Origin of the sequence: Pedobacter westerhofensis (assembly GCF_900182595.1) — a bacterium.
GTDB lineage: Bacteria > Bacteroidota > Bacteroidia > Sphingobacteriales > Sphingobacteriaceae > Pedobacter > Pedobacter westerhofensis.
On record NZ_FXTN01000019.1, the window covers coordinates 1 to 45,351 of the forward strand.

At 40.9% G+C, this 45,351-nt stretch carries 42 protein-coding genes and 3 pseudogenes; 22 read left to right on the top strand and 23 right to left on the bottom strand.

All coding sequences use genetic code 11. From position 1 onward, the window contains the following. Positions 1-128: 128 nt before the first annotated feature. From FN831_RS26125 to FN831_RS28515, 7 genes and pseudogenes are all read right to left on the bottom strand, one after another. A complete protein-coding gene (locus FN831_RS26125; protein ID WP_142531169.1) occupies positions 129-1,682 on the bottom strand; it encodes a hypothetical protein in 1,554 nt (517 codons plus the stop codon). Between the two features lie 209 nt (positions 1,683-1,891). Next, positions 1,892-4,468 (bottom strand): AAA family ATPase, encoded by a 2,577-nt coding sequence (locus tag FN831_RS26130; RefSeq protein ID WP_142531170.1) that lies wholly within the window; start codon positions 4,466-4,468, stop codon positions 1,892-1,894. Positions 4,469-4,733: 265 nt separating this feature from the next. Continuing rightward, the gene (locus FN831_RS26135) at positions 4,734-5,060 is read right to left on the bottom strand and encodes a DUF3892 domain-containing protein (RefSeq protein ID WP_142531171.1); all 327 of its coding nucleotides are present in this window, start codon (positions 5,058-5,060) and stop codon (positions 4,734-4,736) included. A gap of 949 nt (positions 5,061-6,009) precedes the next feature. Next, positions 6,010-6,309 (bottom strand): annotated as a pseudogene (locus FN831_RS27995) (transposase); the annotation flags it as partial. A 27-nt stretch (positions 6,310-6,336) separates the two neighbouring features. Continuing rightward, complete coding sequence (locus FN831_RS26145; RefSeq protein ID WP_142531172.1) at positions 6,337-7,551, bottom strand: transposase; 1,215 nt, start codon at positions 7,549-7,551, stop codon at positions 6,337-6,339. A 228-nt stretch (positions 7,552-7,779) separates the two neighbouring features. Beyond that, a pseudogene (locus tag FN831_RS26150) lies at positions 7,780-8,223 on the bottom strand (transposase); the annotation flags it as partial. A gap of 21 nt (positions 8,224-8,244) precedes the next feature. Further along, positions 8,245-8,391, bottom strand: a complete 147-nt coding sequence (locus tag FN831_RS28515) for a hypothetical protein (RefSeq protein ID WP_142531174.1) — start codon at positions 8,389-8,391, stop codon at positions 8,245-8,247. Positions 8,392-9,131: 740 nt separating this feature from the next. Here FN831_RS28515 and FN831_RS26160 point away from each other — a divergent pair. The 3 genes from FN831_RS26160 to FN831_RS26170 all read left to right on the top strand — a co-directional run bounded on the left by FN831_RS26160 (position 9,132) and on the right by FN831_RS26170 (position 11,925). Further along, entirely contained in the window at positions 9,132-10,574 is a 1,443-nt protein-coding gene (locus tag FN831_RS26160; RefSeq protein ID WP_142531175.1) for a carboxylesterase family protein, read from the top strand. Between the two features lie 268 nt (positions 10,575-10,842). Next, a complete protein-coding gene (locus FN831_RS26165; protein ID WP_142531176.1) occupies positions 10,843-11,151 on the top strand; it encodes a hypothetical protein in 309 nt (102 codons plus the stop codon). 120 nt (positions 11,152-11,271) lie between these two features. Beyond that, positions 11,272-11,925, top strand: coding sequence for a hypothetical protein (locus tag FN831_RS26170; protein ID WP_142531177.1), 654 nt, complete (start codon positions 11,272-11,274; stop codon positions 11,923-11,925). Between the two features lie 105 nt (positions 11,926-12,030). On the opposite strand, the gene FN831_RS28310 is transcribed toward FN831_RS26170, so the two are convergent. Continuing rightward, a complete protein-coding gene (locus FN831_RS28310; protein WP_262711903.1) occupies positions 12,031-12,156 on the bottom strand; it encodes a hypothetical protein in 126 nt (41 codons plus the stop codon). Positions 12,157-12,171: 15 nt separating this feature from the next. On the opposite strand from FN831_RS28310, the gene FN831_RS28005 reads away from it, so the two are divergent. Continuing rightward, the gene (locus tag FN831_RS28005; RefSeq protein ID WP_221931413.1) at positions 12,172-12,927 is read left to right on the top strand and encodes a carboxymuconolactone decarboxylase family protein; all 756 of its coding nucleotides are present in this window, start codon (positions 12,172-12,174) and stop codon (positions 12,925-12,927) included. Here FN831_RS28005 and FN831_RS26180 read toward each other — a convergent pair. The 3 genes and pseudogenes from FN831_RS26180 to FN831_RS26195 form a co-directional block, all read right to left on the bottom strand. Then, positions 12,924-13,517 (bottom strand): helix-turn-helix domain-containing protein, encoded by a 594-nt coding sequence (locus tag FN831_RS26180; protein ID WP_394348338.1) that lies wholly within the window; start codon positions 13,515-13,517, stop codon positions 12,924-12,926. The genes FN831_RS28005 and FN831_RS26180 overlap by 4 nt on opposite strands. 340 nt (positions 13,518-13,857) lie before the next feature. Further along, a pseudogene (locus FN831_RS28520) lies at positions 13,858-14,585 on the bottom strand (SDR family NAD(P)-dependent oxidoreductase). Positions 14,586-15,294: 709 nt separating this feature from the next. Next, on the bottom strand, positions 15,295-16,095 hold the full coding sequence (locus tag FN831_RS26195; protein WP_142531180.1) for an SDR family oxidoreductase: 801 nt from the start codon (positions 16,093-16,095) through the stop codon (positions 15,295-15,297). 80 nt (positions 16,096-16,175) lie between these two features. Between FN831_RS26195 and FN831_RS26200 the strand changes: the two genes are divergently transcribed. From FN831_RS26200 to FN831_RS26220, 5 genes are all read left to right on the top strand, one after another. After that, on the top strand, positions 16,176-16,529 hold the full coding sequence (locus FN831_RS26200) for a winged helix-turn-helix transcriptional regulator (protein ID WP_142531181.1): 354 nt from the start codon (positions 16,176-16,178) through the stop codon (positions 16,527-16,529). Between the two features lie 201 nt (positions 16,530-16,730). Further along, on the top strand, positions 16,731-17,798 hold the full coding sequence (locus tag FN831_RS26205; RefSeq protein WP_142531182.1) for an SDR family oxidoreductase: 1,068 nt from the start codon (positions 16,731-16,733) through the stop codon (positions 17,796-17,798). Next, positions 17,779-18,135, top strand: a complete 357-nt coding sequence (locus FN831_RS26210; RefSeq protein ID WP_142531183.1) for a hypothetical protein — start codon at positions 17,779-17,781, stop codon at positions 18,133-18,135. The genes FN831_RS26205 and FN831_RS26210 overlap by 20 nt, the downstream gene beginning before the upstream one ends. Before the next feature lies 1 nt (position 18,136). Continuing rightward, positions 18,137-18,934, top strand: coding sequence for a helix-turn-helix domain-containing protein (locus tag FN831_RS26215; protein WP_142531184.1), 798 nt, complete (start codon positions 18,137-18,139; stop codon positions 18,932-18,934). Positions 18,935-19,114: 180 nt separating this feature from the next. Further along, complete coding sequence (locus FN831_RS26220) at positions 19,115-19,840, top strand: SDR family oxidoreductase (RefSeq protein ID WP_142531185.1); 726 nt, start codon at positions 19,115-19,117, stop codon at positions 19,838-19,840. A gap of 604 nt (positions 19,841-20,444) precedes the next feature. Here the strand turns inward: FN831_RS26220 and FN831_RS28010 are convergent. Beyond that, on the bottom strand, positions 20,445-20,846 hold the full coding sequence (locus tag FN831_RS28010) for a helix-turn-helix domain-containing protein (RefSeq protein ID WP_221931414.1): 402 nt from the start codon (positions 20,844-20,846) through the stop codon (positions 20,445-20,447). 357 nt (positions 20,847-21,203) lie between these two features. Here FN831_RS28010 and FN831_RS26230 point away from each other — a divergent pair, with 357 nt between their 5' ends. The 3 genes from FN831_RS26230 (at position 21,204) to istB (ending at position 24,454) form a co-directional block, all read left to right on the top strand. Then, a complete protein-coding gene (locus tag FN831_RS26230; RefSeq protein WP_221931415.1) occupies positions 21,204-21,539 on the top strand; it encodes a Rossmann-fold NAD(P)-binding domain-containing protein in 336 nt (111 codons plus the stop codon). A 612-nt stretch (positions 21,540-22,151) separates the two neighbouring features. Next, positions 22,152-23,678, top strand: coding sequence for an IS21 family transposase (gene istA, locus FN831_RS26235; RefSeq protein ID WP_142531186.1), 1,527 nt, complete (start codon positions 22,152-22,154; stop codon positions 23,676-23,678). 2 nt (positions 23,679-23,680) lie between these two features. Then, positions 23,681-24,454, top strand: coding sequence for an IS21-like element helper ATPase IstB (istB, locus tag FN831_RS26240; RefSeq protein WP_142531187.1), 774 nt, complete (start codon positions 23,681-23,683; stop codon positions 24,452-24,454). Positions 24,455-25,502: 1,048 nt separating this feature from the next. On the opposite strand, the gene FN831_RS26245 is transcribed toward istB, so the two are convergent. The 4 genes from FN831_RS26245 to FN831_RS26260 form a co-directional block, all read right to left on the bottom strand. Further along, on the bottom strand, positions 25,503-25,796 hold the full coding sequence (locus FN831_RS26245; RefSeq protein ID WP_142531188.1) for a DUF3861 domain-containing protein: 294 nt from the start codon (positions 25,794-25,796) through the stop codon (positions 25,503-25,505). A gap of 77 nt (positions 25,797-25,873) precedes the next feature. Beyond that, a complete protein-coding gene (locus FN831_RS26250) occupies positions 25,874-26,452 on the bottom strand; it encodes a Crp/Fnr family transcriptional regulator (protein ID WP_142531189.1) in 579 nt (192 codons plus the stop codon). 9 nt (positions 26,453-26,461) lie between these two features. Continuing rightward, positions 26,462-27,667, bottom strand: coding sequence for an MFS transporter (locus FN831_RS26255; protein WP_142531190.1), 1,206 nt, complete (start codon positions 27,665-27,667; stop codon positions 26,462-26,464). A 224-nt stretch (positions 27,668-27,891) separates the two neighbouring features. Then, positions 27,892-28,179 (bottom strand): winged helix-turn-helix transcriptional regulator, encoded by a 288-nt coding sequence (locus tag FN831_RS26260; protein WP_142531191.1) that lies wholly within the window; start codon positions 28,177-28,179, stop codon positions 27,892-27,894. Between the two features lie 136 nt (positions 28,180-28,315). On the opposite strand from FN831_RS26260, the gene FN831_RS28315 reads away from it, so the two are divergent. Next, entirely contained in the window at positions 28,316-28,438 is a 123-nt protein-coding gene (locus FN831_RS28315; RefSeq protein ID WP_262711904.1) for an SDR family NAD(P)-dependent oxidoreductase, read from the top strand. A 23-nt stretch (positions 28,439-28,461) separates the two neighbouring features. Further along, a complete protein-coding gene (locus FN831_RS26265) occupies positions 28,462-29,106 on the top strand; it encodes an SDR family NAD(P)-dependent oxidoreductase (protein ID WP_262711905.1) in 645 nt (214 codons plus the stop codon). A 257-nt stretch (positions 29,107-29,363) separates the two neighbouring features. Here the strand turns inward: FN831_RS26265 and FN831_RS26270 are convergent, their stop codons facing one another. Further along, positions 29,364-29,522 (bottom strand): DUF3606 domain-containing protein, encoded by a 159-nt coding sequence (locus FN831_RS26270; protein ID WP_221931416.1) that lies wholly within the window; start codon positions 29,520-29,522, stop codon positions 29,364-29,366. Positions 29,523-29,998: 476 nt separating this feature from the next. Beyond that, entirely contained in the window at positions 29,999-30,301 is a 303-nt protein-coding gene (locus FN831_RS26275) for a hypothetical protein (RefSeq protein ID WP_142531192.1), read from the bottom strand. 246 nt (positions 30,302-30,547) lie between these two features. Here FN831_RS26275 and FN831_RS26280 point away from each other — a divergent pair, with 246 nt between their 5' ends. Continuing rightward, complete coding sequence (locus FN831_RS26280; RefSeq protein WP_142531193.1) at positions 30,548-30,913, top strand: response regulator transcription factor; 366 nt, start codon at positions 30,548-30,550, stop codon at positions 30,911-30,913. A 611-nt stretch (positions 30,914-31,524) separates the two neighbouring features. Here the strand turns inward: FN831_RS26280 and FN831_RS26285 are convergent. Beyond that, the gene (locus tag FN831_RS26285; RefSeq protein ID WP_142531194.1) at positions 31,525-31,830 is read right to left on the bottom strand and encodes a hypothetical protein; all 306 of its coding nucleotides are present in this window, start codon (positions 31,828-31,830) and stop codon (positions 31,525-31,527) included. A 504-nt stretch (positions 31,831-32,334) separates the two neighbouring features. Here FN831_RS26285 and FN831_RS26290 point away from each other — a divergent pair. The 4 genes from FN831_RS26290 to FN831_RS26305 all read left to right on the top strand — a co-directional run bounded on the left by FN831_RS26290 (position 32,335) and on the right by FN831_RS26305 (position 40,479). After that, complete coding sequence (locus tag FN831_RS26290) at positions 32,335-35,931, top strand: SusC/RagA family TonB-linked outer membrane protein (protein ID WP_142531195.1); 3,597 nt, start codon at positions 32,335-32,337, stop codon at positions 35,929-35,931. An 11-nt stretch (positions 35,932-35,942) separates the two neighbouring features. Continuing rightward, positions 35,943-37,340 carry a RagB/SusD family nutrient uptake outer membrane protein gene (locus FN831_RS26295; protein WP_142531196.1) on the top strand — a complete coding sequence of 466 codons (1,398 nt, stop codon included), beginning with the start codon at positions 35,943-35,945 and terminating at the stop codon, positions 37,338-37,340. 66 nt (positions 37,341-37,406) lie between these two features. Further along, positions 37,407-39,398, top strand: a complete 1,992-nt coding sequence (locus FN831_RS26300; protein WP_142531197.1) for a TlpA family protein disulfide reductase — start codon at positions 37,407-37,409, stop codon at positions 39,396-39,398. Between the two features lies 1 nt (position 39,399). Continuing rightward, positions 39,400-40,479: an alpha/beta hydrolase gene (locus FN831_RS26305; RefSeq protein ID WP_142531198.1), complete on the top strand. Its 1,080-nt coding sequence runs from the start codon at positions 39,400-39,402 to the stop codon at positions 40,477-40,479. A gap of 72 nt (positions 40,480-40,551) precedes the next feature. Here the strand turns inward: FN831_RS26305 and FN831_RS26310 are convergent, their stop codons facing one another. The 4 genes from FN831_RS26310 to FN831_RS26325 form a co-directional block, all read right to left on the bottom strand. Further along, positions 40,552-41,565, bottom strand: coding sequence for a FecR family protein (locus FN831_RS26310; RefSeq protein ID WP_142531199.1), 1,014 nt, complete (start codon positions 41,563-41,565; stop codon positions 40,552-40,554). Between the two features lie 79 nt (positions 41,566-41,644). Next, positions 41,645-42,247: an RNA polymerase sigma factor gene (locus FN831_RS26315; RefSeq protein WP_142531200.1), complete on the bottom strand. Its 603-nt coding sequence runs from the start codon at positions 42,245-42,247 to the stop codon at positions 41,645-41,647. Positions 42,248-42,448: 201 nt separating this feature from the next. After that, the gene (locus FN831_RS26320; RefSeq protein ID WP_142531201.1) at positions 42,449-42,697 is read right to left on the bottom strand and encodes an SDR family NAD(P)-dependent oxidoreductase; all 249 of its coding nucleotides are present in this window, start codon (positions 42,695-42,697) and stop codon (positions 42,449-42,451) included. Next, positions 42,667-42,819 (bottom strand): SDR family NAD(P)-dependent oxidoreductase, encoded by a 153-nt coding sequence (locus FN831_RS26325; RefSeq protein ID WP_142531202.1) that lies wholly within the window; start codon positions 42,817-42,819, stop codon positions 42,667-42,669. The genes FN831_RS26320 and FN831_RS26325 overlap by 31 nt, the downstream gene beginning before the upstream one ends. A 902-nt stretch (positions 42,820-43,721) precedes the next feature. Between FN831_RS26325 and FN831_RS26330 the strand changes: the two genes are divergently transcribed. The 3 genes from FN831_RS26330 (at position 43,722) to FN831_RS26340 (ending at position 45,178) form a co-directional block, all read left to right on the top strand. Next, the gene (locus FN831_RS26330; RefSeq protein WP_142531203.1) at positions 43,722-44,063 is read left to right on the top strand and encodes a winged helix-turn-helix domain-containing protein; all 342 of its coding nucleotides are present in this window, start codon (positions 43,722-43,724) and stop codon (positions 44,061-44,063) included. 84 nt (positions 44,064-44,147) lie between these two features. After that, positions 44,148-44,804, top strand: coding sequence for a TonB-dependent receptor plug domain-containing protein (locus FN831_RS26335; protein ID WP_142531204.1), 657 nt, complete (start codon positions 44,148-44,150; stop codon positions 44,802-44,804). Positions 44,805-44,836: 32 nt separating this feature from the next. Next, positions 44,837-45,178, top strand: coding sequence for an IS110 family transposase (locus FN831_RS26340; RefSeq protein WP_246101771.1), 342 nt, complete (start codon positions 44,837-44,839; stop codon positions 45,176-45,178). Positions 45,179-45,351: the final 173 nt, after the last annotated feature.

Below are 45,351 nucleotides of genomic sequence, written 5' to 3' on the forward strand. Positions count from 1 at the left end.
GTTCAAAATCAAATGGTTTTTTACTGTTCATTGTGTCCATAAGTTTATACTAATTTACTTATTCTTACTCTTGATTATCAAGAGTTGACACAGTTCGATTTACAGTCTCGAAATACGCAATAACTAGCTTATCTTCTTTTCTTATATTGAGTTAATATCCTGTCTTTTAGGTTCTCGCTGCTAAGATTGGATACAAATCGCTTTGCAGAATAACCATTTGAGATAAAATGATCAACTAAAGCATTTACAAGTTTTTTACATTTATCCCAGTCTTTAAGCCAAGAAAGTGGTTTTGTATGAATTTCTAAACTGCGCCATAACGAATAATTTACACTGTCGTTTGCCATTGCAAAATATACTTTTTCGAAAGATAGCGCAAAAATCTCCTGTGACTCTGGATAGTTAGAATTGAATGCTAAAGAAAGACAAAATACATGAATTTCAATATTTAGTTTGGTGAGATCATTGGAGTTTAAACTTTTGAGGAACGAAAGCCACGGTGCCAATCCATTTCGTACGACCTCCTCTGAGTTTGGATTAAGAATCTGCACTAATATATTTATAGTATTTGGCATAAATCGTTCACTGCCGTTCATCCATTCCAAAACGGCCTTAGGATTATTTCTAATAAACTTTAACCAATTGTTCCCGATCTCAGTATTTGCATCACTATTAATTTTATCAAGAATTATCTTTCCCAATCCGGAAATCTGCTCAGACAGCAACTTTGGCTCGATTCGAGAATCGCTGTCAATTAAAATTTCAGCAATTTTTCTCCACCCTAATTCGTCTATATTCGTACGTTGTAATTGATGAATAATTTCTTGCTGATTATTTAAGTTAGCCCACCAAAAATCTTTATTGAAAGTAAGCCTTGGGTTAAGGCCAATGAATACGGTAGATAGCTGCCTATCTTTCCAAATTGCGTGCATTTCACTGCCTTGCACTGTTTCAGCTAAGTTTGTAATCGCCTCTTCTCCTAAAGGATTCGGACTCTCTAAAATCATCTTTTTTAGTACTTCAACTGAACCATTATTGAAGGCTTTAAAAAAATTCAAAAAACGTTCTTTAAAATTTAATTTAAGATAATTAAAACTTGAGAAATGGTCTGTCGTAGCTAAATGAAAAATGACTGTGGACTCCTCGTATGTTGGTAAAAAAGAAAAGTTCTTGCGATCATTGCCAAGAATTGCACTTTTCAAATTGACACCCTCTTTAGCAGAATTATATCTTTCGGAGAGGAAATGGATACAATCCGTCAACAAAGGCTTTTCATCCCTCAAAAAATTAAATGACTCTAAAAGAGTTCTGAACGATGTTCTCTTTATGTCAACGTCAGATCCAAAATAGTTTAGAAAGCGTCGTAAAGAAGCAGACGGAAAAAAAAGATCTTCATAGGCTATATCTACCCATTTTTCTTGAATAATTTCATCAACCTGATTAACCTTAACATTTATAATGTCACTCGAAATTCCTTTTAACGACTCAAGAAAATACGGGATAATTTGTAAGTCTAAGGGAATACCATTTAGGCTCCGTGGTGCTACGGTGCGTATTTCAGTGAAATTTGGAGCGGAATAGAACGTCAGTTTAATTGCGGAATGATGGGGTCTGTTTTGCCGAAACTCCCAGCTATTATTAAAGGCTTGGACACAAAGGTTGTGGTCGAAGAGCCACCGCAATGGGATTTGCCGGAGTTTGCAGTTTCGGTTAATAACCAAGCTATCAGGGAACGCTTCTCTATTCGCTTACATCAAGGCTTATGGGAGCATTTACCTGTTAATACAACTTCCAGCCTAGAACCGTTGGAAATTGAGCGCATAGGTTTAGAGATCGCCAAATGCTGGCGAACTCGGTTGAGTAAGACACTCGATCTATTTGAGCAGCTTTTTTAGGCTTTTGGCTTCGTCATTACTTTTGCCCTGATCGTTATATAACGTTGTACTTCGGTGTTGAGATCCTCCAATTCAGGTTTGCGGTAGGGAAGCCCGTCGCTATGCGAGTGGCCTTCCATGAACTTACAGCAATCATAGAAGCCGGATGAGATTTCGTCCCTGATCGCGATGTCGAAATTAACGGTCTTTAAAGTATCGACGCTGACCCGCTCATTGAAACGCTGAACAACATTTTTAAAGAGGCCGTTAATCACTAATACTTCATAGCATGTGCGCAGGCTGGTAAAACCGTCTCTGAGATAAGTTTCCCTGTCTTTGGCCGAGCATTCCGGTTTTTTAGCAGCCGTGTAATGGGCGATCGGTATATTTTGGTTTCTATAATCCTTTTCGTAGGATGGCGCATTTTCCAAGGAGATGTAACCCGGCTTACCATCACGTTGTTCAATCCAGTGACAAATGTGTTGCTTATTATTATCCTGACAGTAGGTGATCAGTTGTGATACAAACACTAAGTCATGGGTAAAGACTACGATTTGCCGGTTGGCTGATTCTTCGATCAGGCGTTCGGCGATATGGCTTTTGCGTTTTTCATCGAGCGAATTTACCGGGTCATCAAAAATGATTCCTTTATTTATGCCTGATAAAATAGTTTCTGACAAGAAGTCAGCTAATGAGATTACTTTTTGTTCGCCTTCACTGAGTACATCAGAAGGTTGCCGTCCTTTCAGGCTGAGTTGACGAAAAGAGGTGCCGGCAGAACCAGTATGCGTTATATTAATGCCAAATGCCCCTTTTAAACGAACACATTCAGCATTGAAACGATCTATGTACGCCTGATTAAAATACAATCCTGATAACGCTTTTTCCTTAGTGGTGATGTCCCGTTTCGAGATCTTCGATTTGGCTTTAATTACTTTATCCGTCCAGACCAGATTTTCTAACACCTTTTCTATAGTTGAAATATGGTCACCGAGTTTTTCCTTGTGATTGAATACGGTGATCTGTTTTTGAAGTTTTTCAATTGCTTCAGCCACATCAGCCTCCTTCAATTTCTTGATCCGGTTTCCAATTTCTTCAGTGATTAAATCTATCACAGCAGTATTGATCTGCGCGGGCTGGTAATTCACTACCTTTTTATCGCTAATGTCCCTTATAATAGCATCCCTCAGTTTCAGCTGCATTTGGAGCTCGGCCGTGATAAGGGCCAGTTCAGCAGCCTTATTTTCCGATAACCATTTATACAAGATACCCGTATCCGGCAGAACATTCAGATCCAATTTTCCTAACGCATCTTTGAAAGTAGCCAAGGCGGCCTGTGCATCCTTGCTGTCCTGTTCGGCCTTGCTTTTGATAAATGCCCAATAGGCGCTCACCAGCGATACTGCCTCCCCAGTCAGCGGTTGCTGGCATAACAGGCAGCTATCACCTGGTTCTGGATAGCTAACTCCACCTTTGTCTTGCAAACGGGCAAATACATCGGCGGCCGCTATAAATGCCCGCCATTCAGCTCCGCCGATCTGACCAAGCGACGTTTTTTTAAACTGATCAATATCATGACTTGCTGCTAAAAGTTCTTTTTCAACGCAGTCCTTAATTTTATCGTTGGCTTTAGTCAACTGATCGATCGTGAAATATCTATTCAAACTATTGATGGCAGTTTTTAAACTGGCCAGCAGCGTTTGCTGCTGTAGTAAATCCTGAATTTCTTTATCTTTTTTCAATGCGGTCAAAGCCGCTTTTTCACCTTCTAATTTCGTCCGTTCTGCTTTATCTTCAGCCGTAAAAGGCAACAGCGCCTTCAAGTATTGAATCTTGGACTTAGCCGATAGGTCGGCAACCATGTTTTTAATATTAGATTCTCCGTCAAATAAGGCCGCCAAATCCGTGCTACTAGCATGCTTATCAATATCCGCTTGGGCCAATTCTTCCAGATTTTTATAAGCCTCGTTCAGGTCAGCAAAAAAGGAAAGCCCGGCCGGACGAAAATTGAACTGATTTTTATTGTTCAAATGGACCTGCACCGCTTTTTCGTCAAAAACAGAAAATTGTTTAAACTCTGCGTGGCCGCAATCGGTCGGATAGTGGAAAACTGATTTTGTGCCCCCCGATTCAAAAGTAAATTCCGCCGCTTTGGTAGGCGGCGTACCCGTATCATGAACATTGGGCAGAATAGTTTTATCACCTTTGGTAATAAACACATTGTTTAATAAACGAATATAGCCGGATTTGCCCGAGCCATTAGCTCCATAAATGATGGTCAGGTTCGGACCCAAAGTCATTACCTGGTCTTGCACGAGGGCATTAATACCCGTTACACCCGAAATTTTCAGCAATTTCAAATCATCCTTATAATAACCCGATTGCGTCTTACAGATAATCGCGATATCTGGCCGTTCGGTTTTTTCGGACAGCCCAGCATCTTCCAGGAAATACTGATAAGCGGCTTGATGATCTTCATCTGTTAGTGCTACGCCGGATAATAATTTTTCCGATAAGAACTGCGACCAATAAGGCAGTCCCTGGGTAAAAGAAAGGATATCCGTTTCTAAAGTCCTTAGGATTTCATTCGGCATAGGGGGATATTATAGGTTTGTTTAAAATTAATACATTCTCACCGTAAAGCGAATTGTTGACCCTGATATACTGATTATTCTTTTGATCAGCTGGTGATATAAGCCATTACACAATATTTAAGGTGTAATTTTTAATTTGAATTGGGCATATGAAAAAGCTGCCATTTACTATTCAGCTATTTAATATGCCTCATATGCTTTCATAAAATAACGCCGAATTATAATCAAAGTAAAACAATTCCGCAATCTTTACGCATGATAGAAGCTAGACAAAATGATCCATTGGAATAAGATTATCTAAATTATCATTGACAGTCCCATCTTTATGACTTCTTAAGTATTCAATTCCACCCATTGTAACACGCCCAACGTCTGCTCCCCTATTCCACGTTCCTTTAGTATAGTTCCACTGCATAGTCTTTATGGTTTTTCCTGATTTAAGCAACGCTACAACCTCAGGTCGACTTATTTTTTTTCCAGGTTGAAACCCCTGAGCAGTGTCAACATGGATAAATACGTATGAAATGTAAGTTGAATTACCAGTCTTTGTTTGCCAAATCCCAGAAATCAGATAGTCAGCCCATTTTGCCATAATAGAATATCGAGTTTATAATTAGTTTATTATTACGTTAACAGAATGACAGCTTCTCTATCTCAAGCACGTAGCTTCTGCAGGAATTCAATGAAGGCTTATTGCTTCAATGGTCTGCGCATATCTATTTCTGATAATATCAAGTGACAGTAAATTTAAAGTTAACTTCTTTCATTCAATTACGGTTTTCCGTAAAACCTTATATTTATTGTTGCCCACATTTGTAAAGATTATAGGTTTCAGCAAAAAATGCAGTATTTATATAAGTAAAAGAATAATAAAAAGGATAATGTCTCAAAAAACGAACATCTTCTGGATGCCAATTGTCAAGTTCGATAAAATATAAAATTTAAAAAATAAACAATATGTCTCAACAAAAATTTTTAATAGGGTAAGGTGCAATTTTGTTAGAACCAGGAACAAGGCTTCCAGCTGCATCAGTAATAATTGTTGGATACGAAGTCGCAAACGATAAACCATACCGTATAGAATATAAAATTCCTGGCAGTAGCATACTTTATTCTGAAGATGTTGAAGAGGATCGATTAACATCACAAAGGCATTTTGGTTTGAATTTAGATCAAAATTCCTGAACGATAAACTTGTGCCTGAGACCGGTTGCCGGCTGATCAGATCCGAACCAACCAGGGCAATTAATGGATCTCAAAAACGAAGATTAACAGGGTACAATCGGAAAAATGCAGCTAATTAGATCCGGAAGAACTTAAAGAGAATGTATGTTCTGCACTTGGAAATAAAAATTTTATAACACTAGGAGTTATCCAAATACATAAAAGCATAAATGCATAACTAACGATTGAACATAAGACCACACTGCCATTTTTCTTTAGCTAGCAAAAGAGAAGGTATGTCTCAGAAAACGAAGGTGGTTGTTGCAGAAGGTGTTTTTTTACTTTGACCTAGGTCTTAGAGATGGCGTTGTCTCCTTTTAAGAAAAGTGATAGTGATTTTCAATTTCACTTGGACTTACCAAAAAAGTGTTTAAGTATCGGCATAGGGCATCTATAATGGCTTTAAAGAAGGTAATGGAAGACTTTCTTCCTCCTTTTTTAAGGTATTTTTTGAGATTGAACGCTATTGCTGCCATGAGCATGACTTTATGGGCACCGGCTTTGCCTAGTACACCTATTTTTCGTAAGCTATAGTACTGGGTCAAACTACCAAAGACAGGTTCTACTGTGCTTTGTCGCAGCTTTTTCATTTGTTTACCTCTTTTACTATGCTGTCTACTGTAAGCTCGGAGATACTCCTCATCTTAAATTGTCCTGGTAATCTGTCTTAAACTTTTATTGGGAACGCAGGTGGATTTCATCGGACACACTTTACAATCTGTTGATGATGTCCGGTAGATTTTTTGTGCCGTGCCGTCCAGAGTTGTATGAAATCCTTTTAAAGGTAAAGGCTTGTTCATCGGACAGCTATATTCATCTTTTTCTTTATTATATGGAAAGCCTTCGATTTCAGGTTTGTATTTACCAAATACAGGTATCCACCCAGTAATCTTCCGACGTTCCAGAAAATTGTAATTAGAACCATTGGAATAACCTGCATCTGCAAGCACGTCCGTCATTACCAATTCATTTTTCTTTAATCGGTTTTGTACCTGCATGCTGATGGCGGGTAAGTATTGGCTGTCTCTGCCATCAGCAAAATCTGCCTGAATATGTGAGATTACCCCTTCGGCTGTATCCACGGCCATGCTGCAGTGGTAATTTAGCTTTCTTGCTTTGCCCGGCTTTACTGATATACGGGCATCCGGATCATGTGGGTTGTAATGTGTTTTGTTACTAAATAACTGTGCTTTTTCGTCTGTAGCACTAGGCCGTCCGCCACGATTGTCGCGTAAGTTTTGGTGATGTTTATTAACCCGCCTTAATTGATGCTCCGGTGCAGTAATGTGTGCTGCTGAAGAAACTGGGTCAATCTTATTTTTAACCTCCTTATTCTCTTCCACCACTTTTTTCAAGTGATTATCTATGGAGTTGGCTGGTGTTTTTAATACCACACTTTCCATGGAAGCATTGACTTTAACGGGCGCTGAATCTACCGCCTGACTATGGCCAGAAACCATTCCACTGTTTACACATAGGGTAAACACTTTATTAAACAAAGTCTCGAATAGGGACGCGGGATAAAGTTGCCTTGTTCTGCTGATAGTAGAGTGCCAAGGTAATTCTTCATCTATATCAAACCCCTGGAAGTACAATATGTCCATCCGCATAGAGCAATGTTCGACCAGTTTGCGGTCAGAAGTAAGGTTCTCCAAGTAACCAGTAAGCAGTAGCTTGAAAAACACTACCGGATCGATCGATGGATTGCCGGTCTTGCCGTAAAATTCTTTTGTGTCTTTGTATAAAAAGCTCAGATCAAGAGTTTCGCGGAGCCTGCGGTACAGGTTTTCCTTGGGAACCCGGCTTGATAGCTGAAAGCTGGTGAACAGCTTTTCGGTATAGTCCTTTCTGCCTTGCATGCCTTTAATTTACGCATTTCCCCACTTTTATAAAAGCAAAAATTATAATTTATTGGAGTTCTGCAACGGCCACGGTGGAATAATGAGAATAAATTAGCAGATCTAATAAGCAGTCTTTAATCAAGTATGCCATGAAGCTTATCATTTCTCCCACGTAGTAATTGCAAATTAAGTAACCAAAAATTTAAAAGTCAATTTTCTGATAACCTCTTGATAAGTGCGTCCTACGTTCACTATGTTGGAGATCTCTGTCGCAGAAATATCCATGGCATACATTTCCTTTACGTAATCAGAAATATTGCGGGTACTCATTCCACGTGCGTACATCGCTATTAGGTTGTCTTCTAGCTCCTCTGTAATGATTAGCTGACGTTTAGCGACAATTTTCGGTTCAAAAGTACCGTTGCGATCCCGAGTGCTTTCCAGTTCAAATTCTCCGGACTGCAAACTGCGGACATTTTTCTTCGTCCTTCCATTACGTCGGTTGGGATCATCAGTAGCTTTGCTCTCCTGGAGATGGTTATCAAGCTCTCCCTCGAGCATCGATTCTAATAAATACTTTAAAATTGGGGCGAAAACACCATCGGTGCCACCCATCTTTTTGCCTTGATAAAGGCCTTCCATTGCTTCATTTTTGAAGCGCTCAAAATCAAATGGTTCTTTATTTTTCATCGTGTCCTAAGTATCACTAAATTACTTATTTAACTCTAACTTTTTAGAGTTGCCACAGGAGGATTTCATCGGACACACTTTACAATCTGTTGATGATGTACGGTAGATTTTTTGTGCCGTGCCGTCCAGAGTTGTATGAAATCCTTTTAAAGGTAAAGGCTTGTTCATCGGACAGCTATAGTATTTGTTTCATGGATCTTGTATTGCATTAAAGTTCATTACTTTATCAAGCAAAAATTAGCCTTAGCTCAGTATACTTTTATTAACGATGTAGGCAAACTAGAGAAGAACATTCAGTTAAAACTATGGCTGGCTTTTTATTGCGTAATTCTTTTGCCCATCATTATATATGTTTTGCATTGATTGGCATAACTGTTTATAATCACTTTTTTTTAAGCCTGACTTGTATTTTGGCCGTTTTTGGTGCACTGGCCATTGCATTATCATTACTTACTTATCGATCAGTAACATTTGGTTTTTCAAAGCTGCAATGCCGCCTGAAGTATCTGCTCCGGTAACAAATCGTCCTGTATGTTTGCTGCTAAAGCCATATGTTTCTTGTCTGGTACAAAGATACTCAATTTGACAAAAAAATAAATTTTGTCAAATTGTTTTTTTGATAAAAATTAATTAATCAGTTACGGCAAATAGTTATCTAATAGATAAGCCATCTCTAAATGTTCCGGTGCAGGTAATAATATTTGCAAAGAATGATCCAATATCTCAGTAGTTTTACGTATCGTAAAAATCGTTCATCTTCAAATTTTAGGTGTTAGTTATTTTGCCTTAAATCAGTTTCACAATTTTATAAGGCATTTTTTTCTAGTTGGATTGGAGTCGGATATAAAGGAAAGTCAACGGACAGTCTTGATAAATGCAAAGACACCGAAAGCAACAATCCGCACGATATGTATAATAACATTAAATGTAGAGCAGGAACATCCCTGGCAATTTTTATATGGTTTGTTGTAACAAGCCTGGTCTGCTCCGCACAAGTGTCCTTAAACAAGCAAATAAAAAATATGCAATTAACATTCACGACATCTGTCGGTACAATTGAGGGATGGGAAGACGATCAGGTCATCAGGGCCACAGGAATTCCATATGCCTATTCCGAACGGTTTGGCTACCCCAAACCATTCCCGATTTTTAAGGAAGTGTTCCAGGCTACAAAGCATGGTCCCGCACCCGTTCAAATGCCATCTGAAATGACGAACAAGGTATTAGGGTTTGATCTGTTGAAGGGATTAGATATAGCGGAGCAAAGCCAATACCTTTCAGTTACCATCCCAAAAAATATAACAGCAAACGACAAAGTTCCCGTAATGATATGGGTATATGGAGGGTCATATACGGGTGGCGCGGGAGATGCAGCAGCTTACGATCCTAAGTTTCTTGTCAGCGAACAGCACGTTATCGTGGTCAATATCAACTACCGTCTTGGCATACTCGGATTTTTAGGAGGGATCCCTGGCCGCCCTGCTAATCTTGGGCTGTTTGATATTATTGAGGCCCTAAAATGGGTAAAGAATAATATTTATGCCTTTGGAGGTGATCCGGGCAATATAACGGTCTTCGGCCAATCCGCAGGAGGGGATGCTGTTGCCCATCTAATGATTTCTGATGGTGTCGAAGGATTGTTTAAACGGGTGATCATTCAAAGTGCTCCATTGGCATTGAGAAAAGGCAAACAAACCATGCTTGCTGAAATGAAAGAAATGAGCCTTGAATTAACAGCCCAAACTCCACTATGGGAGGTATTAGCATTCCAGTCAAAATTGATTACAAAAATGAAAAAGTATGGCAAGGTTGGCGGCATGCCTTTTGGGGTTGAATATGGACAGGCTCCTTTACCTGCAGAAGCTGAAGCTTCAAAGGTATGGCAGGATAGGGCTGGCCATGTAGACGTACTTATAGGATATGCTGAAAATGAATTAGCACTTTTGACTCCATTTAATAAAACATTAACAGTGTTACAACATATACCTCTCATCGGTAAACCGTTCTTAAGCTTTTTGATAGCAAAAAGCACCAGAAGCATCTATACAAGGCCTGCTACCGAATTGGCGGAGCTACTTGCCACGCAGGAAGGAGCATCGGTATACCAGTATAAGCTAACCTGGGGACACGAAAATGGTTATGGAGCCGTACACATTATCGATATACCCTTATTGTTCGGCGATCAGGAAGTGTGGAGCAGGTCAATGTTAACTAAGGGAATCTCCTGGTCAAAAGTATATGATGCCGGAAAGAAAATTCGAGCGGTCTGGGGAAAATTTGCTCGTGACGGGATTTTGGACGAACGTCGGGAGCTTCCCGGAATATTGGAATATCACCGGGTCTCAAAATAGAAATCTCGACAACGTTGCAGATCGCGTTATTCTTAATACAAGTCTTATACCTTTATGATCAGGTGGCCATTCGTGAAAACAGTCACCTGATCATTTATTGGCTGATTGAAAATTATTACCAGGCAACCGGAGCCATATCTTTAAAGAACTGCCCGTTGGCCCGTCATCCGGCAATGTAGCTGCCCATGCTATACCAGGGGTGTTTTCACTAATAGGCCGTGCGCCCATCTCTACCATACCTGCACGAGTTGCTGTGAATCCCGGACAAATGGAATTTACAAGTATGTTATCGCTTTTAAATTCTTTCGCCGGAGCCTTACTGTCGGGCTTCGTTATATCGAACCAAACAGTAATTAAAAGCAAGGACGAGCGCAATAATTGGAAACGGGCATATGAGGAACGATATAAAAAATGGCGCAACCAGCCGCAGCCAACCATTACCACCGTTAGAACCAACATTGATTTGTACCCGGAAACCAACAGTTACACTGTGAGCGGTACTTATACGCTGATGAACAAAAGCAACCAGCCTATGGATAGCTTGTTATCATATACCGATAAAGACCTGCAGTGGTAAGCGATCCAGATCAAAGACGCACGTCAATTATCAAGTGACGCAGCCTATAGTCATTCCTGGTACGTTTTAAAACGGTCCCTCAAACCGGGCGATTTCCGCATAGTACAGGAAATCGTCAATATGCTTTTTCATGAGCATGATTTGCTGATAGCCCAGGATGATTACCTTGCAGAAGGATTATCGGTAGCAACCATCGAGCAGTTACGGATGAATGCGCTTATCCAAGTTCCGCCTGATCTCGCCACCTCATATAAGGCAACTATAGAGGAATCATTCTCTAAGGATCACAGAAGTCGCCATTTCGTATTCCGCAACTTCATTTATCCCTCAGCAGCATCCTCTGCCAATTATTTCGGTGCCGATTATCTCCATGGCTTATTGATGCAGCAGCCAACAGCGGTAGACCGCGATAAGATATGGCTCGGGATGGATCGCCATGATATTCATGAACTCGAAAAAGACGGAAACAAAACGTATTACCGGTATGATCTGCGACGGGTGATCGACCCGCACGGCGAAGGCCAGCTTTACCTGCATGAACTTTCGCTGCACAATGAATACCCGCTGGTTTTCGTGTGGGCGCTTGGTACGCTGGACCAGTCTTTTCGTGAAGGGCTGCGCACATCATTAACTGGTTGGGCGATCAAGCAACCCCACGAGTTTAAATTATTGCTGGACAAATTATTCCCCTGCAATGATCCGCAAATACAGGAAGATCTGGCAGCGGTCACTTTAGGGGTCGCCTCCAGGTTAAAGGACAAAGCTGCTTTGTAGGAACTGGCGGAATGGGCACTGGCCAATGTTTTTGCGCAACTGGGTGACCATCCCGATATAATTGTCAGGACCGGCTTCCGGTCAGTAATTGAAAAGGCGTTTTATTTAGGAGGGATCAGTGAGGATCAGGCTATGCTGGCCAGGCCTCGTCAGGTCGATACTTTGAAATTCATTTCTGTCGATATTGATGCCCTTAATAAGGGCGGGGAGGAAATTTATCCAATTGTTCATGACTTGGCCTGGTACATGATCAAGCGATCATTTGACGACTTCTTGGAGTACCAATCGCTGGATAAGGGTGAGGAGCCGGAGGATAAAGGCGAAGAGTTCCTGAAAGCTTATATGGACCATTTGGGGTTGAACCATCTTTCTGTATATGCATGGGCTATCTCTTCCGCTATTACTTATATGAAATCATTAGGCTTTAACCGTAAAGATAACGGTAATGGTTACACGGATGCCAGTCATGGTTCAAAGAGTAAACTGTTTACCCAGGAGGAAAAATATACCTGGCTGGCGGTGCATTATATTCAGGGTTATTTATCCGACTATCTTCCTCTTAAAGATTCTGAGGAGTTTGTGCTGGATTATATGCAGATCATTAATGTAGATAATCCCGCTGAACAATTGGCGATAACTGTCCATGAAGAAATGCTGGATATTGAAGATAACTGGATTGTTAAAGAACTGCTTGCCCCTGAGATGGAGGAAAGCCGTGTAGCTAAAGATGAGCGCAGCAAATACGAACGCGGCAAGGCGGTACTGGAAGAACTGACAGGCGTATCGGAAAACGAACCGAAAACGGGCTATGCGGCATTTGCACCGCAAATTGAAATCTTTCTCAAAGAGCATCTTTTTGTAAATATTTTTGAGCGGGATATATTGACCTATAAGGAAAGAGAGCTGGCTACCATCTCAGTGCTTGCCGCTACCCGAATCAGTTCCGGTAGAGAACCTCGAACTAGGGCAGCCATTAAGTCACATAAAAGCTGCTTAAATTAGTTTTCGTTTGCAATAAATATTTCTTTCGGCGCATAACCGAACTGTTTCTTGAAAGCATATGAAAAATGCGACAGATTCTCAAAGCCTACCTCCCTATATACCTCAACTGATTTTTGTTTACTTTCCGAAAGCAAATAATGGGCTAGTTTCAGACGCTTTTTTGTTAGCCAACGCTGTGGTGTAGCTCCGTAAATATTAATGAAATCACGTTTGAAAGTGGTCAGGCTTCTCCCCGTTAGATAGCTAAATCTTTCCAAAGGCATATTGAACATATAATTTTGTTCCATAAACTCTTCCAAATCAATTTTGCCAGGTTCTGAAAAATCCGCTAAAAAACTATCAACACGCTTATCAAGAGACCTTAAAATAGTAAGTGCCTCTTCAATCTTTAAAGTTACAAGCTTCTCCGGCAATTCATCCTGCAGTTCAAAATAAGGTAATAACGATGCGAGGTAACTTTCTATAAGCGGATGCTTCTCATAAGATTTAACAGCGGGTGAGCGTTCTATATTTTCGTGGACGCTGTTACGTGAATAGTAGTCCTTTAACCGTTCGCCCTTCAATATAATTAAAACACACTTGTAAACCATGTTATCTTTAGGTTATTGAATGACGGTCCAAAGCTGCCGGCGGGGAAAGAGCAGCGTGTCCCCGGGGCCAAATACGTTGCTGACATCAGCTCCTACGACTTTTACCTCGCCAGAAATAATCCTGACAAAACAATGGTCATCGAGCCGCACTTCATTCCGTAAATACTTTTCCGATGAACAGCTCAAAACGATTTCGGACGAAGGGTTACCTAATCTTTTTTCCATCTTTTAAAGGTACGAAAATGAGTACGGAGTGAATGACTACTGTTAAGCACTACCGAAGTCTTAATTTTTAACTGTCGTGAGGTAAGTCATTTGAAAAGCTTCGTACATGCTTTCGTTAGCTTTTGCCAATTGTTGGTTCAAGGGCGCTACAAGACCTCCCATGAACATCACGTCTACTTCGGTACGGCCTTTTGCCATGCGGCATTTTTATAAGCTCAAGAATAGCTTTGGCAACTAAAACTGGCGAGTGTTCCGGATTAGATTTGAAAACCCCGTCTATAGATGCCAATAATTCACCTGGCAGATCTTTTACTGCTCCATAGTCTGCCGCTCGTTCGATCTCGCTAGGTTGGAGCAAAGAATTGATAAATTCATTTGGAAATGCACCCGGTTCCACAATACAGCTTTCAATTCCCAGATTGGAAACTTCCATCCGATAGCTTTCGGCTAAAGCTTCAGCCGCCCATTTTGATGGGCTGTAAGGTCCCTGAAAAGGTACTGACAGCCTTGCGCTCAGACTTGATATCAACATAAGAAGTCCATACTGCTGTTTTTTCATATAGGGTAATACGGCTCGTGTCATTCGCTGTACACCAAAAACATTAACATCAAATACTTTCTCCAGTCCTCGGCAGTAAATCCTTCCTGAATTCCTCCTGCCCCTAAACCCGCATTATTAATAAGCATATCTATGCTCCCCATTTCCACTGCGGCTCTGCTTACACCGTCCACCACGCTGTCGTCGCTTGTCACATCTATTTCTACAATAAATGCACCCTTACCTTTTAAAGCTTCCGCAGCTTGTTTGTTTCTACCTTCTGTATCTCGCGTGGCACCCGTCACTGTATACCCTCTTTGAGTAAAGCTTCTATAGTAACTGTGCCGAAACCCCCAGCGGCACCTGTAATGAGGATATTCTTTAACTTTTCCATTTATTCTGTGTTTTAAAATCTTTGATACAAAAGTAGCTTACATTTTATTGTTAAACTTTGTTCAAAAATCCTAATTTACTTTGTTTAGACGTTTTATTTACACGTAAATTATTCCTTAGGCAAAAGATGATATCGGGAACCATTGAACAGGGCTCTTTGATGATTAGAAATATAAACCAACAGTTTAACCCGTTGGTACTCGAACCGAAATGTGGCTAATAACCATAATCAAGCATGGTATATTTAGTTGTCAATAAAATCCTTGAACTGAAAAGGCCTTCAAAATCAATAGCTTTGAAGGCGTCCTATTTTTATGTGACCACGAAAAGACCCGACCCAATTCATTTATTGACTGCCTGTTAAAGCGAAGCACTTATATCCAAATTTGGGCTTCATGTAAACTTGAATGGTTACCGTCAGGGTCTATTACAACTGCAAACTTACCCCACGGAGTCTGATTTGTGGTACCGACCGCCACACCTTTTGCAGTTAGTCCCTCAATACATTTGGTCAAATTGTCTGTCTTGGTAGCCAATCCGTTAATACAGCCAGCGAGCATGGGCTAATGACTGAACGGGATATACATAAAAGATTTATCGGCGTCAATGGAACACAGGCTGTCAGCGCTTTTGAAGAGCTAGATAGGTTTGGGTGATCTCTTTTCTAAATTCCTCTGCACCTATTTCCAGACGTCTTGCATACGTTGCTTTTGCACTTTCACCGGCAAGGTAGCGCAGCTGATCCTTGTCATCGGTTGCAGCTTCGCAGATAATTTCCGCAACCTGCTCTGCCGTATTGGTAAATTTAAATCCCCCTAACATTTTTTGCATTGCATCGTCATACACCGGATGAGATACCAGATCAGATGAACGGGTAAGGAAATCGGACTGGGTCCCGCTTGGTGATATTGTTTTAACGCCAATATTAAAAGGTGCCAGTTCGATGGATAAACTTTCGCTCCAGCCTTCCAATGCCCATTTCGTAGCATGGTATACATGGCTGAAAGGGTATGCTACCAATCCTGCTATGGAGGTAATGTTGATGAATAAACCATTTTTCTTTTCTCTGAAATACGGAATAAATGCTTGCGTAACACGCATTGTTCCCAAAAGATTGGTGTTGATCTGACGCGTAATCTGTTCGTCGCGGAATGCCTCCATGGCACCAAACAATGCATATCCCGCATTGTTCAACACGATATCTATTTTATCTAATAAAATCGCTTCCTCAACGGTTGACTTTATCTGCTTAACATCCGTAACGTCCAACGGGAGGATCGTTACATTCTTAAGCTGCGACAGCTCTGTTTCCTTTTCCGGGCTGCGCATCGTGGCAATTACCTTCCAACCGTGTGAATGAAACAATTTTACGGCAGCTTTTCCTATACCTGATGAAGCGCCTGTAACGAAGATGGTTTTCATAAAAAATATTTTAGTAATAAACCACAAACATAGCCCTTAAAAAGTATACATTTGATACCGATATACAAAAGGATACCTAAATGAGCGACAACGAAAAGCGGTTCAGGGAAAAAATTAAAGCGGTACAGGACACGCTATTTGTGCTTGGCGGTAAATGGAAATTGCCTATTATCCTTTCTATCTACGAAGGGAACAAACGGTTTAATGATATCGCTACGTCTATTCCGAACATAACCAATCGGGTACTATCCAAAGAACTGAAGCACCTGGAAGAAAATTTGCTCATTAACAGAACAATAGTGAGTGATTATCCGATTAAGATCGAATATGATGTAACGGATTATTGCTATAGCATTGGCCTGGTTGTGAAACCAATGGAAGAGTGGGGAAAAAATCATAGGAAGAAATTGGTAAGCAGATCGAGAGCTGTATAACATAGATTACCAAAATGCTGATCTGTAAATGGTCAGGTTATCTTCTGATCTCGTCGCCTGAGGAAGCCTAATTTAGAACCTACAGGCCTTGCTCTCAACCAACCCAACTATTTTGGACCTCTCAGCAAAACAAAATTGGACTTTACAACAAAACGGGCAGATTATTTTGTGGCGACCTTTGTGGGATAAATAATTACAAAAATGACAAATACAGATAAATTGGTTTTAGTGACGGGAGGCTCGGGCTTCGTGGGCGGACATTGCATTGCCCGGCTTTTGCAGAAAGGGTATAATGTCAGAACGACATTGCGTTCGCTAGAAGGCAAAGGCAAAATAACAGCTGCATTAACTGCGAACGGCATCACATCGTTTGACAATCTTTCTTTCATGGAGGCAGAACTGACAAAAGATGATAATTGGGAGGAGGTAATGAAAGGTTGCAACTATGTTTTGAGTGTGGCCTCACCCGTGTTTTTTGACATGCCAAAAGATGAAAATGAGGCCATACGGCCGGCATTGGAAGGCATAACCAGAATCCTGAAGTTTGCCCGCAATGCAGGTGTAAAACGTGTGGTAATGACCTCAAACTTTGGTGCAGTTGGCTTTAGTCAAACAGATAAGGGCAGAGAGACCACCGAAGCCGATTGGACCGACCCCGATCTGAAAGGCCTGTCGATTTATGAAAAATCAAAATTACTGGCAGAACGTGCCGCATGGGAATTCATCACAAGAGAAGGTGGCAGCCTGGAATTTACAACCATAAATCCTGTTGCAATCTTTGGCCCCCCTTTAAATGAACATGTCTCAGGCAGCTTTGATATCTTAAAACATATGCTTGATGGAACCTGGAAGGTAGTGCCGCCCATTCCGTTAAATATCGTGGACGTGCGCGACGTAGCGGATCTGCACATTCGCGCCATGGAAAATCCAGGGGCAAACGGCCAAAGATTTATAGCCTCGGCAGACGGACAAATTTCTATGCCCGAGATTGCAGCATTCTTAAAAAAGACGCGGCCGGAAGCAGCGGAAAAAGTTTCTGCCAAAACAGTCCCGACTTTTGTGATAAAACTGAGCGCGCTGTTTAATGCACAGGCAAAGCAAGGGGCCATGTTCATCAATATGAACCGCAAGGTAAGCAATGCCAAAGCAAAAAACATTTTGGGCTGGGAACCTATTGCTTCGCAGGAAGAAACCATCCTGGCGTCGGTAGATTCAATGATAAAATTCAACTTAATCAACAAAAATAATAATGCTGATAAAAATAATTAGTGCCTTACTCATTTTGGTAACCGCTTACTTTGGCCTGAGCCACGGTTCACGGACTTTTAGCAAGCCTTCCGCGGAATATTTACAGATGATGGCCTTGCTTGGAATTACCGACACCGTTCGTGTGATCTTTGGGATCTGCCCTATACTTTCAGTAATTTTGATCTTGTTTCCACAAACTTTTTTTGCAGGAAATGTGTTAAGGGCAGTACTGCTGTTATTAATGATGACCTTAGCTTTAAAGGCCGGGAACTATAAATTTGCACTGATCGAGATTCCTTTCCTTGCAATGCCCTTGCTGCTGATTTATTTAGGCCATCCACTCAAAAACGGCTATTGATATGAGAACTATAGCAGATGATACCAGGACAAATATCCTGGGCGAACAGTTCATTCCCGACCATGTTTTTATATACCTCGCCAAAGGAGCGATCCGTGTTTTTGATGGAAACAAAAGCCATACTTTCAAAGCGGGAGATGCCTGTATTGCCAGAAAAAACAGACTGGCAAAATATGAGTTGTTAGACAGCAAAGAGGGGTTTGAACCCATACTTTTTTGCTTTGATGAACCTTTTCTGCAAGAATTTCAGAAAAAGCACGGATCAGAACAAACATATGTTGCATCAACAGATACTTTTATCAAAATACCAAATTCAGACTTGATAAAAAGTTTTATCAAATCCGTAAAGCCTTATTATAAAGGGGTAATGCAGCTGGATGAAGCCTTTGAGGATGTAAAATACGAAGAGCTTTTAATTATACTGCTTAAAAGCCAGCCTGGGCTTGCCGCAGTTTTATTTGAGTTCAGAAAACCGGGTAAAATAGACCTGGAAGAATTTATGACCCGTAATTACAAATTCAATGTCAGCCTTAACCGGTTTGCCTATTTAACCGGTCGGAGTTTATCTTCTTTTAAACGGGACTTCAAAACTATTTTCAACGATACACCCAATCATTGGTTAGTTCAGAAAAGACTGGAAGAAGCCTATTTTCTCATTGATAAAAAAAACCAGAAATCCTCTGACATTTACCTTAGCCTTGGCTTTGAAGATCTGTCACATTTTTCCTATTCATTTAAGCAATCATTTGGAATGACCCCCACAGAACTTACAGACAAAAAGAAGGAGGCCAGTCGCTAGCAGGCCGTTTTATTGAACATTCTGATGCAACTCCCCGCGATTAAATTGATCAGGCTACTGTCTTTATCTGATTATTGCGGATCTTTGCAACATAAAATATCATAATAGGATCTCGGCGCCGGCAGGAATTAAGGACTTGAGCCGGTGGTACCAATATAAAAAACTACAATTAACCAGAAAATGAAATTATCAAACAACAAGATTTTAATAACTGGCGGTGCAAGCGGTATCGGCCGGGGAATGGTCGAAAAATTTATTAAAGAAAACAATATGGTCATCATTTGCGGCCGGCGCGAGGATGTACTGGCTAACGTTGCAGCTAAACTTCCGGGCGTGATCACCAAACAATGTGATCTTTCGGTTGAAGCCGAGCGAATAGCGCTCTACAACTGGGTCGCTGAAAACCACAGCGATTTGAACGTGCTGGTCAATAATGCCGGCATTCAGAACTGGATAACTGTTGCCGAGGATGGCTTTTTTGAAAAGGCAAGCCAGGAAGTTGAGATCAACATTCTTGCTCCCCTCCATTTAACATCGCTTTTCCTGAAGCTGAAATCGCTCACCACTATCCTGAATGTAACATCCGGGCTGGCCTTTATTCCTTTCTCCAAGGTTGGGGTATATAGCGCTACAAAGGCCTTTTTCCGTTCGTACACCCTGTCCTTAAGGCATCAGCTTAAAGATACCGGTATTGAGGTGATCGAGGTAATACCACCTGCGCTGAATACTGATCTTGGCGGGAAAGGTCTCCACGATGCTGCTCCCCCAGTGAGTGATTTCATTGACTCTATATTTGAGCAGTTGAAGAACGGTAGCACTGAACTTACCTTCGGTACAAGTGAGGCAAGGGCAAAAGTTAACAACGATACCATAGCCGAATACTTTAGTAAGCTCAACCCAAGTTAAAGCGTAATGAAAACTAAGCCGCCACCCAGCGGAACTAAGCCAGATTTTCTTAGTCGTTGTTCTGATCTGGTATCTCATCCTATATGCGACAGAGCGATGAAAAAATGTTAGGTGGATTTAGATTCACTAATACCTCGGAACAGGTTGCGGAAATTATCTGCGAAGCTGCGACCGATAATAAGACCAGCGGCTACTTTGCTGGTGAGAATGCTAAAGCAACTTATGCAAGACGCATGGAAATAGGCGGCAGACCTGAGTATATCTAACGCTGCCAAACATGGTATTTGAAAAAAGTACAATCTAAATCACTCACAGAAATCTGTTACGAGAATCAGTTCTTCCCGGTGAGTCCGATGCCTCTTTTTGCATAAATCTTTTAAGGCAATTTTATGGTGAAACAAGGATTAAACGCTCAAAAAAACGTTAAAACAGGCATTAGGTGTTTGACTGTGCTACCACTCAGCCCGCTGACAATAAAAAGCGCTGATTTTCGGCGCTTTTTGTTTTGTAGAGAGATAGCGATGTCGAACACTTTAATGGCGTGGAGCATAGAAACAATGTGAATTTTAATATCGCCTATACCGGCGATTATGCAGATCAACTATTATCTGTCAGGTATTTTTCTGTCGGCAAGCTTTGTTGGTGTCACCCCAAATTGTTTTTTGAAAGCGTATGAGAAATGAGATAAGTTTTCAAAGCCAACTTCGTAAAAAATATCAATTGGCTTCCTGTGTTTTTCAGTAAGTGGATAATGTGCCAATTCTAAACGCTTTTTAGTTAACCAATTTTGTGGAGTTGTATTGAATGCCCTTTTAAAATCCCGTTTAAAAGTTGTTAAACTTCTGCCTGTCAAATAGCTAAACTTTTCCAAAGGCATATTGAACATATAGTTCCGTTCCATAAATCCAGCAAGGTTGATTTTGTTTGGTTCAGAAAAGTCAGATAAAATGTTGTCAATTCCCTTATTTATGGAACGCAGGACAGTAACAGCTTCCTGTATTTTCAACTTAGAGAGTTCTTGCGGTAATTTATAGTCCAATTCAAAATAGGGAAGAATGGAAGCAAAAAAGCTATCTCATAAAGGGCTTTTCGGCAACTGAATAATTTTACCACTTTTGAAAGTTGAAGTGACTTTCAAGTTTTTATTTTCGTAAAATTCCCTTAAAATCTCATTAGTTAGCTTTATTACAATAGCCTTATAAGGCAGGCCGTCCTTTTCATATTTAATTAGTGTGGCTATTGGCCACATCATTTATACCTGTTTCGACATGAAGAGTTTACATCAAAGTATTATGGGTGAACGGGTTCGATATCACGCAATACAGCGGATTATCTAAAACAAATAGACATTCCCTATACTTTAATGAACAGTACCATGTATGCTGACATGATCCCCTTTCTTGTAGGAAAGGATATATTAAATAATGGTATTTCCATTCCAGCCGGAAATGGCAGAACTCCCTTTTTGCCAATAAAAGAAATGGCTGAAGCGAATGCCGTTGTATTGACTACTCCAGGTCATGAAAATAAAGAATATGTCATCGCTACAGAAATCGCTTTCTCCGCCGCTGAGATCGCTGACCTGCTATCAGACATTACCGGAGAAACAATAGCTTATCACCAACCGGAGGTAAGTTCATATTTCGTAGAGCTTATCCAGACCGGTGCTTTTCTCCAGAAAACTTCCATTGCTTTCTGAATTGCTTCATCCTCGTTGAATTCCAGGGTCCTTGCCATATCGGAGACAAAGGTAAAACGATTGATTTAAAATGTGATTTTTTTTTCACCCAATTAGATGTTGATCTCTCATGAATGACAATCGCACCGTTCTTAAATTATTCCAACAGAGATATTTTATTATGATCTTACACTATCCCCGCTAAGCGCTACCGAGAAATTCACTACCTTTTGTTCCTCCGACACGTTGCGCACCTGCGCATTCCTTGTCAGCCTTCCAATGATTTTCATAATCGAAAAGTTTTAAAATGTTAATCCCTTTTATTTGCTGCCCCAATCGCCCAAAATTTATTCGGCAATGAGAGGGGGGCTGTTCGTTTTGCCTTGTAGTTGCTGTTTGATATTGTTGTTCATACCTGACATTTTTTTATTCGTGTAAAGAGCCGGAGTATGCTGGTTTCGTTTCAAGGGCAGAATAAGGCTGTCACTCAGGGAGTAAGTGTAAGTAGCAACTTTGTACCATCAATTTTTAGCAAAAGTAATTCACCAGCGGATTAGCTAAAAACGGAAAAAGGCCGCATCTTTTGGTGTGAAACAAAATCGATGTCGGCCTCTTAATAAAAACAGAGTTTTTATGTGGTACAAAGTTAAAGAATTATTTGAATCGGGCTTAAATGTAAGTCAGATTCATGTGGAAACAGGATTGGATCGGGCAACAGTCCGCAAGTACAGGTCGCTTTCTGAAAAGGGTTTTCATGATTGGATTTCCCGTCCAAGAAATTTACCTAAGAAGCTTTCTGTTTATTATAACTATGTCAAGGAGAGCCTTGAACTGCAACCCTATTTGTCTTCGTCGCAAATAGAAGACCGTCTGATGGAGCGCTATCCAGATCTTCCGGCAGTGCACAGCAAGACCATTTATAATTTCGTAAAGAATATCCGTCTGGAGCATGGTCTAGTCAAGTACAAGGATAAAGATGCCCGTGACTATGAAAAGCTGCCCGAGACACCTTATGGTCAGCAGGCGCAGGTAGACTTTGGCCAAGCTTTAATGCAGAACGATACGAGTTATCAGATGAAGGTATATTTCTTTGCTATGGTATTGAGCCGGTCCCGGCAAAAGTTCATTTACTTTCAGCGTCACGCATTTACTACTGCCACAGCTATTTATGCCCACGAATTAGTTTTTGAATTCTTTCGTGGCATACCCGGGGAGATTATTTATGATCAGGATCGGGTCTTTATCCAGGAGGAAAATTTGGGCGATATCTTGCTGACCGATGGCTTTCGGAGTTTTTGTGACAGTAATCCTTTTAAGCCTATATTCTGCAGAAAGGCAGATCCGGAGTCAAAGGGGAAGATAGAAAACGTGATCAAGTATGTAAAACACAACTTTCTGCGAGGCCGTCTGTATAAATCAGTTGGGATCTTGCAAAAAGAAGCATTGGAATGGTTGAAACGTCGCGGCAATGGAAAAATACATGGTAGTACCGGTAAAATTCCTCAGAAGGAATGGCTGATTGAACAAAGGCACCTGCAGCAAAATACCACTGCTCCAGTATTGCCTAAAACGATGCTGCCTGAATACTTTGTCCGTAAAGACAACTGCATTACCTACCGGGGCAATTATTATAGTCTCCCTTCAGGAACTTATAGCGGGCCGGGCGCCAAAGTATTGCTGGAAATTAAAGGAAGCAGCATGTGTATTTATAGTGTAACCAGACAGGTACTGGCACAGCATGTAATATCTCAGCAGAAAGGCTGCCTTGTACGTTTAGAAACCCACAGAAGACCCAGTGGTATAAAAGTGGAACAAACCCATGCGGAGGTTACCGCACTCCTAAACCATAATAACGCAGCCCTTTATCTTTCTCTTTTGAAAGAAGATCGGCCCCGGTATTTTCATGACAGCTTAAAAGTGATACTTAAAGGTCTGAAAGGCGCTTCACAACAAGCGATGGCTATCACTCTGGATATTTGTCTGGAAAACAAGATCTACAATGCTTATGAATTTGGGCAGGTGCTCAGCCTTCAAAAGAGAATGTATAACCCAGAGTCTGGATATCTGAAAATGGCGATCCGCATGCATCCTGATCATTTACAACAGGGCATGGACCCAGAAACAAGTAATATCAATTACTATGAATCAATACTTAAATAGCAATGGAACAAATCAAACAAATTAAAGCACATGCAGAAACCCTGCGGCTAACTAATCTCAAAAGAGCACCCGAAGAGATCATACATCAGGCGCAGCTGGATAAACCGTCCTATATGGACTTTATTATGGGAATATTGCAAACTGAGGTAAACTACCGTAAATCAGCAGATCTGGAAAGAAGAATCCGACTGGCTAAACTTCCCAAACACAATGATCTGGATACCTATGACTTTAACGTATCCAATGGAATCTTGAAGGCAGAACTTGCCCAATTAAGAGAATTATTGTGGCTAGAGCAAAATTATAATCTCATATTGATGGGGCCTAGCGGTACCGGAAAAACATATCTAGGGGCAGGTCTGATCCATGATGCACTGATCGCCGGATATCGGGCGTACTTCCTGAGCATGGAAGAGCTCACCAATATTCTTAAGATGAAAGACATCACGGTATCTGCTATGAATGCCTATAATCGTCTCTTAAAAGCTCATGTGCTGGCGATTGATGATATTATGCTTTTCCCAATCAATAAGGCGCAAGCTGTGGCTTTCTTTAATATGATCAATCATCTCCATGAGCAAGCCTCCATTATCATAACCACAAATAAATCTCCAAAACAATGGGCTGAAACTCTAGAAGATGAGGTGTTGGCTACAGCATTACTGGACAGACTACTCTATCGATGTGAAGTGGTCAAGCTGAAAGGTGCCAGCTACAGAATGGAAAATAGAAAAACTATTTTCCCAGAGAAAACACAGGAAATAAAACAGGTCTAATGCTTATATTTTTTGGTTAAAAGTGGTGAATTACTTTTGCTAAAAATTGATGAAAGTAAATTTGCTATTTACAGTAAGGTTTTGCGCAAAAAATACTACCAACCAACGGGAGTGATTTTTTGCCAAACCCGGAGGACCTGACCTTGAAACCCAAAAAGGGGGTGGCCATAACTTCGCCCTTAAGAAACGGTGACCAGCACACGGCTCGCTGCAAAGGGATAAAGTGGAAGGGATATACGGCAAAGCATCACCGCAAGCCGGGACAATCCTGCCTGCCGATGCCCTAAACTATCTTTAGTATTTCTATACGATGTGTTTGACGCTGCCCGCTAAAGTGCTCCTACAGGTATTTATGAAAGCAAAAATCCGGCACTTGCCGGATTTTAAAAAAATATTATACATTAAATAGAGGATGCAGTTTTAACAGTAACGCATCAGGGATTAAAAAAAATCCTTTTCTGAAAGAAAACATTGCAGTGTAAAGCCCGGCCGCAGGGATGCACAAACGATTTATTTAATATGTGTAAGAAAAACTATAAAGGGCGCAAGCTAATATCATCGTCGTTACTAAAATTGAACCGCCGCGTCAGAAAGTCCTGTATCGTGGTAAAATCGGGATAGGCGGATTTACTTTCAAGATTTCAGTTGTTTAACATCACAAGGGCTACCTGTTTCAACTGGAAAATAAAAAGGTTTCCATAAAAATAATCAGGGGCACTGTATGTTATTATCACGTTTATCTGTTTTCGCGATCCGATCTAATGTTGTCTTAAGCTCGGCTTGCACTTCACCCATGGATATGAAAGCTTTGCCGGCCGTATCATCGATGTTCCTTTTAAACAATAACAAAGAGCACTGTTTGTAGTATTTTTATTTACGGGCGGATTGGATCACGGGCCGAGCACCTGTGCAAAGGTTTCTGATATCAAGTTAATACCACGTGATGATCACCTTTTGACAAATTAATGAAATAATAGGGTTTTAAAATAATTAATAATTATTACTGCCTAGGGTGAAGGCTCTTATCCATACTGTATTGCTTCTAAACTTAATTTTTGCCTTTCAGTTTTTTCATAAACTGCCCAAAAGCTGGTTTCAATTCTTCAAAGAGAGCATTGTCTTTGTACTTCAGCATGACTTCACTGAAAAGTTTAATCCCTAATGCAAATTCCATTGCTGCTTCGCTGTCTTCCAGAATATTTTTTTCCTGCATTTTTTCTATTATGCCGAAAACATCATCATGGTTTTCAAACTCAAATTCCAGTATTTTTGTTGCGGGTCTACCATCCTTTAATTCTACTTCCTGTAGATGGATCTTGTAAACATTATTCTTTTTATTCATTTCAATATTTAAATTTATAAGTTCATTAGTACTGATAATAATTAAACGATCCTAACTTATTGTGTCAAGCTATTTAATCAGGTTTTTGACTTCATTCGACTCAGAGTTTCCGGTGACATATTTAGATAGGATGCCACTATTTTGTTGGGCAAACGCTTTACAATCTCCGGATTCATAGTCAACAGTTCCTTATACCTTTCAGCTGCATCTTTCATGATCTCCCTGTGATAAATACTCAGGTTGTTCAGATAAGCATATTCCAGGTATTTCCGGAAAAACTTCTCCCATGCGCCGATCAGGTTCAGCAAATAATAAAAGTCCTTTCTACTGATCCTTAACAGCTGCGTATCCTCCAAAACCTGGAGCGCCTCCATCGATGGGTTCTGCGAAATAAAGCTTGCCAGTCCGGTTGCAAACTGGTTTTCAAACGTGATATTCCTGGTCATGTCTAATCCATCGTCCCGAACGAAAAAGATCCTTACACATCCTTTAACAACGAAATTCATATGATCATTAACCTGCCCGATCTCGACCAGCACCTCATTGCGGAGGTGGCTGGAAGGCTTGAAATAATCCAGGACCAACTCCAGCTGTTCATCTGTTAAATAGGTTACATTACGTATATGATCTGCCAGCTTTTCTTTACCTGTGGTCATCAAACAAATTTAAGCATTTATAGAGAGTGAGGCACTTTTATCAACATAATAATCTCGGGAGGCCAGCGCAAGTCCTATGAGCGCAGCGATCCCACCCATTAAATAAATATTTTCGTAATGCGTGCCTCCGGCGATCACACCCGCAATTGGTGCGGTAAGCCCCATACCCAGATCAAAGAAGGCGTTGTAAGCTGCCATTGCCATTCCCCTGTTAGCCTGCGACACGTGCTTAATTGCCAACTGCCCGAACGAAGGAAAAACCAAAGACATCCCGCAGCCGGTTAGCACGGCACCTGCTATGGCGAAAATACCGCCGGGCGCCTGCCAGATCAGTAGCTGGCCAATCGCTTCTATGGCCAGACAAACGATAGCGACCCTGGCCCCGCCGAACTTATCAGGGTAATGCGCAAAGAATAATCGCATTACGATATAGCCTGCCCCAAAGGCGCTGATCGCCAGAGAGGCGTTAGCCCAGCCGCGTTGCAGAAAATATAGTGTAATGAAAGAAGCGATACCACTAAATCCAATACTGGCCAGCGCAAGTCCGGTTCCTGCGCCCCAAACCAATTTTACAGCTTTGTAAAAAGGAAGTCTTTTTTCCAGCTGGGGTAAAGGGATATTGGGAAGAATATTGGTAACTAGAAAGCTAACGAACGGCAACAGGGCTATGCCTGCAAAAGAAAAACCAAGCCCGAATTTAGTTTGCAGATAGATACCGAGGGGAGCGCCCAGTGCCATACCACCGTGCATTCCCAATCCATTCCACACCATGACCTTACCCGTGTTCTTGCTACCCACTAATAAAAATCCCCATGCAAAGATGCCGATCACCAGATAACTTTCTCCGATACCGAGTAAAACCCTGCCTAAACATAACAGGATAAGACTAAAAAATGCCTGGGAATGGAACCATAGTGAAATTAGGCAGAAAATGCCTGATAATGCGGACAATCCAAGCCCGATCGACACCGTTATCCGTCCGCCTTTAGCATCGGCCGATTGGCCGGCTAAATGCCGGGTCAGTAAGGTTGCGACATATTGAAGCCCGATAACGGCCCCGACGATAATATTGTTATAACCGAGGGTGCGGTGCACAAATTCCGGCAGCGTACCCAGGGAAATACCCATGATCAGGAATTCGCTGAAAATGATGGCAAATATGACCAGTAAACAATTGGTAAGGGGGATACTTTTGTTTGGATTAGCTACAGACATAATAGGATTGACTTTTAATGGTTGATTTCCGTGGCAAAGCTAATCCTATGCATTTATGTACACATTGATACAGATCAATAAATGGAGCGCTATAGGCATCTTTTTTTATTTAAACATACTGCCCATTACAGCCGCTGTATGGGGGCTTCAACCTAAGTAATATGATTTGGAGGTTAGTTCGTTTCTAATAAATTGCAACTCGCCTTATTTTTCGCTAATTTTCTTCATATATTTTTTCCCCATTCTTCCATTGGCGGAGCTACCTTATGCGTGGTTAGACAATAGTCCGTAATGGCATATTCTATTCTGACAGGATAGTCATCAATTATTGTTCTGCTGATCAGTAAATTCTCTTCCAGATGTTTCAGTTCTTTCGACAAGACGCGGTTAGTTATTCCAGGAATGGAACCAGCAATATCATTAAATCGCTTGTTACCACTGTAGATTGACAAGAGAACCGGAAGTTTCCACTTACCACCAAGCACGAATAGGGTATCTTGAATGGCTTTCATTTTTTCTTTGAATCTTGTTTCTTCATCTTTTTTTGTTGAAGTACTCACAAGGCATTAAGTATACTTTAGGATACAGGTATCAAATGTATACTTTTATTACCATACTTTTGTTGGACAATCAAATTATTACATCATTATGAAAACAATATTCATTACCGGGGCTTCATCCGGTATAGGGAAAGCAACGGCAAAGTTATTTCAACGCGAAGGCTGGAATGTTATTGCTACTATGCGCAACCCCGGAAAGAAACCGAACTAACCCAATTAGAAAATGTAACGCTCTTGCCACTGGATGTTACCAATCCTGGACAAATAAAGTCAACAGTGGAAAAAGCCACTTCCTTATTTGACGTGGATGTTGTGCTAAATAATGCAGGATTTGGGTTACTGGGCGCTTTAGAAGCTTTTACCGATGAAAACATTGTGCAGCAGGTAAATAGTAATTTTTTGGGAACCGTTCGTGTAACGCAAGCGTTCATTTCAAATTTCAGAGAGAATAAGAAGGGCTTATTTATCAATGTTACCTCTATTGGCGGACATACCGGTTTTCCATTTACAAGTATTTATAACGGCACCAAATGGGCTGTGGAAGGCTGGAGTGAGTGCCTGTCAATTGAACTATCTCTGTTTAATGTGGGTGTAAAAACGGTGTCGCCGAGCAGTACCAATACAGAATTATTTAGCCATAACTCTGATGTGGCCCACCTGCCATTTTATGAGGCAACCGAGAAAAAAATGATAAGCATGATCAAGCCAGCTTCCACTCCCGATGAAATTGGCTCAGTTATCTATGAAGCGGCAACTGATGGCAAAGACCAGCTGCGTTATTTTGCAGGAAAAAGCGCAAAAGCAATTTATGACAGAAGACAGGAAATAGGCGCTGAGGCATCCGTAAAGGAAATCAAAAAAATGTATTTGGAAGCTTAAGAGGTATGAACAGTAACATGAAGGTGTTCTCTATTAGGCTTAGACACGGTTAAACCATCATAATCTGTTTTTACAAAGGTTAGTTATTCTTTTAAAGAGAACTAACCTTTGTTTATTTTCAGAGGAACCGTATCACAAGGTCTTAGAGACGCCAATGGTATTGCGAATCTGCCGATTTACACTGATTTCAAAAACCGGCCATGCAAAAGGCCGGACATGCCGGCCTTAAAAGGATAAAATAAAACAGTAAAGTGACCTTATTTATTTTCTTTCAGGTAGGCCTCGACATCCTGACGGTCGTTGCCCACAGCTTTAATAGCTGCCCTTACCTGGTCGCGGGTAACCGCCCAGTTTTTCAGCCACGTGATCCAGTTCAAAATCTTCGCTACCTGAGATCTGGCTATGGTCGCGGCCATCCCTTTTGTTCTTGTCGTCTGACATAATATTATTGTTTAAATTGTTTATTTATTTTTCGTTATCAGGTATGGACATTCCGCGGCGATTGATTACCTCGTTCCGGAATTGCGGACAATCAGTTCCGGAACACTTTGACCATTAATTCATTGATTATAAATTTGAATTTCCCTATAGTGATTACGCAAATCGGTGGTTTACATCCTACGGAATCCCCTGGTCAAGCCGCCCGGAATATCCAATTTGAGGCCAAATACTATATCTGTGATAATTGAAAGATTATGGTCATAATGAAATTTTTGAAGCCTGCAATGACTCGGTTGATTTCGGAGATCATTAAATACAATTGCTAAATCAGGTTTGGAATGGATCGAGTACTGCCAGATATTTAACACAATCTCTTTTGCGACATCTTGCAGGGTATAGCCGGATTTGATGATTTTTTGCTTCACGCTTGGTGACAGGTGTTCGATTACTTCTACCACAAGCACAGTAAATTTCTCTTTATGGAAATCAATTGGTAATCTGAAGATATTGCTTCTGATTTTTTTAATTCAGTTCCTTCCATGACTATGGCAAGTCTGAACGGACGTTGTTCATAGTAGCTATCTGGAACCAATAAATTGGATTTGATATAAAGTTCACCGGCCGCTTTTTGCAGTTGGTTCCTGACTGCCTCTAAAGAGCAATCAAATCCATTTTTTAATAGATAGGCCTGCTCCTCCAGAATTTCTATTTCAAAATAGAATATTTTCAACTTTAGGGTGGTGCTTAAAGCCATTACTGAATTTTGTTGATTACAAAACTAAATATAATCAATTACCTCCAATGAATTTGGTTTCGGTTTAAAAATGAGCAAATGTTTTTACGGATTTCTAAATCCAGATATTTAAATGAACGTGCTCATCTTTAATAAATTATGCATATTAATCTTTTTTAAGGCATACTTTTTGTTAAATGCAGTGTGACAACCCTCTCTTTACATACAAGTCGATAGAATCTTTATTTTAATCAGTTTAACAGGCAAATGGGCACTATAGTTTTTATCGTTGAAGACAATGAGGATATTGGTTATATATTGGATTTTTATCTTTCCGATGAGGGCTATAAGGTTTCGGTTTTCTCGAACATAACTGCTTTCAAAGCAGCGCTAACTCTTAACAAACCAGATATATTTATTTTAGATGTAATGCTTCCCGATGGGAATGGAATTGATCTTTGCAATGAGTTAAAAAGTGACCCAGAATCACGCGATCTCCCGGTGCTAATGATGTCCGCCAATACTACGGCTGAAAAAGTTACCGATAGTACCAGGGCTGACGGCTTTATTAAAAAGCCTTTTGATCTATTAGCAGTACAGCAGGCGCTTTACAATACATTGTTGGATCGGTGAGGCTACCTTTCTATAACAATAATGTAATAAAGATATGCCAAGCCTGTGTTCTCGGCATATCCACATAATAATTTGAGGTTAATTTGTAATGAACGCTATTATTCAGGAATGAAAATTCACTTTCCTATAACATGGTTATATTAGAAGTTAATAGTCTTTTGAGAATTCCTTAGAGTGCTTCATGCCAGAAATACTACGACAGCCTAAGCAGGCGGTAATGATTAATTAAAGGATAAGAAAAAATATTTTACATATAAATCTAAAATTCAGTGTTTTAAAAATTAGATATGGTTTTTTATTAATGGAAATCAAAATAGGATTTGAATTTGTAATATAATAATATATCTTTGCCTCACTTTAAAATACCGGCAATGGTATTGTCGCTAAAAGGCTGAAAGTTCTCAAATTATTTATCTGCTAAACGTTGCAGATCTTTAAAAAAATGGTTCGAGATTTTTCCCGTAGGGGCTCCATCTAACAGTAAGGGCTATCTTTTGTTTGCGCAGGCGGTATATAGAGCTTTACATATCCCTGCCATCCAAGATGTTACATCTACTGCTGTGATGCCTAGACCGCAGCTTCCTTTAGGGAGTTATTTAACTCGATACCGTTTAGCTTAGTTTATTGTTTGAAGCATTTGGGAGGCTAATCCATTTGGCTCGAGAATAGCGCACTTTAAAATTCAATGTCGTTAACACCGTATCACCATCCACTGCAAAGATGCGCCTCAAGGTAGGATTGTCGTGGGTAAAGTAAAACGAGTAGGGTTGATTATGAATGATTCTGTTTTTATTGCGAAGTATCCGGGCTATCGCTTCTTTATTAGGCAAGTAACGCAGGTTTTCACCATCTACGCTAAACAGGTAGTTTGCGCAACGTATGTATACAATCATCGCTATTATTTCCTTTACTGCCATGATGCGTAACTTTTACCCAATTGCAGCTTAAGGGCCGCTGTGGTGAGTAGTTCAGATTCAAGTCCGGCGACAATATTGTGGGGATGAGCGCAGCCAGCCAAAGGATCTTGAACCCATTCAAATCTGTTATCAGGGAGATACTAATACCATTGTCTACATTCCCATCCTCCTCCCAATTTTCCAAATCGAAATCCATCGATTTAATATGGTAATCCTCCCCCTTAGCGGCCTTGGCTACGCTTATTTCCAGACTTTCTTCTTTTCCAGTGCCAGCTTAGGTTCAGCATGCTGTTTCGCAGTTTGATAATATAGTTTATATCTTATTATTTCATGATTTCCCACTGTATTAAGCCGTAGAATAACATCATTAACCGCTGTTTTTTCGTAAATCTTATTGTTCGGCTGCTTTTATTTTAAAAATAATCAATTCTTTGGGGTGATTTTAAAAAAATATCAGTTTGTATTATTGAATGACCAATTCAATAATCAACTAAACCAATTAACATGATCAGAAATTTTACTAAATCATTTTTTTATCATTTATTAACCGTCTCAATACTTTGCTGTAGTGCATCTGTATTTGCACAAGGACGAAGGATAACTGTAGAAACGGCTTTAAATGCCATTTCTACAAAATACAAAACCAAGTTTGCTTACAGACATGGTATCGTAGAAAACAAATTTACTACTGGTGCAAGCCTTAATGCTAAAACACTGGATGAAGCACTCAAACTTGTACTTTATCCTAACGATTTGTTGTTTCTTTATGTAAGCGAAGGAAATTACACCATTATTTCACGAAATGCGGAATTGAGAAATCAGCAATCCGGCGCACTTAATGATACGCCCTCTGCAAATGATGGCAGCATCTTTATTACAGGACTGGTTTCTGACGAATCCGGAAATGCTATGCCAGGTGTTACAGTAAAGTCTAACGGAGCTAATAATTCTGTAGTAACCGATGCTGAAGGCAGGTTTTCGTTCTTTGTGCCGCAAACGGCTACAGAAGTAAGCTTCTCTTATTTAGGTTACGACCGTTCTGAAGTTCAGTTACAGGGTACTGGTAAAAGAGTTTCTGTAAGGCTTAAGCCTTCTTCGGGTAACAATCTGCAGGAAGTAAAAGTGGTATCTACTGGTTACCAGCAGATTTCTCCGGAGCGCTCTACAGGTTCTGCTGTGGTCATTACTAAAAAAGATCTGGAAAAAATTCCGGTAGCTAATGTGATCCAGCGTTTGGAATCAATGGTTCCGGGTGTAAAGATCAATGTTACTGCGGGGGATATCAGTTTTGCCTATAGAAATACCAATCCATCGATGAACAGTTCTACAAGAACGATCGGGAGTACAGAATACGGTATCAATATTCGTGGAAGAAGCACCGTATCTCCATTTGCGGAAAACAATCCGCTGATCGTAATTGATGGTGCTATCTCAGAGATCGACCTGTCAGCACTCAATCCAAATGATATTGAAAGCATTACCTTTCTTAAAGATGCTGCTGCAGCTTCGATTTGGGGCGTGCGTGCTGCAAATGGTGTAATTGTAGTAACCTCTAAAAAAGGAACGGCTAACCAGGCACCAAATATCAACTTCTCTACAACATTCTCATTGAGTGGTAAACCGAATCTCGACTACCTCAAAATGATGAATGCTGCACAAACAATCAATCTTGAGCAGGAGATCGCTAACAAAAACATCGTTCCTGCTCCAAGTGCCACAACAGCTTTTAGCCCATATGTGGGACCTGTAACCGACTTAACTTTCAGATTACACGCAGGCACAATTACTCAGGCACAGTATGATGCACAGATTGCACAGTACAGTACGATGGACAGCCGCAGTCAGGTGAGTGAATATTTGTTACAACCGGCCACAAGCCAGCAATACAATCTGTCAGTAGGTGGTGGCGGTACCAACTCAACATATTTTTATTCAGGTTCATACAGTAAGGAGATTCCTAATGATGTAGGCAACGAAGCCAGCAGGTTAACAGTAACACTGAATAATACTTTCAATCTTTTCAAAAAAGCAAAGCTGACAACTATTTTCAGAGGTTCGTTCTTTAACTACCAAAATAACGGTGTTGGGTTGTCCAGTTTATACAGACCAACTGCTAATACCTTATTGTCATACAACCAACTGGTGGATGACAGCGGGAACAGGGTATATACCTCCAGAGCATATTACTCGGGCTGGCAAAATACGCTGGTCAACAGAGGATACCTGAACTGGAATTATAACGCGCTGGATGAAATTGATAATGCGGATAATACCAATAAGGTGAACAACTATTCCTTCAGTGCAAACCTGAATGTGCCAATTTTCAAAGGCCTATCAGTCAATGGTTTTTTTAACAACGAACGTAGTTTTGGTACAAGCAGGTCATTCTACAACGAAAACACCTACTATTACAGAAACCTGGTAAATTCATATACCCCGCTGCCGGCAACTGCAACAGCAAGAGCTGTCAACTCTCTGGGCCTTTCTCCGGGTGCAGGTATTCTCAACCAGATCAGCTCTACAACAAATAACTATACCGTTCGCGGCCAGTTAAACTACGACAATACATTTGCAGGTAAACACCAGCTCAATGTAATTGCCGGTTCTGAAATCAGGCAGACCAATGCTGGTCAGGGAGGTTCTACACTATACGGTTACAACATGGGTACAGGCTTAAATTCATCTGTAAACTATCTGGCACCATATACTTCAATTCAGGGATATACAACCTCTATTGGTGGCGCTCCATATCAGCAGGACAGAATCAGGAGGTACTTATCTTACTATAGTAATGCAGGTTATACATTTAACGGTAAATACACCGTGTCTGCCAGCGCGCGCTATGACGACTACAACAACTTTGGTGTAGACAGAAGCCTAAGGGCTACACCACTCTGGTCAACCGGTTTAAAATGGAACCTTGCAAAAGAGTCGTTCATGAAACCACTGTCATGGATCAATAGCCTGAGCCTCAGAGGAACATATGGTGTGAACGGAAATATTGCAACGGGCCTTTTTCCTTTTACTGCGATTAGCATTGGCTCTAATGACCCTAATACAGGATTGCCAACGGCATCTATATCTGCTCCGGCCAATCCATCACTGCGCTGGGAAAAAACTTACGTAACCAACATTGGGCTTGACCTGGGGATGCTGAATAACCGGATTGGGGTAACTGCTGATTTTTATAAAAAACATGGCAAGGATTTGTTCTATGAATTTCCTATCAACGGAACATATGGGCTACTTAGCCTGAACAGAAACTCTACAGAGTTAAAAGGAAAAGGGGTAGACCTCAGTCTAAGAGGAACATCCTATACCAGCAAGGACTGGGATGTAACGAGCGTGCTTAATTTCTCGTACAATACGAATGAAATTACTGATGCAAGATTTGCTCCAACTTCTTCAGTATACAGTAATCCTGCATATGGATCTCAGCTTAAAGGATATGCTACTGATAAAATGTTGGTGTACAAAAATGCCGGCCTGGATGCCAATGGTTTAACCAGGATCTTTGATCAGAACGGAAATATAGTGCCGGCCAGCGGGAACATCAGCTCGCTGGATGCGCTTACTTATGCCGGACGTACCAATGCTCCATATTTTGGAAGCTTTAACACCTCGGTCAGGTATCGTGAATTTACGCTGATGGCCATTGCAACCTACCAGTTTGGCAGCGTATTTTTAAGACCAACGGCCAATACCTATCCAAGTTCCCGACAGGGCTCAGTTTATGACCTCGCAGCAGATGTTGCAAAAAGATGGCAGAATCCCGGAGACGAAGCGTTTACGAATGTTCCTGGTATTGCAGGTACTTTCGCCTCATCAAGTTTACTGCGTTATCAGCAATCAGATATCAATGTGCTGAAAGGCGATTATATCCGCCTGAGAGACCTGTCACTCTCTTACCAGATTCCTGTAGCAAAAATTACCAATGCAGTAAGGGCTGCAAACTTTGCCTTCTCTGCACGGAACCTTGGTTTCTTATGGAGGGCTAATAAGGAAGGAATTGATCCTGATATCAATGGTGGATTAAACAGTACGACTTTAGGACTGCCGCCAGTAGTATCGTATAATTTCACTTTAAATGTTAACTTCTAATCCCGCAAAAAATGAGATCAATATATAAATACTTCATCTTCACTCTCACAGCACTGTCGCTTTCAGGCTGCAAGAAATATGTAGATATCAAAACGCAGGGCAGCCTGGTGCCTGATCAAACTATCAATTACAGGTATCTTTTAAATAATGCAAATTCATTCGAACCTGTTCCCAGCCTTTCAGACTATGCTTCGAGTGACATCAATATCAATGATGCATCGCAGATAACCGGCCTTTCAAGTTTGTTTTATGGATGGTTTACGGCGGCATATACTTGGTCGCCGGTTATTTACGCTGTGGGTAATCCTTCTTATGAGCAGGATGTGAACTGGAATTCCGCCTATACAAAAATCCTTGCTTGTAATACCATTATTAATGAACTTCCCGGAAGTGTTGGACCTGAACAGGATAAGGTGCAAATGACTGCCGAAGCGCTGGTACACCGTGCTGACGCGTATCTGGTATTGATCAATAATTATGCAAAGCCTTATAATGCTTCTACAGCGTCAACTGATTTAGGCGTACCCTTACTTACTGTGCAAACCGTTACACAAAGTTTAAACAGGGCTACTGTCCAGGCAGTGTATGATCAGATCATTGCAGATCTGACAAGGGCTATTCCGGGACTGCCCTCTACGCAGCTGTACAATAACTTGCCTTCCCTGGCTTCGGCATACGGAGAACTCGCACGCTGTTATCTCTATATGAACGATTATGCCAATGCATCCAGATATGCAGATCAGGCACTGGCACTTAGGAGTACATTAGATGATCTTTCTGTGCTGACGAGTGTAACAACTACCAATTACCCGCGCCGTATAGCAGATCCTGAAATTTTACTTTCTAAATTACCTTTCAATGGATCGGTAAGATATAGTCCAACAGCCTTAAAGATGAGTGATGAATTTCTGGCCCTGCTGGGAACAACAGACCAGCGCTATACGCTCTTTTCAGCTCCTGCCTCTACGATTAGTTCTGCATATACAGGAAGGTACTATTCAAAAGAGATCGCAGTGGGCGAAACGCGTAACGAGGGCCCTTCTGTACCGGAGATGCTGCTGATCAAAGCTGAAGCCTCTGCCCGCACAGGTGATCCTGCCAACGCGATGCTGTGGGTGAACCGTTTGCGTGTACGAAGGTTCAGGCCGGCAAATTATGTCCCGATGACCGCAACTTCGGCAAGCGATGCACTGGTAAAAGTGATAGACGAACGCAGACGTGAATTTTTTGGACTGCAACTCCGCTGGTGGGATATGCGCCGTCTGAAAGATGAAGCCCCGTTCTCCAAAACTTACACCAGGGTTTACAATGGAGTTACCTATACGCTGGCACCAAACAGCAACAGGTATACCTTCCCGATCGCTCAGACACTTATTAATCTGAACACTGAACTGGAACCTAATCCTTAAAAAAACACACAATACCATGGCAGCTGATTTACAATCCGGCTGCCATTTAAATTTACATACACACCAATGAAACAAAAAAGTTTAGTATTAATGCTGCTCTTGTGCAGCGTATTCAGCGCATTTGCGCAATCCGTGTATCCCACAAATTTCACCTTCTTACCCGAAAGACCCGAGAATGGAAGTCCGGTGCAACTGATTTATGATGCAAAAGGTACACCGCTTGCTGGCAAAAAAAACATCAGCGCAGTAGTTTATCAATACAAGAATTATAAATGGGTAGGAACAGACCTGGCCTTTACAGGGGCAGGCGATATATGGAAAGCAAATTTTAAAACCCCGGCAGACTGCGGACTCATCGCGCTGAAATTTAAATCGGGCGACATCGTTGACAACGGACACGACCAGGGATATTTCCTTCAGCTGCGCGACAAAGAACGCAAAGGACTAATGGCACCTGGCGGTTATGCCGGATGGGGACTGGCGCGTTCACCAAAATTGAACCTTGATATTCCCGGGTATATCAATTTTAAGGGGATCAGCGATACGGCAAGCTATTATTGGCTAAGCCAGGAAATCGTGTTTAATCCTAAAGCCAAAGGCGAACTTGTAATTCCCTATTCAATTGCATTGAAGGGTTTTATGAAAGAGGAAGCTACGCCTAAGCTGATGCTGGCTGTAAGATATCTAACCAGAGCTGATGCAACAGAAGATGAATTGCTCAAAGCAAGAACAATTACCGGAATGCTGCTTAATGACACCAAAAGAAAAGATTCTATAGAGACAGTGCTTAAAACTAGATTCCCAAAGGGCAGCCTTGCCAGGCTTGCAGCTCACAGAAATATTAATGCCAGCCGCGAACTGCCAGCTGTCCTTAAAGCTTCGGAACAATTCCTGGCCGATTTTCCGATAACTACGAATGCGCAGTTTGATGATGATAACAGGATCAGTTACGGTGTAGTATATCAGAATATGATCCTGGTGGCTACGGCAGTCAACAAAAATGATGACTATCTTAAAAAATATGCACCTGTATTACCTTACAGTGTGGTTGGTAATATGTACTATAAAAGTATCGAGATTCCGTACAGCCGGAAGGATAGAACACCGGCAGAACTGATGCCGCTTGCAGATCTGCTGATCAAGCGATATAATGACTTTAAAACAAACAGGCCGCCAGAATATATGTACATGTCTCCTACAGAGTGGGCGTATGAATTTGATCACTCGCGTGCAGGACATGTTTTTCCTGTGCAGATAGCCCTATTGATGGCTGCCGGAAGAAATGACGAAGCCATGCAATTTGCCCTGCTTGCACAAAAGTATCTTCAATATAACAATGCAACGGTTAATGACCAGTATGCCCATCTTCTTCAGAAAAAAGGGGATAACAAATCATTGCAGGCAGTGCTTACAAAAAGCTTATATCTGAATCAGAGTACTCCCGAAATGCTCGCGATGTTAAAAAGCAGCTATGTGAGGACGCAGGGTTCCGAAAAAGGTTTTGATGCCTACATAGAATCGCTTAAAAACCCTGCAGACAGAATTGCAGCGCAGAAAAAAGCGGCTTCAGAAATGATGGACAAGCCGATGCCGGACTGGAGCATGAAAGATATGAATGATAAAACCGTCACTTCTGCTCAGCTTCGCGGCAAAACTGTAATTATGGATTTCTGGGCTACATGGTGCGTGCCTTGTAAAGCATCTTTCCCCGGAATGAAAATTGCCGTTGAAAAATATAAAAATGATAAGGATGTGGTATTCTATTTCGTGGATACCGAAGAGAGAACTGAAGACTACAAAGCTGAAGTGAAGAAATATATCAAAGACAATCATTATCCATTTAATGTGCTTTTTGATAACAAAGCAGAAGGTGCAAAAGCTACTGGGGAAGTATTTGACCGTATAGCCAAAGCTTTCAAAATTTCAGGTATCCCGCAAAAGCTCTTTGTAGATAAAAAAGGGAACTTAAGGTTTATCTCGATAGGATATAATGGCAGTGCAACAGGCCTTGCTGATGACATTTCCATGCTTGTAGAACTTACTAAATCAGCTAATTAACATGAAAAATTATATTTTACTATGCTGCGCTCTCCTGATATTTAGCGTTGCTGTGAAGGCACAGGAAAAGGCGGCATTTACTGCAGATACCGTCAGCTTTAATAGCCCTGACGGTAAGATTACATTCGCCGGAATTTTAACCCGTCCCAAGACAATTAAAAATGCTCCGGCTGTTGTGATTGTTTCCGGATCCTATCAACAGGACAGGGACGGCACTATGGCCGGCCATCCTCTGTTTAAACAGATCGCAGATTATCTGAGTGCCAATGGAATTGCGGTACTGAGACTGGACGACCGGGGTACGGGCAAAACTACCGGGGTATATCAGACTGCAACCACAGAAGATTTTGCTGATGATGCCTTAACGGCAATTCGGTTTTTAAAAGAAATCAAAGGTATTGACCAAAAGCGTATCGGTTTATTGGGCCATAGCGAAGGTGGTGCAGCGGCTGCAATTGCTGCCGCTAAGAGTAAGGACGTTGCTTACATTGTTAGTATTGCGGGGCTTGCTACTTCCGGTTATGAATCCCTGATCAGGCAGAATGAAGACCTGGTAAATGGATCACAACAAACCGAGGTAGATAAAAAGCGTTCTAATGAAATCAATGGGATGATGTTTAAAGTGGCTTATAAATATGCCAAGTCTGACAGTCTGGAAAGTGTGCTGAATAAAACATATGCCGACTGGAAGCTGAAGGATGACGCTTATTTCAAAACATTGAATATCCAGTATGACCATTTCCGTTTTCCTGTTTATAGTTATGTGAAGACAGCAACAGGGCCCTGGTACCGCTATTTTGTAAGGTATAATGCAGCTGAAACACTCAAGAAAGTTCATGTGCCGATTCTGGCTTTAAATGGTGGTAAGGATCTGATGGTGAATGCCGAGAGCAACCTTGCCAACTGGCAAAACTACAGTGCTGCGGGAGGAAACCGTAAAGTGAAAACCGTATTGCTCTCCGGTTTAAACCATTTGTTTTTACCCTGCCAAACCTGTACGCTGGCAGAATACCGGACTATCAATGCTGATTTTTCTGTGAGGGCGCTCGACATCATTACCCGCTGGGTGCAAACGATGTAAATTGGAGGATTTGAGTGATAGCTAGGAAAGCCTGGATAAAATGCAATAGCTATTTGATCCAGTCTTTTCTGCTTATTTTGCCTGTAAGATAATTGTTGTGCTGTCTTTTTTAACGTTTGCATTCAGGATATTGGCAAGCACAAATAATACCGTCTCTCCGCTTTTGAAAGAGATCGTCCCATCAATCTGTACCTCGGCCATTGCAGGATCGCTTAACACCACGCGCCTGCCGTAGACATCCGCAAACTCCTGCAGGATATCTTTCACTTTGGTTTTCTGCATTTTTCTATTGCCATCAACCCATGCATGTTCTACAGATGGGTCGGCCTGAACAATTTTTAATGCTTCTTCGGTGGTTTCCAGGGCCATTTGTTTTGGTTGCAGAATATAGTGTTTCCCTGAAACCAATGACAGTACACTCACACGCCCCTTAGTGAGGGAAATTTTGGCGGTTTGATTCCTGTCCTTCACATCAAACTCTGTACCTAGCACTTCGATATGCAGACGATTGGTGTTCACAAGGAACCTGTCTTTGTCAGCAACATTTATAGGATCGTTATTCAGATGCACCACTTTGAAATAAGCTTCACCTTTCAGCTCTACATGACGGCGGTGATTGATCCGCCACAATAATGGATATTTGATTGATGAATTGGCATTAAGCATCACGATACTGCCGTCTGGCAGGGTGACACTCTTTTTTTCTCCATATCTGGTAATTACCGTTACGTTTGCGGTGTTCAGCCAGAAGCTCAGCAGCACAAAAGCGAGAATTGCTGCGGCGCTGCTTATAGAAAGGTAAAGTCTGCGTGAAACCGTCTTTTTGCGCTGCTGCTGGTCAACCGATTGTTCGATCCGGGCCAGCAGGTCAGTTTCAAAGCTGGCGGGCATCGCGATCCGTTTTGCAGTAAAGATGAATTTCAGTTCTTTTTGTGCTGCACGGTAAGCCTCAAGGTTTACTACAGAATTTTCGTATGCTGTCCAAAACCGCGTATCTTCCGCATCGCCTTCTCTCACGAACCTGATAAACTCAGGATCATTTAAAAAATCTTCAGTAGTAAAGGATTGATATTTTTCAGCCTGCATTTGTGATTTGTTATTCGCCCTCTTTGTATAGTAATAAACACCTTTTTCATTAAAATTACCCCATCGCAACGAAATTATTTTAAAATATTTGAGATTTATAGTGTATCAGCATCCATATAACTACCGCTTTATCTGCATTCATTATAATTTTTAGGGCATCCAGAGCCCTGGCAGATAATTTATAAGCACCTTTTACAGAGATATTCATGAGGTCTGCAATCTGTTCATAACTCATCTCTTCAAAATATTTCAGATAGATAATTTCTTTTTGTCTTCCCGTCAGCTGGTCTAAAGCATCATTTATTCTCCGGGATTGGGCAACTGATTCTTCTTTGTTTACCTGCGCTGATTCTGCATTAAAATCAAGTACAAAATCATCAGGATTGTGGAATTCCTCTTTTGGCAGCCGGTCTTCCTTCGCCTTATAAGAAAGGATTGTATTCCTTAATGACGCGATAAGGTAAAATCTAATGTTGTCTGTTTTTCGAACCGTTTTATGATTAAGCCATAATTTGATGAATAGATCATGTATGCAGTCGCCCACCTGGTTTTCATCTTTCAGAATCCTCATTCCATACTCATATAAAGCCCCTACATAGGTATTATAGATCGCCGTAAAAGCATCTCTATCTCCTTTTGTAAAACTGAGCCACAAACCGGATGCGTTTCCCTGGCGTTTCAAATGCGTGTGTTAAGATTAGTTTATGCAAATAAAAAGATAAGTCTTGAATAAGATATAGAATGAGATACTTTTCTTTTAAATAATGTTGGTCTATAAATCAGTTCAAAAAGCCAGTCCAATTAAAATCTAAGGGTTTACAAGAATAATGGCTTGCATAATCATTATGCGAGATCTTCAGATTTTATTCAACGACATTGTAGATTATTGTTGCAATTCCAGTGTCATCGGCACTAAGGATGATATATTCAACTGAATTAAGCTTAATTCTGATGCTAATAATAGCGTGGAGAATTGTCCGCCGGATCCAATACCAGCATTGTTGATTAGCATTTGTACTTCCATACCCCTCGCTTTAACCTCGTTAAATATCCCTGCTGCTGCCTCTGGTTTTGAAAGGTCGGCTGCGATGAACTGCACATTTATGCCAAATTTTTGGAAAGTTGAGCGCATTGTTCTTCCAGTTTTTGGGCATTGCGTGCTACAAGTAAAAGGTTGTGTTTCCGATCAGCAAGTCTGTTTGCAATTGCCTCTCCAATTCCACCAGATGCACCAGTTATTAATGTTACTTTCATTTCTATTCTATATACTACAAATTACGGCTAACAAACAGATTTAAAGTATCTATATGTCGGAAGATTGTATTCGAAAGTCAGCCCTGAGGTTAGGATGAACAGGATAATTTGCTGTTTCAAATTCACCACGCTCGGCATGGACCTGCAAAACCCCTGCGCTCAAAGCCCCCTCGCTGTTCTCGCTTTTAGCATTTACGGAAAGGTTTACCGTGGTTTATTGCAATTAGCGCAGTATTATTACTTTAAAACCAGATTTTACTTTTGTAATGCGTGGTCGCTATGTTAAAAGGTGATATTGGCCTATATTACGACGCTTCTTCCATTTCCGATGTTATGGCGTATTTTTCGCGTATTAAGGCAATGTCTGTGCTTATTTTTGATTCTGTAACTTCATCTATTGTATGTTGGACGACAAACTTTCCCATTAACGGAGCCATATCTTCGCTCACTTTGGAATCTAACACTTTAGCGTACAATTGTGTAGGATTATTTTCCGCCAATGTACATAAAAAAAAGCCTGGGCAGGTACTTTATTAAGGACTGGCGAAATAAACGGATACTGCAAGAGTTGTGTAAGAAGTCACGTGTTGCCAACAACACCCCGTAAGCTTCGTTGAGGTGAAGCATAACTGGACATTCCGCGGCGATGGATCACCTCGTTCCGGAATTGCAGACAATCAGTTCCGGAACACTTTGACCATCATAATTCATTGATTATAAATTTGAATTTCTCTATACTGATTACATAAATCGGTGGTCTCCATCCTACGGAATTGCCTGGTCAAGCCGTCTGGAATATCCAACTATTAATCATAACTGACTTATTAATGTCTTGACCAGACTTGTGTGGAATGTTGTACTTTCTTTAAATTTTGCGCACATTAGTCATTTAGATTATTAACATGGTGGATTCTTACACTTTAAATGGCCGGATTTGGATTGAAAACTCAGCAGAAAAGGTTTTTGGTCCGGGACGTGTCGAACTATTGGGAAAAATTCAAGCAACTGGATCTATTCGGCAAGCAGCTTTACAAATGAAAATGTCTTATAAGCAAGCGTGGGGTATGATCAACCATATGAACACCAATTTTACAGCTCCCGTTGTAATCAGTAAAAGAGGCGGAAAAGGTGGTGGCAATGCAGAAGTAACGCAACATGGGATCAATGCGATTGCGCGATTTTATGCTCTCAAGCAAAAATTTAGTGCATTTCTTGAGGACATTAATCAATCCATCGTCTTATAAAAGTATTGAACTATTTATGTTAATTCTGAAAAATAATAATATTTAATATCTTCGTTATATAAATGAAAACATAACGAGCTTTCAATGAAAAAAACTTTACAATTTTCTTTTCTGATTTGCATGTTGTTAACCTCGAAATATGGTTACGGGCAAAAGATGGATAGCGCTAAAAGAGTCTTTCAACTAGGTCAAATAAATATAATTGGAAACAGCGATAGCTTAAAGACGAATAAAATTTCTGCAGAAAAGCTTCAAAAATACAACAGGCTTGATGTTGCGCAGGCTTTAAACCTGTTGCCCGGTGTAACTTTAACGGCTGTTGGTCCTAGAAATGAATCGGCTGTTACTATTAGAGGATTTGATTTACGAGAAGTACCGGTGTATTTAGATGGTATTCCTTTGTATGTGCCTTACGATGGTTATGTGGATCTAGCCCGGTTCAACACCTTCAATCTTTCAGAGATTGTAGTCGCAAAAGGCTACTCGTCAGTTTTGTACGGCCCGAATGCAGAAGGAGGAGCTATTAATCTGATTAGCCGTAAACCACTAAACCCCTTCGAAATTAATGCAACCGCTGGGTTTCTTAGCGGAGGGTATCGATTGAATACCAATATTGGTTCCCGAATAAACAAGTTTTATTTCGAAGTGGCTGCCTCTCAATTAAAGCGTGATTTTTATCCTGACCTCCCCCCGAAAAACCAGACCGCTGAAAAGTCGAAAAAATCCGGGCAATACTGCTAAGTATTAAGGGGATTGGACCGATAAATGCATGGATGACTCTAGCATATACAGAAAACTTCACCAGTTTTCAAGATGCACGAAAGTATGCTGTTTATGTCGGTGTAATACCGTTTGACAATAGTTCCGGTACTAGTATCAAGGGGAGAAAACAGGTAAGTCATATGGCGAATAAAGAATTGAAGCAGGAATTGAATCAAGCTGCCAGGGTTGCAATACTGCATGATGCGGAAATGAAAGAATATGCTGCTCGTAAGCTAAAAGATAAGCATTTTGGAGTAGTAGTCAATAATGTTAAATTCAAATTAATCCTACGGATGTTTTCATTGGTGAAAAGAGGCGAAATGTATGTGGAAAATTACCAGCGAGCAGCTTAAAAGACTATTTTAAAATAAATTTGGATATATCTGAAACCTAGAATACATGCAATCCAGGAATACAGAGACTGTAAATCGAACTGTGTCAACTCTTGATAATCAAGAGTAAGAATAAGTAAATTAGTATAAACTTATGGACACAATGAACAGTAAAAAACCATTTGATTTTGAAC

Coding starts and splice junctions, on each gene's coding strand:
- FN831_RS26130 (WP_142531170.1), bottom strand. CDS start 4,468: ATGCCGAATGAAATCCTAAGGACTTTAGAAACGGATATCCTTTCTTTT.
- FN831_RS26135 (WP_142531171.1), bottom strand. CDS start 5,060: ATGGCAAAATGGGCTGACTATCTGATTTCTGGGATTTGGCAAACAAAG.
- FN831_RS26145 (WP_142531172.1), bottom strand. CDS start 7,551: ATGCAAGGCAGAAAGGACTATACCGAAAAGCTGTTCACCAGCTTTCAG.
- FN831_RS28515 (WP_142531174.1), bottom strand. CDS start 8,391: ATGAACAAGCCTTTACCTTTAAAAGGATTTCATACAACTCTGGACGGC.
- FN831_RS26160 (WP_142531175.1), top strand. CDS start 9,132: ATGTATAATAACATTAAATGTAGAGCAGGAACATCCCTGGCAATTTTT.
- FN831_RS26165 (WP_142531176.1), top strand. CDS start 10,843: ATGGAATTTACAAGTATGTTATCGCTTTTAAATTCTTTCGCCGGAGCC.
- FN831_RS26170 (WP_142531177.1), top strand. CDS start 11,272: ATGCTTTTTCATGAGCATGATTTGCTGATAGCCCAGGATGATTACCTT.
- FN831_RS28310 (WP_262711903.1), bottom strand. CDS start 12,156: ATGAACAATTGGATAAATTTCCTCCCCGCCCTTATTAAGGGCATCAAT.
- FN831_RS28005 (WP_221931413.1), top strand. CDS start 12,172: ATGATCAAGCGATCATTTGACGACTTCTTGGAGTACCAATCGCTGGAT.
- FN831_RS26180 (WP_394348338.1), bottom strand. CDS start 13,517: ATGGTTTACAAGTGTGTTTTAATTATATTGAAGGGCGAACGGTTAAAG.
- FN831_RS26195 (WP_142531180.1), bottom strand. CDS start 16,095: ATGAAAACCATCTTCGTTACAGGCGCTTCATCAGGTATAGGAAAAGCT.
- FN831_RS26200 (WP_142531181.1), top strand. CDS start 16,176: ATGAGCGACAACGAAAAGCGGTTCAGGGAAAAAATTAAAGCGGTACAG.
- FN831_RS26205 (WP_142531182.1), top strand. CDS start 16,731: ATGACAAATACAGATAAATTGGTTTTAGTGACGGGAGGCTCGGGCTTC.
- FN831_RS26210 (WP_142531183.1), top strand. CDS start 17,779: ATGCTGATAAAAATAATTAGTGCCTTACTCATTTTGGTAACCGCTTAC.
- FN831_RS26215 (WP_142531184.1), top strand. CDS start 18,137: ATGAGAACTATAGCAGATGATACCAGGACAAATATCCTGGGCGAACAG.
- FN831_RS26220 (WP_142531185.1), top strand. CDS start 19,115: ATGAAATTATCAAACAACAAGATTTTAATAACTGGCGGTGCAAGCGGT.
- FN831_RS26230 (WP_221931415.1), top strand. CDS start 21,204: ATGAACAGTACCATGTATGCTGACATGATCCCCTTTCTTGTAGGAAAG.
- istA (WP_142531186.1), top strand. CDS start 22,152: ATGTGGTACAAAGTTAAAGAATTATTTGAATCGGGCTTAAATGTAAGT.
- istB (WP_142531187.1), top strand. CDS start 23,681: ATGGAACAAATCAAACAAATTAAAGCACATGCAGAAACCCTGCGGCTA.
- FN831_RS26245 (WP_142531188.1), bottom strand. CDS start 25,796: ATGAATAAAAAGAATAATGTTTACAAGATCCATCTACAGGAAGTAGAA.
- FN831_RS26250 (WP_142531189.1), bottom strand. CDS start 26,452: ATGACCACAGGTAAAGAAAAGCTGGCAGATCATATACGTAATGTAACC.
- FN831_RS26255 (WP_142531190.1), bottom strand. CDS start 27,667: ATGTCTGTAGCTAATCCAAACAAAAGTATCCCCCTTACCAATTGTTTA.
- FN831_RS26260 (WP_142531191.1), bottom strand. CDS start 28,179: ATGAAAGCCATTCAAGATACCCTATTCGTGCTTGGTGGTAAGTGGAAA.
- FN831_RS28315 (WP_262711904.1), top strand. CDS start 28,316: ATGAAAACAATATTCATTACCGGGGCTTCATCCGGTATAGGGAAAGCA.
- FN831_RS26270 (WP_221931416.1), bottom strand. CDS start 29,522: ATGGCCGCGACCATAGCCAGATCTCAGGTAGCGAAGATTTTGAACTGG.
- FN831_RS26275 (WP_142531192.1), bottom strand. CDS start 30,301: ATGGCTTTAAGCACCACCCTAAAGTTGAAAATATTCTATTTTGAAATA.
- FN831_RS26280 (WP_142531193.1), top strand. CDS start 30,548: ATGGGCACTATAGTTTTTATCGTTGAAGACAATGAGGATATTGGTTAT.
- FN831_RS26285 (WP_142531194.1), bottom strand. CDS start 31,830: ATGGCAGTAAAGGAAATAATAGCGATGATTGTATACATACGTTGCGCA.
- FN831_RS26290 (WP_142531195.1), top strand. CDS start 32,335: ATGATCAGAAATTTTACTAAATCATTTTTTTATCATTTATTAACCGTC.
- FN831_RS26295 (WP_142531196.1), top strand. CDS start 35,943: ATGAGATCAATATATAAATACTTCATCTTCACTCTCACAGCACTGTCG.
- FN831_RS26300 (WP_142531197.1), top strand. CDS start 37,407: ATGAAACAAAAAAGTTTAGTATTAATGCTGCTCTTGTGCAGCGTATTC.
- FN831_RS26305 (WP_142531198.1), top strand. CDS start 39,400: ATGAAAAATTATATTTTACTATGCTGCGCTCTCCTGATATTTAGCGTT.
- FN831_RS26310 (WP_142531199.1), bottom strand. CDS start 41,565: ATGCAGGCTGAAAAATATCAATCCTTTACTACTGAAGATTTTTTAAAT.
- FN831_RS26320 (WP_142531201.1), bottom strand. CDS start 42,697: ATGCGCTCAACTTTCCAAAAATTTGGCATAAATGTGCAGTTCATCGCA.
- FN831_RS26325 (WP_142531202.1), bottom strand. CDS start 42,819: ATGAAAGTAACATTAATAACTGGTGCATCTGGTGGAATTGGAGAGGCA.
- FN831_RS26330 (WP_142531203.1), top strand. CDS start 43,722: ATGGTGGATTCTTACACTTTAAATGGCCGGATTTGGATTGAAAACTCA.
- FN831_RS26335 (WP_142531204.1), top strand. CDS start 44,148: ATGAAAAAAACTTTACAATTTTCTTTTCTGATTTGCATGTTGTTAACC.
- FN831_RS26340 (WP_246101771.1), top strand. CDS start 44,837: ATGACTCTAGCATATACAGAAAACTTCACCAGTTTTCAAGATGCACGA.